Raw genomic sequence first — 40,436 nt, 5'->3', positions numbered from 1 at the left:
TTACTCACCCGTCCGCCGCTAATCCATTCCCCGAAGGGAATTTCATCGCTCGACTTGCATGTGTTAGGCACGCCGCCAGCGTTCGTCCTGAGCCAGGATCAAACTCTCAATTTAAAAGTTTAATCTTAAGCAGGCATCCAAAATCTACGATTTTGTAATGTTCGCTTACTCAGCTTTGCTGAGTTTCCTTGCTCTTTAGAATTGACTGACTTTATATCAACTTCTGTTTAATTTTCAAAGACCATTTTCATCTTTCGACGACATTAGTAATTTTATATTACTTTCTTTCTTTTGTCAACACTTTTTACCTCGCTTTTCAAACTCATTTTTTGTTTTTAAAGCTAGTGTTTTGTGACGACGAATGTTATTGTAACAAATACTTTAATCTATTTTTTCATAGCAATCGACATTTAAATAAATTATCCACCTTTTTCTTTCATTTTCTCTTAATTTATTCTATTTTTTTATATAGACACACAAGGTATAGTTTATTTACAAATTCAATAAGCTATTTTAAGTTTCCTGTAGAAATGCTTAATTTACTTGCTCCTTAAAATAGCTTAATAAAAATATTTTTATAAATTATATTGAGAACATAAATCTTTTGTTGCATTTTGATCATATTTTCCTAAATAAGCTTCCATAGTTTCATGAGGTTCTATATAAAATCCTTCCCTCTCATGTATTAATTCCATTTTATCTAATCTATCTATAGTATCTCCACCAAATAAAACATCCCACTCTTCTTTATTAAAAAATCTAGAGAACTTTTCATATTCCCCTTCTTCTAATAATGCGCCAAATTTTTCATCATAAAATACAACTATCTCATTATCTGCAACTACCATTTTCTCAACTTTTGTATATAAAGGTTTCATAAGAATATCTGACACTATAAACAAAGCTAAGCTTCCTTTTTCCTCTACAAGTTTGCCACATTGAACCCTTCCTAACCTAATAGAATTTTTGGTCCACTTACCATCTCTTATTATATCTTCAATTTTTTTATTCCAATTCATAAAATCAGCTCCTTCAATATAAATTTCAATCTTATCTATACTACACTTTTATTATTTCCATCTATCTATAAATAATGTAAAAAATAATATTAAACACCTTTTAAACCACATTAGTTATTCTTAGAACTTATTCACTTTTAAAAAGCTATGTTTAAAAAGAGTTCTAATTTTTAAATAAAATTTCAATTATATATAAATTTTATTATGTATTATAGTTAATCATATATATTACATAACATAAGAAGTTTGACTATACAAAATAAAAAAGAGTCTAGTAAAAATTTTTTACTAGACTCTTTTGCGAATTTATTCTCTAAAAATAAATAAAAGTACATCATTTTAATTTTAGAAACCCTTATATATAATTAGAACTTCACTACATTTGTAAACACTAATATTAAAAGCAATACTCCTACAAATATTCTATACATAGCAAATACTCTCATAGGTCTCTTCTTTAAAAATGAAATAAATTTATCAACAACAACCAACGCAACAATAAAGGAAACTATAAACCCAACAGCTAAAGCTATAATTTGAATAGCATTTACAGCTACTAAATGCTTAGACAAAGATATAATTGTAACACCTACCATTACTGGTATAGCCACAAAGAAAGAAAATTCAGCTGCCGCAACTGTAGAAAGCCCGCTAATCCAACCACCTATTATAGTAGATGCTGATCTTGACATTCCAGGCCACAAAGCTAAACATTGAAAACATCCTATAACAAAAGCTTGCCTTATTGTTATATCGTCTATTGATTTTGTTTTAAAATTTCTTCTGTATTTTTTTTCAGCAAAAATCATCCATAACGCTCCAACTATCAAAGCTGCAATTACAGGCATTGGATAAAATAGTTTTTCTTCTATTTTATCATTAAATAATATTCCCAGTACTCCCGCTGGTATACAAGCTACGCCTATCTTAAACCAAAACATAAATCCTGATTTAGGCTTAGTTGGCCAAAAATCTTTAAAGGTATCTGTGATTTTACCCCAATACAAAAAAATTATAGCTAATATAGCTCCTAATTGAATAACCATATTGAACATGTCTATGTATGTCTTAGAATATAAAGTTCTTGGAAGAATTCCCTCTTTAAACCCTATAAGATTTCCAACAATAATCATATGCCCTGTAGAAGATACTGGTAAAAATTCAGTAATTCCTTCTACTACACCTATAATAATAGCTTTAAGTATAAATATAAAATTTACCACAATCCACCCTCTCTTTCTGTTTTTTATTAGCCATGTTTTAACATTGTTAAAACATGGCATTATTTTTGCTGTATAAAATTTTCATTAAATAATTATATTTTATAAGTTTAGTAATGTTAAAATTATACTCTTACTTATATATACATAGAAATTATACTCTTTATTAATATCGATTGTCTACTTTTATTTAATAAGGATTAACATGTACCATGCAATGTTTTACTTTAGAATTACTTTCCTCTATTTTAAAGTGAACTTTTTCTGCTATATCATGCGCATCTAATAGTGATAACTCCTTGCTTACTGATATCTCAACATCAACATACAATCTACTTGCATGTACTCTTGTTTTTAAATCATCTATTTTAAGAACTCCACTTATACCTTCAATATCTTTTATTATTTTATTAATCGTATCTTTATCTGCAGCACAATCCATTAATTGATTTACTGCTCCAATATATATCTCTACTGCAACCTTAAGTATTATTATACATATAACTATTGAAGCTATTGGATCTAAAATTGGATAGCCTATTCTTGCACCAACCACTCCTATTAAAGTCCCAATAGATGAAAATGCATCTGACCTATGATGCCAAGCATCTGCAAGAAGAGCAGAACTATCTATTTTTTTAGCTCCTTTAATTGTATATCTATACATCCATTCTTTTGTAATAATTGACAAGAGAGCAGCAAAAATAGTTATTTTACCTGGAATATTATATTGTCCTAATCTAATTATTTGTATGGACTTATATCCAATCATTATACCTGTAGTCCCCAAAATAACAGCAAGCATTTTAGCAAAAACAGGCTCATATTTTTCATGTCCATAAGGATGATCAACATCTCCAGGTTTCTGTGACATTTTCAACCCTATCATAACACAAAACGTACTCATAACATCTGATAAAGAATGTACTCCATCTGATATCATAGCACTACTCTTTCCAAAAATTCCTGCAACCACTTTCACTATAGATAATATTACATTTACAACTATAGTTATCTTAGATATTCTATTCCCTATTCGAAGTCTTTCCTTTGGCTCCAATTTCATTCCCCATTTCCAATTGATAATATATACTATACATTATATGCACTATATATGTAATATGCAACTATTTTTCTTTGTAATTTTTATTATCAATTGATAATGGTAATTACTAATAAAAGGTAATTAATTTCCTCTTAATTACCCTTTATTAGTAACATGTTATTTAGTATATTACGTAGTTCCTCTAACTATTAATTTAGGTTTAAAATACATCTGCTTTCTAGATGGATTCCCATTTATTATCTCAATAAGTACTTGACAAGCTTTTTCACCCATTTCATAAATAGGTTGGGCTATAGTAGTTAATTCAGGTTCAACAAAATTTGAAATTTTTATATTATCAAATCCTATAATACTTATGTCATTAGGTATATTATAACCCTTTCTTACAAGAAACTTCATTCCGCCTAATGCCATTATATCATTACTGTAGAAGATAGCTTCAATATTTTTATCGTAATTAATTATCTCTTCTGTAATCTTCATGCCACCTTCAATAGTAAAATCACCTTCAAAAATTAAATTTTCATCATATAAATTGTGTTCCATCATTACATCTTTATATCCCTTAATTCTTTGAAATGATATTTTTAAACTTTTATTTCCACTTACAAAAGCGATCTTTTTCTTTCCATTCTGTAATAAATATTCTACTCCTTCCCTTACTCCCTCTTCATTTAAACAGTAAACACCACAATAATTCTCTTTATTGCTTATATCTCTATCTACAAGAACAAAAGGAATATTATTTTTATTTAATATATCTAAGCTATGTATATCTCCTTCTCCAGTTATAAATATCACACCATCTACTAATTTACTTATAAGAAGTTTTATGTATTTTTCTTCTTTTTTACTATTACTGTCTGTATTACAAAATATAACATTATACTCTAACTTATTAGCAGTATCTTCAATTGCTCTAGCTATTTCTGAAAAGAAAGGATTAATTATATCTGGTACAATTATTCCTATAGTTTGAGACTTATTTGTACTTAAGCTTCTAGCAACTCCATTAGGTATATAATTTAATTCCTTAGCAATTTTTAATATTCTTTCCTTTGTATTATCACTTATGCTAATAGCTTTATTGTTTAAAACCATGGAAACAGTAGCCTTAGATACACCAGCTATATTTGCTATATCCTTCATTGTAACTTTGTTCATATTTTTATGTAGCTCCTTCATACTTATTAATATAACACAATATATTATAACAGATAAATAGGACTCTTGGCTTCAAATGAGACTTTAAACTCCCCAATAATTAGAAATTATTATCCAGCATCAGTATCAATTGGATAAAGTATTAAAATATATAAATGTACAATTAGAAAACGTCGAAATTATCGACGTTTTCTAATTAAAAGATTTGGTTTATCTTATTTTTTTTCGATAAGTTTAAGTTCTACTGGAATTGTTTTTTCTACAGTTTCGCCTTTTATTACCTTATCAGCATTTTCTACTGCAGCAATTCCCATTAAATCAGGTTGTTGAGCTACTGTTGCAGTCATTTCTCCTTTTGAAATAGCATCTTTAGCGTCTTGATTACCATCAAAGCCTACTATAATAACTTTTTTATTTGCAGTTTTTAATGCTTTTACTGCACCAAGAGCCATTTCATCATTATGTGCAAATACTGCATCAAATTGAGGTTGTGCTTGAATTACATTTTCCATTACATTTAGTCCTTTTGTTCTATCAAAATCAGCAGCTTGGCTTGATATCACTTTAATATTATTTTTTACATCTATAACTTTATGGAATCCTTCTCCTCTTTCTCTTGTCGCTGACGCTCCTGGTATTCCTTGAAGCTCAACTAATTTTATCTCTTTTTTATCTTTTAATTTTTCTACAATGTAGTTAGCCGCCATTTCTCCACCTTTTACATTATCAGAAGCTATATGACTTATAATCTCTCCACCATTAGATTGTCTATCTACAGTTATAACAGGTATTTTTGCATCATTAGCAGCTTGAACTGAATTTGCCACTGCATCACTATCTGTTGGATTAATTATCAAGACTTTAACTCCTTTTTGAATTAAATCTTCTACATTAGATCTCTCTTTAGAAGAATCATTTTGAGAATCTAATACTATTAGTTCATATCCCATTTCTCTAGCTTTCTTTTCCGCTCCTTCTTTCATTGAAACAAAGAAAGGATTATTAAGAGTAGACAATACCATACCTACTTTATTACCTTTTTGTTCTCCTTCAGCAGGCTTTTCTGCTGTTTTCTTTGCGCACCCTACAGTTCCTCCAATAAAGAAAATCATTAAAATTACAGATAAAATTGAAGTAAGTCTTTTTTTCATTTGCATATCCTCCTTTTTTACTTTAGTTTTTTAATTATTTATTTTTTTTGTCAATCATAACAGCTAATAAAATTACTAATCCTTTAACAATTAATTGATAATAAGGTGATACATTCATAAGATTGAGCCCATTATTTAATACTCCAATAATAAGTGCTCCTATTATCGTACCTGCTACACTACCTTCCCCGCCTGATAAACTTGTTCCGCCAAGTACAACTGCAGCAATCGCATCAAGTTCATACCCTACCCCAGCAGTAGCTGATGCAGAACCAATTCTACTTGTAACTATTATTCCACTTATAGCCGCTGTTATACCGGAAATAATGTAAACTGCTGTCTTTGTTCTATTTGTATTAATTCCTGAAAGTCTTGCTGAATCTTCATTTCCACCTAAAGCATATAAATATCTTCCATATCTTGTTTCACTTAATACATAATAAGCAATAAGAAATACAACTATAGTAATAACTACCGGTATCGGTATCTGCAATAAAGTTTTATTTCCTATTACTCCAAAATCCTTGCCAAGTCCTGAAATAGGAGTACCATTGGTATATACTTGTGTAACTCCTCTAAATATAGTCATGGTAGCTAAAGTAACAATAAAAGCTTGTATTTTCCCTTTTGAAACAAAAAAACCATTGATAAACCCAACTACAGCCCCAATAATTAAAGATACAACAATAGCCATGAAAACATTTCCTGTTCCTTTAGTAATAGCTGCAGCTACAGCTCCACATATAGCCAATGTTGAACCTACTGATAAATCTATTCCTCCAGTTAGTATTACAAAAGTCATTCCAACTGCAATAACTGTATTTACTGAAACCTGAGTAAGAACATTTTTAATATTAGATACAGTTAAAAATCTCGGTGAAATAATTGCTACTACAATACACAAAACTATTAGACCTAAAAGTGATTTATATTTTAATAAATTCTTTTTTAAATCGTTTTTCATACACTTTCTCCTTTGTTCTTTATTGATTTTCATGAGTAGCTACAACAGCATACTTCATTATTTTTTCTTGATTTGCTTCTTCATGACTTAGCTCACCTGTAATTTTTCCTTCATGCATAACTAATATCCTATCGCTTACACCAAGAACTTCTGGCATATCTGAAGATATCATTATAATAGCCTTTCCCATTTCTTTTAATTCGTTTAAGACCTCATAAATTTCTTTTTTAGCTCCCACATCTATTCCCTTAGTAGGTTCATCTATAATCAAAACCTTTGGAGATAACATAATCCATTTTGCAAGTATTGCTTTTTGCTGATTTCCTCCACTTAAGTTTTTAATTATTTGATCAGAGCTAGGTGTCTTTACAGATAGCTTTTTAATATATTCTTCTACATCCTTTTTCTCTCTTACCTTATCAATTCTTTTTATAGAATTTTCATATTTAACTAAGTTTGAAATAGTCATATTATCTCCAACAGTCATTCCAAGGACTAATCCCTCTTTTTTTCTATCCTCAGATAAATAACATACTCCATTTTTTATAGCATATTTAGGTGAATTTATAACTACTTTTTCATTTTCAATAAATATTTCACCTGATTCTTTCTTATATTCTCCAAATATAGTTTTAGCAAGTTCAGTTCTTCCTGAGCCCATAAGCCCTGCTATTCCCAATATCTCTCCTTCTTTAACTTCAAAATTTATATCCTTAACTTTATTCTTATAATTTAAATTTTCAACTTTCATAAGCATTTTTCCAGGTTTAACTTTTTTATATGGAAATTGCTCTTCTAATTTTCTTCCTACCATCATACTAATTAATTCATCATAGCTTACATCTTTAGTTAAAGATTCCCCTACATATTTTCCATCTCTTAAAACTGTAACTTTATCACATATAGTAAATATCTCTTCCATTCTATGAGATATATAAATAACTGCTATGCCTTTTTCTTTAAGTTTATTAACAACTTCAAACAGTTTTTTTGTTTCAACTTCAGTAAGAGCTGTTGTAGGTTCATCCATTATTATGATTCTAGAATTCTTGGTTAAAGCCTTAGCAATTTCTATCATCTGCTGATCACCTACATTTATATCTTTAACCAAAGCATCTGGATTCACCTTACATCCTATCTGTTCTAAAAACATAGTACTTCTTTCTCTTAATAGTTTTTTATTTATCTTTCTAGTATATTTGCTATACCTTTCGTTCCCTAAAAATATATTTTCTTCTACTGTTAAATTAGGTAAAACACTTAATTCCTGATGAATTATAGCAACTCCCAATTTTTCTGCTTCCTTTATATTAGAAGGTTCTACTTCTTCCCCCTCTATAAGAATTTTTCCTGAGTCTTTTTTATATACTCCACTTAATATCTTCATAAGAGTAGATTTTCCGGCACCGTTTTCTCCTAACAAAGCTAAAACTTCTCCACCATAAGCATTAAGATTAACCCCATCTAAAGCTTTAACTCCCGGGAAATATTTCTTAATATCAATCATTTGGAGCATAGGTTTCTTTTGATTTTCCATCGTAATCCTCCTTAAAAAACAACGCCTGATTTTAAAATTACATTTGCATAAGAAGTTTGTTCTCCTGTTCTAATTACTCCCTTACAATTTTTAAGTTCTTCTTTAAGTTCCTCATGAGAAATAAACGTTATCTTTACATCCCCTACTTCATTTTTAATAATTTCAAAAACATGTGGACTTACTTCTTTAGTTTCTTTCGCAACTATAACTTCTTCAACTTGTTGTTCTAGCAACACAGCTTTTAATGTATCTTCAAAAGTTGGAATCCCTTTTACAAGAGCTAAATCTATCCTTTTCGTGCAATCTGGTATTGGTAATCCACAGTCTCCTATAGCTATAGTATCGTTATGCCCCATCTTCGCTATCATTTCCGATATAGTACTATTTAGTAATGGTGTTTTTTTCATTTTTATTCCTCCACATATATTTCTTTTATTTCTCTTAAATAAGGAATAGAAGGCTGAGCTCCTTCTCTTTGAACTGCAATTGAAGATACCTTATTGCCAAATTTTACAGATAATCTTATATTATCAAAATTTAAATTTTCTACACTCAAATTGCTGGCAAAAGCCCCTATAAAACTGTCTCCCGCTGCAGTTGTATCTAAAGCTTCAACTTTAAAAGCAGAAACCATTTCTGAATCTTCTTTAGTAATTACAGCTGCACCTTTAGAACCCAACGTTATAATTACACATTTTACTCCTTCTTTAAAGAGAACCCTTGAAGCTTTTTCTGCATCCTCTAAATCTTTAACTTCTACTCCTGTAATTTCAAAAGCTTCAGTTTCATTTGGAATAATAATGTCAGTATACTTAAGTAGTTCTTTATCTATCTTTTTTGCAGGAGCAGGATTTAAAATTGTAGTTTTATTACTTTCTTTTGCAATTTTAAAAGCTTGTATAGTTGCTTCTACAGGTGTTTCGAATTGAGCTATAACTATATCACTTTTTTCTATAGCTTCTCTAGCTTTATTTATTTCTGATTTTTCTATATACATATTGGCCCCAGATGCTACAATAATAGAATTATTAGCCTCTTTATCTACAGTTATCATTGCCATTCCTGTTAAAAATTTTTCTTCTCTAAATACAAAATCTACATTTATATTATCTTTTAGAAGTTCTTTGACTAAAACTTGCCCATTTCCATCCATACCAACTTTAGAAATCATGTATACGTTTGCACCAAGTCGAGAACATGCCACTGCTTGATTAGCGCCTTTACCACCAGGTATATTTTTAATGTCCGTAGAAAATATTGTTTCTCCAACTTTAGGCATTCTATTTACTTTTAAAACCACATCCATATTTATGCTACCTAACACACATATATTGTTCACAAGGTATTTCCTCCTTTTTGCTTACTTAATCGGTTTACTTAATCGGTTAACTAAATAATAAAATATTTTTTTATATCTGTCAATAAAAAATATTTTATTTTAAAAGATATATATTGAATATTTGGATAATTATATACTATGCTAAAATTATTTCACTTTATATACTTTATCCAAACAAAGTATATATATTTATATTTTGTTTGGATAAAGTATATATTCATATTTTCACATTAAATTTTATATAGTGTATCAATAATTCATCTATATTTTTACTAAGTTCCACCACTTCACAATCCATAATATTTTTATTAACTATTAAATCATTAAACTTATGTTTTAGATTTTTTATTTCTCTTTCAACAATATTCTCAGTTTTTCCACCAATATATTTATATAATTTCAATTATTTTTCCTCCTCTTATGTAGTGCTTCTACATTTCTTCAACTTTAAAATATGTATTTTTTTTAAATTCAATATTTTTATACCATATTTTACATATTTTTTCAACACTTTTCTTGAAATTTATTCCATATAAAAACTGCTATGATTATTATACAACCATAACAGTTCCTTTATATAATTAACTTTTCTAACATAACTAAGTACACTATATTATTCTAGCTTTATTACTTAAAGTTTAGCTCATTAATTTTATTGGGCTTAAATTAATATTATAAATCTCGTTTTAAAGCAATAGATATACCCTACATACTATATACTACTTCTCCATTTATAATAGTGTACATTGTTTTAGTAAATATCTCTAATGGATTTCCATCAAAAATTACTATATCTGCATCTTTTCCTATCTCTATACTTCCCACTCTGTCTTCTATTCCACAAATTTCTGCTGCATTAATTGTTATAGCTTTTAGTGCTTCATTTATTTCTAAACCTTCTTTAGCAGCAAAGGCAGCGCATATAGGTAAATACTCAATAGGAACAACTGGATGGTCTGTAGTGATAGCGACTTTCACACCTTTTTTATTTAAAACACCAGCTGTTTTAAACGTTTTATTTTTAACTTCTATTTTGGATCTAGAAGTAAGCGTTGGACCAACAATTGCACTTTTTCCAGAATCCTTTATATAATCACTAATTAAATGTCCCTCAGTACAATGATCTAAAGTCATATTAACATCAAATTCTTTAGCGATCCTAATAGCTGTTAATATATCGTCTGCCCTATGGCAATGGGCTTTTAGAGGTATTTTTTTATCTATTACATCTATTAGAGCTTCCATTTTTAAATTTTCTTCAAAGTCTCTTTCTTCTTTAATAGCTTTTTCTTTTTTTAATTTATATTGCTTTGCTTTAAAAAGAGTTTCTCTTAATAAACTGGCAGTAGCCATTCTAGTAGAAGGCATTCTCTTTTTCTCTCTATATACCCTTTTAGGATTTTCTCCCAAAGCTACCTTTATAGCAGCTTTTTCTAATAAAATCATGTTTTCTATACAATTACCTTTTGTTTTCATAGCTACAAATTGTCCACCTATAACATTAGCACTCCCTGGTCCTGTCATGACAGTTGTGACTCCTGCTTTTATTGCATCCTTAAAAGCTGAATCCATAGGATTTATAGCATCAATAGCTCTTAACTCCGGTGTAATTGGATCAGTAGATTCGTTCACATCTAAACCTTCAAATCCCATATCCTGTTCATTTATCCCAATATGACAATGAGCTTCAATAAATCCAGGTAAAACCCATCCTCCTTTTGCATCTATTCTCTTAACATCTTTTTTGACACGTATTTTTTCACCTACATCTATAATCTTTCCTTCATGTATAAGTACGCTACCATTAACATAATTTTTACCTGTCATTGTATATATCTTTCCATTTTCAATTAAAATCAATTTATTCACATCCCTTCAAAATTATTTTATTACACTCCTTTGTTATTCTACCATATTTAATTAAAATTTTATTTGAATAAGTGTTTACACTTATTCAAATATAGTGTACATTCATAATATGGAATAGTATGAAAAATTTAGTTAATTAGAGGTGATGTTATGAATTTTCATTCCCTTGACTCAAGAAAATCAAATTTAGCTGCAACTGTTATAGCGTGTTTAAATATCATTAAGACAAAAGGATTTTTAGCTCTAAAAGATATGCCTTTTTATCAATATGATGAAACTTTAGTTGAAATAAGTTTTCTAAAAAAAGGCATAGGCCTAATAATTGAAGGTTATTCCGCTGAACATATTAAATTTATTATGGAACTTGAAAAAATTCCATACATAAAAGATTCTCATATAGATATAAACGATTTTAAATTGATAACTATTTGTGAAAAACTCATACCTTGTATACAAAATATGAATTTATTAGCTATAGACAATATATTTAGTTATATTTTTCCTCCAGAAAAATATTTTGAACTTCAAAGATATATAAAAAAAATCGACATAAAATACAATTTAACCAAAAAAGATATTTTATGTAATATATATTGCCTTTTAAACTCAAAATATTTACTTCCTAAAGTCACCGAAGGACAACTAGATAATCTAAAAATCCATTATGGTGCCAATGAATACGATTTTATAGACAATTATGAATTTGATGGATACATATTTGATTATGTAGCAAGAACAGATAATGAAAAAATTTTAATCGATATAATTAATCCAGGTCACACCATCGATATAGATAAATTAAGAAATAAAATAAATTATATAAAGGAAGAAATATTTATTAATGATGATAATATATCTCTTATAATAGGTGTAACTTATAAACCAAACAACAATTTCAAAAATTTTTTCTCAAATCTTGATCACATACCTTCATCTTTAGTCAATGATGGAATTTTATCAAAAACAGTTAGTAATATAGAAAAGTTTCTCTCAATTTTAGAATATTGTAGAACCTCAAAAAAAGAAGAAGTAACATCTCAGTTAATTATGATAATAAATAATGAAGGCATATATTTTATAGAGAAAGATATCTCCTTTATAGACATTTAATAAGTAAACTGCATTTTTCGACATATGGCAATATAAAAGTTATTTTTTTTAGTTTTTTCTTAATTTTTTCGGTTTTTTTATTGAATTTTGTATTTATATGTTATATAATAAAGGTAACAAAAGATAAATTATAAAAATACTAGAGAAAAATCCAAATAATGTAAATAACGCACTAAAAAATAATTAATAAACTCAAGAATATAACTAGTACATTTAGTAGCAAAAGATAAAAAACAAAAGACAAACAGGGGTAGAACTATAAAAGTTTTACCCCTGTTACTTTATATATAATTTTAAAATGAATGTAAAAAATACATTCATTTTAAGGTTATATGGATAAAAAAATCACTTTATGCTCTATTCTTTTCTGATTTATATATCATAAACAATATAATTATCACTATTAGCATAGGCAAAGAAAAAACTAATTTTATTAATCCACACAATAACGATATAACTGTAATTATAAATCCTATAACTAAAGCTACTCCAGCTATTGGTAACATTATAACACCTAACACAGCAAATAAAGCTACTAAAAGTGCTATAACGAAAATAATCCCAATCAATATGCCCAAATTGTATCTCCCCTTTTTGATTTTATACTAATACTATTATATTTATAAAACATTAGTTTTTGCAACTTATTTTACTACAATGTTTTTAGAATTTTTATTATTATTATAAAAAATATTCTTATCTCAAAAAGTAATAATTTTATTTATATATAATCTATTAATTTTCCTAACCTTATATCTTTCAATTTCATCTCAGGTTTTCCCATACTTCTCTCTTCAATAAAACCCCCGTGAAAATCTGAGCCTGCTGTTATTATAAGTCCATTTTTTACACACCATTTATAACACATTTCTGATTTCTCTATGTCATGATTAGGGTGAAAACATTCTACGCCTTCTATCCCTAACTTTAAAAATTCATCTAATTTCTCTTTTACAGGAGTATCGTCTTTTCCATAATAAGGATGAGCTAAAACTGGTACCCCTCCTGATTTTTTTATTATTTTTATGACCTCTGAAGTATGAGGAAACTCTGGAAATTCAAATCCACCTTTTTCATTGAAAAGTCTAGTAAAATAATCTTTTACATCTTTACATAAATTCTCGTCAATGAGAAAATTCAACGTCTTCCATCCACCTCTTGAATTATCATATTCGTATTTTTCATATTTAAAATAATCTATCTCATATCCCTTATCTATTAAATACCTTATAGAATCATCATCCTTTTTTTCAAGTATATATCTATTGTGCTCTAGTAGTTCTAATAGTTGCTTATTAAAATTATCTGTTCCATAAGCTAACACATGAAAAAGTTCTCCTTCTAAAGTACTTGAAACCTCAATTCCAGGCAAAAACTTAATACCATTTTCCTTTGCTATTTTTTTAGTAATCTCTATATTTTTAACTTCATCATGATCAGTTAATGAGATTAATCCTAGTTGCTTTTTCATAGATTCATAAACTATATCATTAGGACTATAGGTACCATCTGATGCGTTTGAGTGAATATGCAAATCAACTTTAATATTTTCATCTAATGTCATAACTCTCCCTCATTTTTTTCGTCTTTTATTTTTATGTTTATACTTTTTAGAGCTACTTGTTTTATATCCTTTATAAATCATATTACTTGCAGCACTAGAAGACTGCTTTAATACTTTACCCATAAAATTTCCAACTTTCTTGGAAATTATTCTAGAGTTATAAGCAAGTTCTTCATTTTCTGCCGCTTCTGCTATTAAACCCACTATTTCTCCTAAGATTTTCACCTTATATTCAACTATTGTACCAACAATTTGTCCTGAAGTATTTATTATTTTACTCCTTACTTTCATTTATTAATTCACCAACCATAATAAGCTTCTTATTATATAATAAAAAATGGCACTAGAAAATGCCACTTTTTATTGTAAATTTATTTATTTATTTCTTCATAATCTACATCTATCGCATTAGATTGATATAAATCTTTATTATCACTTTGATAAATTTCACTTACTTCAAAATCATCATTCTTCTTATTACTTGAAAATTTATTTGATTTATTAGATATATACTTTATACCTTTATAACCGAGCCAACCAACTATAGCGAAAGGTAGTAGTATAAATATACCTTTTAAAATCAAAAAGAAAATTAGAATACCAATAACTATTGATGTTATTGACTTTATGGAACCTTTAATACCTACATTATTTCTATATTCCATTACTACACCTCTCTTTTATCTTTTAATTTAGGCATATTATATCATAACTTTTATAAATATAGTATTAATTAACCCTTAAAAAACCATTAATAATTTGTTAATTTTCAAAATTATTATAACCTTCTATATATCTCATTTTTAAACTCATGAGCATTCTCTATAAAATTATCTAATTGATTCAAAAGCCTGTCTTTTTCCTCATTTAAAGTTGCTGCTAACGGCGCATAATTAGATGCATGATTGCTTCTAAAAACACATCCATCTACATTTAGATTTTTTATAAATTCTCTTGTTTCAATCATAACTTCTTTAGGTGATAATAGGATGACTTCACCATTTCCAACTTTATCGTACATTTCAGTACCTGGCTCAACTATTAAAGTTAAAACCCCTAAATAGTCTGGGTTTATTGCACTAATTACTCTAGCTGATTCTACTGCATGGATTTTCCACTTTTCTTTTCCACCAATCCCTGATATTAGTGTTACTGACAACTTTATTCCTGTTTTCTTAACTTTTTGTCCTGCCTCAATAATTTCTGAAGATGTAGCTCCTTTTTTTATATCGTTTAGGATTTCATCGCTTCCTGACTCAATTCCAAGATATATTATGTCTAATCCTAAATTTTTAAGCTTAATTAAATCTTCCTCACTCTTTCTTAATATATCTTTAGGAGTTGCATATATTCCTATTCTTTCACATTCAGGAAATAATTCTTTTACCTTTACTATAATTCTTTCTAAATCCTCTGTTTTTAAAACTAGGGCATCTCCATCAGCTAAAAATACTCGTTTTACTACACTATAATAATTTCTAGCCATTTCTAAATCAATAAAAACATCTTCTAGCTTTCTTACTCTAAATTTTTTATCTTTAAACATATTACAAAATGTACATTTATTATGAGAGCACCCTAAGGTAACTTGAATTATCAAGCTATAAGCTTCACTTGGGGGTCTATATACTGCGCCTTCATATCTCATTAATTTGTCCTCCTATAAGTATATTTTGTACTTGTACATTTCGGGTATTTTTTACTATCCCATGAATGATCAAGCTGCATTTTTTCATCAGTTAAATTAAAATAGTTATATGTTACTATGTCTTTTCCTGAAGAAACAATTGGGTCATCCCATGTTACATCTAAATGGTAATACTCCCCTTCAATTTTAACCATATTCCATGCATGAGGGACGGATGTAGAATCATCAAGACCATAGCCTACAACATATAAACACTCAACTCCAGCCATATTTAGTAATCTATACATAGCTCGAGCATATCCTGAGCATACCCCTACTCCTTTTATAAGAATTCCATAATCTGTATAAGACTCTATAGGAATATTATTCGTAAATATTCTTTTATCATAACTTGAATTGTTTGCTATATAATCATGTATAGCTAATTCTTTTTCATAATCGCTCATATTAGGCTTAATAATCTTCCCAATTATATCTTTTGCTTTTTTCTCAGATAGTTCCTTCATATTCTTCATTTCTTCTTTTGAAAACTCATATTTAATGTTTATTGACATTTTAGCAGAACCATTACTATAAGAAGTTATTGAGGCTTCAGCTCCATTATAGCCATAATCAATATTAGGATTTTCTTCTATAATCTTATTTATTGTATCTAATTTATAATCTTTAGAATTATAATTAACAATCTGTACATCTAATTTATTCTCAAAATTATGCAAAGCATACTTTATTGCTGAATAGAACTTTTCATAGCTATCTATTTTATATTGTGGGGCTGATGTAGTGAAATCCATTTTTGTAGGTTGTCCAATATTTTTGCCATCTATAGACTTAACCCCATCCTCAACCATTATAGAATAAGTTTTTCCATAATCATATCCGTTAACAGCTGTAATTTTAATACATTTGTTATCTTCATCATAATTAAACTTAAGCTCAATATTTGCATTATCTGCTTTATCTATAATTTTTATATTATTAATAGTTTGTGCGTCAATTTTTTTATTAAAATTTATTGTCCAAACCTTATTAATGTCAACATTATTTTTAGGCTGTAAAACTTTATATGTAAGCTCCGTTGCAAAGGAAATTCTAAATGTAAAAAGTAAAATTGCAAATAATGAAAATATAAACGTCCTTATTCCTTTATTTTTTCCTCTCATAAAATCCCCCACTCCCCCTTAACCACATTAGTATGCTGGTAATCTGCAAATCTATAACCTATTGATTAATAAGTAACTCCGCTAAAATTTTATAATTTAGTTTTTCTGCAATATATTTTAATTTATTAATTATTTCTGTATTATTCATTTTTAATTGGAATGTTAAAAAATGTCCTATATGTATAATAGAATAGAAATCTATAACTATTCGTTCATGTTTGTTAATACCCCATTGTTTACATATTTCTTCTACATAATACATACATTTATTATCTAGATGCAGTAATGTTCCTATCTGAATCAAAGCTACATTATATAAAGGATCTCCATAACATATCCAATCAAAATCTATAAGACCTTCTATCTTGCCTTTATTGATAATTACATTTCTTAAAGATGCTTCATCTAAAAAGCATAATGGCTTGATTTTATTAAAATATTCTCTTAATAAAGTAAATGATCTAACTATATTTTGAAAATAACTTACCCCTAAAACATCTTCAAAAATACTTTTTAGTTGAGTAATCTCATTTTCTATAAATTCAGCCCAATTATTGAATATTCCTTTTTCACCTATGTTACACTTTCCAAACCCTTCACCTTGTGGTAAATTCATAGTAATCCTTTGATACTCAACTATTTCTTTTGCTACATCCTTCATTTCACTAATGGACATTTTTTCTATTTCATATCTTAAATCTCTTCCTTGAATTTTTTCTAAAATCACATAAGCAAAATCATAATTATTTTTACTTAAATCAATATGCAAAATATTAGGTACAGGTAGTTCTATTTCTTTTAGTTTCTTTAAATTATGCTCTAGTTTTTTAAAAACCTCTGGAGAATTGTTTGTTCTAACTATAATTTCATCTTTGCCTACCTTTACACTATATACTTTATTTGTAAAACCCAGATTCATTTTTTCTATTTTTAATGGATTTTGATTAACATTATCAATAACTAAATTTCTTATTTTCGATTCCATTTTACTTTTTCCACCTTAAATTGCTTATTAAGTTTAGTTTTTCATCTTTAATTATAATTTGTTTTAACAATATTCTCAATATATAAATATTTTAAGCTTTAAGTATTTTTAAAATGATAAAACTTTATAATTCACCTCATATATACATGTAAATCCTCTTTGAATGTGTACTAACTATTATACATAAAATATATAGGCTTAACAAATGCTAGATAAAGCTTTACTATTCAAAAAGAATGAATCAAAAGATATAATACAATAAGTTTAAAATAATTAAATTTTAAATTATTCTAAACTTATTGTATTTTCTGTTTTTTTGTTATAACATAGTACTTATATTTTAACCCAAGTAGAATTTGTAATCGAAGGAGGATTATACTATGAAATCAATAATAACTGTATTAGGTAAAGACAAAACAGGGATTATAGCTTCTATAAGCTCTGTTCTTGCAGAATCAAATGTAAATATTCTAGACATAAGCCAAACAATTCTTCAAGAATATTTTACAATGATAATGTTAGTTGATTTATCTAAATCTACAAAAAACTTTAATGAATTAAAAGATATCCTTGCTAGCAAAGGAAAGGATATGGGGCTATCTGTAAAAATTCAACATGAAGATATCTTTAATTCTATGCATAATATATAAAATAGAAGGGATGTGAAGTACGTGATAAACCAAAGCCAAATAATTGAAACTATAAAAATGATTGAGAAAGAGAAATTGGACATACGTACTATTACCATGGGTATTTCCTTAAGAGATTGCTGTTCTTTTGATGGTAAAAAATCTAGAGATAAAATATACGACAAAATAACTAGATATGCAGAAAATCTAGTTAAAGTTGGATATGAAATTGAAACTGAATATGGAATACCTATTATTAATAAAAGAGTATCTGTAACTCCTATTGCTTTAATAGCAGAATCCTGCGGAGATGATAATTATGTAGAGTTTGCAAAAACCCTAGACCGAGCTGCAAAAACTTTAGGTATAGATTTTATAGGAGGTTTTTCTGCTTTAGTACATAAAGGATATTCTATTGGTGATAGAAAATTAATCCAGTCTATTCCAGAAGCATTAAGTGTAACAGATAAAGTTTGCTCTTCTGTAAATATAGGCACAAGTAAAAATGGCATAAATATGGATGCAGTAAAAGAAATGGGGCATATAATAAAAAAGACGGCTGAATTAACTAAAGACTCTAGTAGCATAGGCTGTGCTAAACTTGTTGTCTTTGCTAATGCCGTAGAGGATAATCCTTTTATGGCAGGAGCTTTTCATGGAATTGGGGAAGCAGAGTCTATAATTAACGTAGGTGTCAGCGGACCAGGAACTGTAAAATCAGCTCTTGAAACAGTTAAAGGTGAAAGTTTTGATGTAGTTGCAGAAACTATAAAGAAAACTGCTTTTAAGATAACAAGAATGGGGCAACTTGTTGCTGAAGAAGCTTCTAGAAGATTAAATGTTCCTTTTGGAATAATAGATCTATCTTTAGCACCTACTCCTGCTGTTGGTGATAGCGTTGCACACGTTTTAGAGGAAATGGGAATTGAAAGTTGCGGAGCTCCAGGTACAACAGCTGCTCTCGCTTTATTAAACGATGCTGTTAAAAAAGGTGGTATAATGGCTGCTTCTAGTGTGGGAGGATTAAGTGGTGCATTTATCCCTGTTAGTGAAGATGCGGGAATGATAGATGCAGTACTTAATAATTCATTAAATATTGAAAAACTTGAAGCTATGACTTGTGTTTGTTCTGTAGGTTTAGATATGATAGCAATACCTGGGGATACTCCTGCAGAAACACTTTCTGCTATAATAGCAGATGAAGCAGCTATAGGAGTAATTAACAATAAAACTACTGCTGTCAGAATAATACCTGTTTACGGCAAAACTTTAGGAGATAAAGTTGAATTTGGCGGACTACTTGGTAGTGCTCCTATAATGAGAGTAAGTAACTTTAGTAGTGCTAATTTTGTAAATAGAGGTGGACACATACCTGCACCAATACACAGCTTTAAAAATTAATAAAAGAAAAATGTTGCGTCGCAACATTTTTTTTATTGTAAATTAAATATCACTTATTACATTTTTAACCCATTTATTTGATAAAAACCTCCTAAAAGCTGTAATAGCTTTAATTACCTCCTCTATAGTTACAAGTGCATATACAATATACACTGGGAATTTAAATAAAAATGCTCCTATAAACGATATTGGAACTCCTATACACCACATAGTTATCGCTTCTAATTTTAATGCATATTTTGTATCTCCCCCACCTCTTAATATTCCAACTATCATTGTTATATTAAATACTCTTACAATCATTATAAGTGACATAATATAAAGAATAATTAAACTATCATGATAAACTTCATTAGAAATATTAAAAATTTGTAGTATTTTCTTAGAATTTAAATACAGCATTAATGCTAAACCTAAAGCTATAACACAAGCAAGTTTTATTAATTTCTTGCCATATTGTTTTGCTTCTTCTTCACAATTAGCCCCTATTTTGTTTCCAATCATAACTACAGAAGCGTTTGCTATTCCAAAAATTATAACCATGAATAAATTCTGTACTGTATTACATATCTGAATAGACGCCATTGCTTTAGCCCCTATTCTTCCATATGCTACAGAATATATAACAAAGCCTAGCCCCCAACACGCTTCATTTAAAACTACTGAACTAACTGTTTTAAACACTTTAATTCCAAATTCTTTACCAAAATTCAACATTTCATTAAACTTTGCAGCTAGTACTCCTTTAGATAAATATATATATCCTATTAATACTATACATTCAAATATCCTAGCTATTACAGTAGCTAAAGCTGCTCCTTTAACCCCCATAGGTTTTGCTCCAAAATGTCCAAATATAAACATATAATTAAAAAACACATTACATAAAATAGCAAAACTACTTACTATCATAGGTAATATAGCATGTTCAATACATCTAGATGCAAAAGCAAAATTAAAGGTTATTGTAGTAAATATATAACTTAAACAAACTACCCTAATGTACTGTGTTCCCAATTCTATTACTTGTGGATTTGTATTAAATATACTTATAATTTGTTTTGGTAAAATAGCTGCTAATAGAGTAAATATAATAGCAACACTTCCTCCACATACTAAGCCTATTCCAAGCATTTTTCTTATATTTTTTACATCTTTTCTTCCCCAAAATTGGGATATAAAAATTCCACACCCACTAAAAATGCCCATAACAATCAAATTAAATAGAAAAAAATATTGATTTGCTATTCCTACAGAAGCAATTTCAATTTCTCCTAGCTTTCCAATCATCATAGTATCAATCATATTTAAGGAAGATACTATAAAATTTTGAATTATTATCGGAAATGCTACTTTTAATAATGTTCTGTAAAAACTTTGCTCCTTTAAATTACTAACAATTTTTCCTTCCATGTAACCCCTCCATCAAAAAATAAACCACTTTGAAGGTTTTTCAAAGTGGTTTGCTTCTTCACTTTAAGTTCATAGAACTTATATATTATATTTTAAAATTTTATAACCATATTATATCATATATGAAAATTTATATCATGTGTTTTATTATCATAATTTCATAATTCTTTCGAAAATAAGATTCATTTAATACTCTTAAAACATCCTATAAATTTTCTAAAGAAAGTCTTAATTTAATAAACGTCCAAGGTGCACCTACTGTCATCCATAATCCAACAACAGTATACCTAATAAAATCAAAAATTAAATACTGTGGTAATATAATCTTTAAAACAGATCTAATTATTAGAACCATTGTTATTCCTATTATAAGCTTTAATATGTTTTGAATTAAATTGCCTTTTTCATTAAACTTTATGTATTTACTTTCTATAAAATACCCAATACACAATCCAATAACGGTTCCTGACGCTTTATAATAGTCTTGTGATTTTAAAAAATATAATCCTATAATCATAGAAATTATAACAATTAAAATACCAGCTTTACTTCTTCTATATTCTAAATTATTGAGTATTTTATTAGCTATAAATACCCAAACCAAAGCAAAGACAACTCCCCCTATAATGTCTACAGGTCTATGAACTCCTAAATATATTCTAGAAAAACCTACTAGTACTATAATTATAGTTCCCAAAATATATGTCCATTTTTTCTTTATACTACTCATTATATAAGCCCAAAAGGTTGTTATTCCTTGGGTATGTCCGCTTGGAAATGAATACCCTGTTGCTGTTTCTATTCTAAGACTTCTTATTCCCTCTGTTCCAAAAACTCTAGGAACTTTTAAAGCTTCCTTAATCCCTCCATTAAATATCATACTAAAAATAAGTGTAAACCCTAGCCTATATCCAAATTTTTTATTAACACACCAAAATATAATCGCTATAACTAATATAAAAAAATATTCTTCTCCCATCATAGTAATAAACTCTGCTAATTTGTCTAGAATAGGATTAGAAAAACTTTGAAAATACCTTATGATTTGTATATTTATGTCACTAGTTAATAAGTCACTCAAAACTTATTCCTCCTAAGTATAAGATAATAAGTTATTTTATCATAAGTTAAGTAAATATTCTACCAAATACTACTTTAATTAGTAAATTACTAACTTTCATATGAAAAAATAAATTCCTATAATATTCTAGTATTTGTTGGATATACTAATAGATAAATATACTGTAAAATTGGTAGGTGAAATTATGAGGATTCCTAAACATATAGGTGTAATACCTGATGGTAATAGACGATGGTCTTTATTAAATGGAATGTCTAAAGAAAAAGGATATTCCTGGGGGCTTGCACCTGGTTTAATGCTATTTAAGTTATGCCAAAAAATAGGAGTGAAAGAATTAACTTTTTATGGATTTACAACTGATAATACTAAAAGGCCTAAAATCCAGAGAGAAGCATTTTCTAAAGCTTGTGTTGAGGCTGTAGAGATGTTAAGTCATGAAAATGCTGAATTATTAGTTGTGGGAAATTATGATTCTCCCATGTTTCCAAAAGAACTTTTAAATTATACGACTCGAAAAGCCTTTGGGAAAGGAGGAACAAAAGTAAATTTCTTAGTTAATTATGGTTGGGAATGGGATTTAGGGAATTTAATTGAAAATAAATCTACTAACCGAAAAACTATAAATAATTACATAAAAAGCAATGATATATCTAGAGTAGATCTTATTATAAGATGGGGAGGAAGAAGACGTTTAAGTGGATTTTTGCCAATACAATCTATATATTCAGATTTTTATGTTGTAGATAAATATTGGCCTGATTTTAATCAAGATCAATTTTATGAAGCATTAAAATGGTATGAGACTCAAGATATAACCCTTGGAGGCTAGAAATCACTTAATGACGCTCAATTATCTAAACTAAATAGAATTTTACTTTCCCATTATTAATGAAATCAGTAATTTAAAAATATATCCTTAAAAATACTAAGAAGTTTTAAAAGAGTGTAAAAAACACTCTTTTAAAACAAAAGCTATAATTAAAATTGTTTAAGAAATTATAATAAGTTAATAAATTCTTAAACAATTTTTAAAGAAAACTAACTTTAAAAGTTTAATTCTTAATATAAAATTATATCTTTATAATGAACTACTAAACATCATAATATCAACAAGCTATATTAAAGCTGAAATCAAAATCATTAAAGAACCTATTAATATAAATATATCTGCAAAATTAAACACAGGACATTTTTTAAAATTAATATATATATAATCAATTACCCCCTCATATAAAATCCTATCTACTAGATTTGAAAATCCCCCTCCTATCATAAAAGAGATTCCCATCTTCAAAAGAGATTGACCTTCATTTTGTATTAATAATATTAAATAAATAATCATAGCAAGAAGTAAAATTAAACTAACCTTAATTATCATCTTTACTTTTCCTGTTAATAAACTAAAAGCTACTCCTCTATTCTCAATCACAAACAACTGGATTTTTTGTTTCATGAAATATACCGTTTTATCATTTAATTTTTTTACCGCCATAGATTTACTAAATCTATCTAAAATTACTATAGTAATTGTAATTATAAAAAATAGCATATAATCCTCCTTTCTCTACCTTAGCTGCAAATATATTATTAATATTATAACAAAGACATTCTTCTTTAATTATGGTAAAATTTTATTTATGTATTACTTAAATTTAACCTTGGAGGAATTAACATGGAAATTATACAAGCTACTGAGAAAGATTTACAGAGTGTACTAGATTTAATGTCAAATGTAGTAGAAAATCTATCAAAAAAAGGTATATTCCAATGGGATAGTTCTTACCCAAATAGGGATATCTTTCTTAAAGATATAAAAAATCATTCCCTTTATGTAATTAAAGATAATAACTCTTATTTAGGAACCATAACTTTGAATGAAGAACAAGCTCCAGAATATTGTAATGTAGACTGGCTAACCTCAAATAAAAAAACTTTAGTTATACATAGACTTGCTGTATCTCCCAATTATCAAGGAAAAGGTATTGGAAGAAAATTAATAGATTTTGCTGAACAACTAGGACACAAAAAAAATTATGACTCTATAAGATTAGATGCCTTTAGCAAAAACCTTAATTCAGTAAATTTCTATGAAAAATGTGGCTATATAAAGACTGGAGAAGTATACTTTGGATACCAAACTTCCCCATTCCCATGTTTTGAAAAAATATTATATTAATTTATCAATAACTCCTAATATAATCAAATTTAAATCAGTAAATTGTTGAGTTCGTTATAATTGCAACTAATTTTAAATCATAAGAACTCAACAATTTTTTTAGAATACAACTCTCATAAATTATCTATTTATAGCCTTCATCCAACTAATAGCTAGATCAGGTCGATAAATAACTAATACTTTTACAAATTTATCTAATTCACCTGTTTTATCTACAACCTTTATTATGCCATAAGGTATTAATACTTCTTTAGTAAAACTTTTTCTTGGATCTATAACCTTAATAGATTCATCTTCTTGTACATATATATGTTCTCCTCTCATATCTAATCTTTTAAATCCTAATTTTTTAAATTCCTCAATTAAGTTTATTAAATTTAATGAAAGTTTTTTGGAAAGTCCATTTTTCTCAATATATTTCTTAACTTTTATTCCACCTACATATTCTCTTAAAATACACCTACCACTATACTTTATTACTTTAGGGAAAAACTCACTCTTTTCTACCGCCTTTAATATACGATATTCATTTTTACATTTCTTTTCATTATTAAATATTTTTAGAGCATATCCATCTGGAGTCAGATATACTTTTCCCTCACATCCTTGTCCTAAAAATTCACACTCATTTATATTTACACCTAAATATGTTTTTACTGTTGCCCCCTCCCTTAACTAATTATTCAATAAGTACCCATATTATATAATACTTATCATATATAAAAACTGTTACTCGTTAAAATTATAGTAAAAATAAATCATAACTTTTAAACATATATAGAAATTGGTATAGCCTCAACAGCTGGTCCCTCTATTTTTGTAGTAATTTCATTTGGCACTAAAATATTGTTTTCAGATAATATATCTAAGTATGGATACATATTATCTAAAAATTTATTGTAATAATCACTCATACAAGTTTTACATAATAAATCTATGTATTCATTTTCATTTACTGTATTAATAATTTTACATAATACTTTGCAATAACATCCTACATAATCATACATATAAGTACTTTTATTTAAAAAATTATTTAGATTTACATTCAAAACCATTTCAAAACCATAGCAGTCAATTATCATACTCACAGTACTATTTTTAGTTAAACAGTTATTTAAATTTTTTAACTGTGTTAATATTACAGAATAATTATTTAAGCCTTTTTCTTTTTTGTCCTTGAGTAGCGTATCCAAATCTTTACAGCCATAAGCTTCTAAAGTGTCTATCATACAGCTTATTTGAGATACTGTAGATATAGAAGATATACTTCCTTCAACTTCTGTATATTTATCATAAAAGATATTTCCAGTGGCAATATCTCTTTTTTGTATACTTACTAATGAATTTTCTCTAATCATAATATCCTTTAAATTGTTAAATAGCTGAAAATTAGTATATATTTTTTTTATACTTATTTCATTTCTAGTACTTCTTCTAGCATCCACACCTGTTACAAATTCATTATTATAACTTGTAGATATATCTTTTGCCAAACTTTTCTCCTTGTTATTATTAGCCTTCTTTTTGCCAGAGTTTTTTCCGTCTTTACACGAATTCTGTACCTTTAGATTATTTATATTATCTTCTATACATCTTATTGCTCTACTTTCTATATAGCCATCTATTGATATAGAATATATATCCAACATTAAGTCTTTGTTCATATAAATTGGTATATCTGCATTTACACTCATCAATATTCCTCCGAAATTTATACTTTATACATACTTATTCATAAATATTTATTTTAATATCTTAGTCTTTCTCTCTTTTTGATCCATATCCATTTACTGTGAACATTATCATTTTTAATGAGTATTTTCTTTTTTATGTTACAAAATTTTTAAACCAAATATATACTATCCTTTAATAAATTGTTGATTTTTCATAAAGGGATTCGGTTTTGAAGTATTAAAAGCTATTATGTATTGGTTAAGCACTCAAGATAGTGTAAAAATCATTAATGCAAATTATTTGATTAACAACAACCCTTCTGTTCGAATTTAAATTAAGTAAAAGAATAAGACTATAATGAAAATTTTATTTTTCATTATAGTCTTATTCTTGCACTAACCAAAAGAGCTAGTAAACACTCAAAGCTATAGCTCGATGGGATTAGCACTTATTCATTACATCGCAATATTATTCTTTATGCAAACAGTGCTCTATCACTTAAAAGGTCTTTATCTCTATTAGCTTCAAAGAATTGAAGAAGTTTATCCATTGTAAGAGATTTTTTTTCTTCCCCTCTTACATCTAAAATAACCTCTCCCTCATGTAGCATTATAAGTCTATTTCCCAATTTTATAGCATGATTTAAATTATGAGTTATCATAAGAGTTGTCATATTTTTTTCTTCAACAATTTCTTTTGTAATTTCAATTATTTTTTCTGAAGTTTTTGGATCTAATGCTGCCGTATGCTCATCTAATAATAAAAGTTTAGGTTCTGACATAGCCGTCATTATAAGAGTAAGTGCTTGCCTTTGCCCTCCAGATAATAGTCCTACCTTAGTATTAAGTTTGTCTTCAAGTCCCAAATCAAGCTTTGAAAGTAATTTTTTAAAATAAGGAATATTTTTTTTATCCACACCAAAACTTAGTCCAAATTTTTTCCCTTTATTATATGCCATAGACATATTCTCTAAAATAGTCATCGAGGGTGCTGTTCCCTTTGAAGGATCCTGAAACACTCTTCCTATAAATTTACTACATTTATACTCCGATAAATTTGATATTTTTTTCCCTTCTAAAGCTATATTTCCGTCATCTGGAGATATTGTTCCAGATATAACATTCAATAATGTAGATTTTCCAGCTCCATTACTTCCTATTATAGTTATAAAATCTCCTTTATTTACTTTTAAATTAAGCTCATTAAAAATTATATTTTCATTAACTGTGTTTTTATTGAACACTTTGTATAGATTCCTTATTTCTAACAACAATATCCCCTCCTTTAACCTCTTTTTTCCCGAAACTAAATCCAAAACTTGCATTATTAGCTCCTAATACTACAACTACTATAAGAGCAGTCATTAATTTCAAATCAGAAGGTGGAAGCCCAAATCTTAGTGCAGCCCCAATAGCCAACTTATATAAAATTGCTCCTGTTAATGCCATAGTAGTTGCCTTAACAAATGAGAACTTTTTAAAAACAGCTTCTCCAAGTATTACTGACGCAAGACCTATAACCACAGTTCCTGTTCCCATTGCTACTGCAGCATACCCCTGCTGTTGTGCCATTATAGATCCCCCTAAAGCAACTATACCATTAGAAATCATAAGACCCATTACCTTCACCGTACTCTTATCAACTGCTAAAGAAGTGACAAGTTGCTCATTATCTCCTACTGCCTTTAACATAAATCCCATTTTAGTTTTTAAAAATAAATCTAGGAACAATTTAATAACTAAAGCAAATATAGCAATTACAATAGTTGAATTTATAAACTTTGTTTCTGTAAAAATTGTATTGAATTTAAAGAAAGATACATTAGACTTTCCCATTACCCTTAAATTTACTGAGTACAGAGCTATCATTACTAATATTCCAGATAAAAGGTTCGTTATTTTTAGCTTAACATGAAGTAATCCAGTTATCATTCCACCTAACATTCCCGCTATTATTGACAAAAAACATGCTACAAAAGGATTTATACCTTTGGAAAGACACAAAGCAGTAACAGCTGCACCTAAAGGGAATGTTCCATCTACTGACAAATCAGGAAAATCTAATATTTTATAAGTGATATATACTCCTAATGAGACTATAGAAAAAATCAACCCTTGTTCTAGTACACTTAACAAAAAACCTGCCATTACTTTTCACCTCCAGAAATCATTTCTGCCTTTGAAGAAATTTCTTCTGGAATTTTTATATTTAACTTTTCTACGGAATCTTTATTTATAACTATTGTTGCTTCTTTTTGCATTTCTACTGGTATTTCTGATGGTTTTTTACCTTTTAAAATTTCTACCGCTTTAAGTCCTGTTTGGTAACCTAATTTTTCATAGTCAATTCCTTCTGTTGCTAATGCTCCACCCTTTACATGAGCACTTTCTGTCCCTATAACTGGTATCTTTTTTTCAAAACATTGCTTTGTAACAGTAGTTATTGCAGAAGCTACCATATTATCTTTTATTACAAGTAATACATCTATTTTACCTAAAATTGACTGTAAACTTTGAGGAATTTCATTTTCTGCAGTAATACCTTGTGCTATTATCTCTAGCCCAAATTTAGATGCACTATCCTTTGCTTCTTGTACTTGTACTTCTGAATTAACCTCACTAGTATTATAAAGTATTCCTATTTTTTTACTTGAAGGAATTATCTTTTTTATAAGTTTAAATTGAACATCTATAGGCGCTGCATCAGAAGTTCCTGTAACATTAGTTCCTGGATTATCTAAAGACTTAACTATTCCTGCTTTAACAGGATCAGTAACTGCTGTCATTACAATTGGAATATTTTTATTTAACTTTTGAGTAGAATTGTACGCCGCTTGTGCTGAAGGAGTTGCAATTGCAAAAATTAAATCTACATTGTCATTTACAAATTTATCTGCAATTGTTTGAGTTGTTGGATTATCTCCTTGGGCATTTTGGTAATCAATTTTTATATTTTGCCCATCAATATAATTATTATCTTTTAGTGCTTTTATAAAACCTTCCCTTGTAGCATCCAATGCAGGATGTTCTACAACTTGTGTTATACCTATTTTCTTAACATTTTCTCCGGCTTTAGATTCCTTTGAAGCCGAACAACCAGATAAAGTTCCTATTAGTAATACTCCTGCCATTAAAACTGAAAATTTTTTTCCTACCATACTACCATCCTCCTAAATTTAATAAATCTATCTTTATGGAATATATTTTAAATAAATTTTGATTTTAAAATCTTTATTTAAGTATTTCTTAAGCAACTCTTTACTCTATTGAAGTTGCTAATTTTTAAAATCTAATCAAAGAATTTAAATAAATTTTATTAAATCATCATTTATTTGTTAAACAAAAAACTCTCCTTAAGGAGAGTTTTATTATACATAAATACACTTATAAAACAATAAGATACCCAATCATATCTCATCGCTTATAAACTCTATATCTCCTACTATTCTACCATTCTACTATTTTCCTACCATACTTCAATAATACAAAAATAAATCTTCCATTCTACAAGTTTAACGATAAATTGTATATATTTTACTATGAAATCATATGTTTGTCAATAGGCTTTTGTAGTTTGCCATACTAAAAAATATGTTTATCTACTTTTTATAACTAAAGTTTTCTAAGCAGTGAATAATAAAAGCTATATAGTTTTAGGATTATGGATTTTTTCATTTACATAATAGCTCTTTGCCATCATATAAATACTTTTGTTTTATATAATCTATTATTTCTAGTTCACTTTCAACTTCACCTTTAACTGGATATGTTTTTTTAACTACTTCAATTTCATTTAATAGTTTGTCTGCTTTTATTGTATCCTTTTCTATTATCAAAGCATAAGCATACATCAAGCGTTTTCTTGTTATATAACAATCAGTTAATTTTATATACTTTTTTAATTCTTTAGTATATAACTGATCAATTATTTCTTTTCTACACTCCCCTATAATTTCGTAAAAAATAAGTTCACAATTGATTTCATTTTTAAATAACTTGATTAAATTAGGAGCATCATTTAATAAATTTTCATAACATTCCTTTGCTTTATCAAATTCTTTTCTGTCATGATAATAACTGGCCTCTAAGCATTTCACACTACTAATTAATGAATTATTTAAGTCAGCCTCACTAGGAAGCTTATACCAGCTAATAGGCATATCCTTCATTCGTACTCCCTGATGAAGAAGCCCATTCACTCTAAGTTGTATGTAGAATGAATATCTTGAAAGTGAATCATTTTTCATAGAAAACATATTGTATCCATCATTAGCAATCCCTCCTACTTTCATAGGAATACCATTCATAATTAAATCATAGATACCACTAATACTAGTTAAAATTAAAAATGATTCTACTAATTTGGGCATAGGAAATAGCATATACAAAATCATGCATAAACATGATACTAAAAAATTCATTAATATTCCGCCTAAATTATAAAGAATATAGGGACAATCATCTCCATTTCCTTTTGGAGGCATCATAAGACACTGTCCGCCTGTTCCCATAACTTTGAATTTTTTTAATACTATTTTATTGTTTTCTTTTATAAATGTTAGAGTTCCAACTCTGAAAGATACAAATTCATATCCAGACCAGATTCCACAAATTAAATGTCCCACTTCATGCAGAATTAATTGTAGTGTAAATGCTAGTCCAAAAAGAATAAAACATGCTATAATCATAAAAATGTCTCCTTCAGATAACATTCCTATGATTACACCGATTATAGAACCCATTCCTGTAAACAATATAATGGTAATTAATTTTTTTAATAAATTTTTAACTCTGTTGTTTTGTGACTCATTATTCATAAATATCCCCAATACACTAAAATTTTTCAAGCAAAAACTATACTAATAATTTTAATTTACTAAAAATAATACTAAATACCCTACACTTAACTATTATACTTAATATAAATCATAAGTACTATACACAAAATACCAATCACAAAAAATATCCCTGATTTTTTCAAACTTGGTGTAAAAAGTTCTATAGGATTATCTTTATAGTAAGCAATTTTTATTTGATCACCTATAGAAGCATTCATGGGAACTTGAATTCTGTTTGAGGATACGTACTCTTTTCCCTCTACTCTAAAACTTACGCTAGCCCATCTAGAGTTATTTCTTTTCATTGTTTCTGGTGCAAGAGTATTTGTATGAATTATTGTTGCTATTGTGTAGCTTATTTTATCTTTATTCCTCATAAAGCTAACACACTGATATATAGAATACACTATACAAGATGCTGCTGCAACTCCAAAAATTAAAATAGCTTGTGCATTTTGTTCCATCTAATCACCATCCTAATACTCTTTGTTCTCAATAATCTTATTTGATGCCATAGTACCAAGGCTGATGGATGCACATATTATCAATAACGATAAACCCGCAACCATCCAGATGGAACTATTTTGAATATTAGCTATTAATGACATACCATTTCCTAAATGTTTTACAATTAATGGTATGACAAATGGAGATATGAACATTATGCCTGTACTAATTATTTGTAATTTAACATATCCAAACTTAAATGTCATAGGAATATAAATTCCAAAAAATATTTCTATTAATACAGAAATCAGCAATACATTTTTTATATCTACTTTTCCTATATGTGTCATTGATACCTTCGATAATATTAAAAATAAAATTGTAGTTACTATAAAGGAAAAAGTAACAACAACATATTTTGCTATAATAACTTTTTTAATTGACATAGGTGTTATTCTAAGATAAATTTCACCTTTTTGCTTCATTTCCTCCATAGATACTGAATGATACACCATAAATGTCATCATCAGTACTAATATACCATAAAGAATATTTCCATTGTTCTGAAATACAGGGGTTCTGTATGAAATAAATATAGGAGCCACCACAATAAATATAATAATAGTTAATAAATACTTCTTTATTAGTAAAAAGTCTTTCTTAAATAGACTGTAAATTACCTTCACATTATCACTCTCCTACCACTGTTAAAAATATATCTTCTAAATTTGCTTTTTCCATAATAATATTAGAATTTAGTGATTGCATTGCCTCAAACTCTCTTGTAATACCTATAAAACTATACCTTGATTGATCAAGTATTTTAAAAGGAACTTCCTTTATTTTTTCTAAATCATCTAGTGAACCTTTTATTAAACGATAGGATTCTATTAAATCATCTTTTCCTGCTTGTTCTACAATTTTTCCCTTATCAATAATTATGATTTCATCAGCACATCGCTCCAAATCGCTAGTAATATGCGTTGAAAAAAATGCACTTTTTCCTTCTTCTTGGACAAATTCATTTAATATATCCATCAATTCTTTTCGTATTTCTGGGTCAAGTCCAGAAGTTGGCTCATCCATAATAAGAAAATCAGCACCATGAGATAAAGCCAATGCCAAAGAATATTTAAGCTTCATTCCTTTTGACAAAGTTCCTATTGATTGCTTTGGATTTAATTGAAATTTTTTTAAGTATTCTCCATAAGCTTCTTCATCCCAAGAAGTATAGCAAGCAGCAATTACATTTTTCATTTCATTTAGAGTTAGATTTTCATAGAAAAATCCATCATCTAAAACAACACCTATTTTATTTTTTATCAAAGAATCATCATCTTGATATTTGTTTGAAAAGAATGTAATTTCCCCACTATCATTTTTTAATAACCCCAATAAAATCTTTATCAATGTAGTTTTACCTGCACCATTTTTTCCAAGAAATCCTGTGATACAGTTTTCTTCAATATGAAAAGATACATTATTTAGGCTAAAATTTTTAAATTTTTTTGAAACTCCGCAAACATTTAATACATCTCTCACAACTTATACCTCCTCATAAATAATATCCATCATATCCATAAGCTCTTTTTTACTTATACCCATAGTCTTTGCTGTGGAAACCATCTCAAACATTTTATCCTCTACCATTAATCTTTTTGTATCTTTGATTAAATCTATATTCCCAGCTAATACAAAAGTTCCTTTACCTGCCTGACTTTTTACAAATCCCTCTTTTTCCAATTCATCATACACTCTACGAATAGTTAATATACTAACCCTTAGATCCGTAGAAAAATTACGAATAGATGGTAATAGCTCTCCATTTTTTAGTTCACCTTTTAATATTGATGACTTTATTTGCTCTTTAATTTGCTGATACAAAGGTTTTTCTGAAGTATTTGAAAGAACAATATTCAACTTATCCCTCCTAGCTGTGTATGTTGTTACATCACATTATACACATCAATCACATTTTTGTCAAAAAATCTAATAATATCTAAAGCAACTAATTTTACATAAAATAAATAACCACCAACTTAGCTAGTGATTTTATTTGTTTTATTTATATGCAAATAAATAGAGCTACTAAGTTAGTAACTCTAAATTTATACATATATTTATACTTTACTTCTCTCTTTGGTTTTAGAATTGAACTTTAACTTTGACTTTGTGTGTTTGCCACTCATCGTCTATAATTTATGTAGAAAAATAATTTTTTTTATTAATAATTTTTCTTATTAATAATTTAATTATTTAGTAACTAAATTTCTGAATATTTTAACATCTTTACTATATATATTTTCACTAAAAGATTTGCTTATTTTTTCACTGACTGTTCTATAAAAAATTGAGGGAGCATTATTAACTACATAATAATTAACATTATCTTTTACATATATAGGCTTGTCTATACAGGTGTTAACACTACCTTCTATTGCTCTTCCTGCATTAGCTGCTGCATCTATTACTAAACAATGTTTCTTTAATTTTTTTTGTTGTTCTAAAGTGATTATATGGAGATTATCTTTATTAAAATCTAGCTCTATACCATTTATTATTATATCAAATTCATCTAAACAATCTTGGAATTCATTTAGAGTTTTCCTGTAAAACATTCTTATATTATCAGTAAATTTAGCTATAGCATTAAAAGCTCCTTGTGATACATTACCTGACCCTAGAATAGCTACCCTTGTATTGTTATCTGGTATTAACCCGAAATTTATAATAGCATGAATTACCGCAGAATAGCCTGCAATATAGCTGTTATCTCTTATAAAATTTGGTTTTATCCAATTTATAGGTTTTTCAATATCTTTATAAAATACTGATGGATGTATATTATCTAAATCAACTATGATTAAACTTTTAGGCTTACCCTGCTGATCCATAAAATCTTTACCAGAGCCAAAAGGATGAGTCCATCCTATTATCATTTGATTTTCTCTTATATATTTATAATCTTCTTCCTTTATAACCTTAAGAGAAAATACAGCATCACATTCTAAAAATATCTCTTTTCTTTTTAAAATAGTACATCCTACTTTCTCATACTCTTCATTACTTATATCCAAATTCATACCAAAATTATCTTCTATAAATATTTCATTTTCAAAATTCTTTATGTGCTTAGGAAGCAATGCCACCCTTCTCTCATTTGAAAAACTAGGAATAATAAAACCTAACTTCATATACCCTCCTCCTTCTTAAAGTTTTATAAATTACTCTATTTTCTAATTTAATAAAATTATAACATTAATCGCTTAAATATTCAGATAATTTTCAAAAAAAGCTAATAATTATCAATTTTAATAATTATTAGCTCAAACTATTATATCTTTTCCACATAGTTAATATAAAAATCTTTATTTTTAACTAGTAAATAACTTTTTTTACATTTACATCTCACATTGTTTATATATCTTAGTATAAAATTGTAGGAATTTTGAGATTTTTAATATCGAATAAGGTTTGTTACATCCCTCTCTAAAAACTTTTTCATTTCAGATTAAGTAAAAACTCAATCTGAAATGAAAACCCTATTTATCTATTGGTATAGAACGATGTCCAAGTCCTATTACTACTTCATTTAAATGAAGTAAACCAATACTTGCAAAAATACATACACTTATATGTTCATCACATCTAGCAATACCTATTTTGCCTCCTAAGTTTAAACCATTGGCTTTAGCTGAAACTTGAAGTATGGCTTCTCTTGCAGCTCCAACTACAGCTCCATCATGAATGTGGCAGTCTTTTATAATCCCCATTCTTTTAGATGCTACCAAAGCTCTTTCCATAATTTTAGAAATAGAATTATTTAAATTTCCTCCTATATCTACTGCAGCTGTTAAAATGTTTTTTTCCTTAAAAAGCTCTTGAAGCATTTTTTCTTCTGTTCTGTCTGATGTGGCCATTTTTATGGAAGCTTTAGCGACTTCAACACTATTTACTTTCATTTTCTCACCCCTACATTTTTTTAAGTTTTAATCCTCTTTCTGTTTGCTCAATTTTTCCCTCTTTTAATAATCTTCCTACAGCCCTTTTAAAAGCAGCTTTACTAATTTTAAGTCTATCTTTAATTTCTTCAGGACTGCTTTTATCATTTAATGGAAGTACTCCATCATATCTTTCCATTTTGTTTAAAATCATTTCTGCATCATTATTTATTTCCTTATATGCAGGTTCTCTTGTAGATAAATCAAGTTTACCATCATCTCTAACTCTAGTTACTACTGCTTCAACTTCCTGTCCTACCTCTATTCTCTCAAAATAATAGTTTTTAGGAATTAATCCTTTATACTTATTGTCTACTGCTACTAAAACACCTAGTTCTGGATTAACAGAATAAACAGTTCCTTTTACTTTATCATGTTTTTTATACTCACTATCGGTTTTTAAAAATTTAGCTATATAAGTTGTAGCAGTTAATCTATCACTTTTATCAATATATACTCCAACTAAATACTTATTACCAGGTATGACTTTGTATTTTTGTTCTTTAAAAGGAAGTAACAAATCCTTTTCAAGACCCATGTCAAGAAATGCACCTATACTAGTTGTTTCTTTAACTTCAAGTTTGGCAAGTTCACCAACCTCAACTAAAGGCTTCTTTCTTGTAGCAATAATCCTATCTTCGGAGTCTCTATATATAAATACTTCTAATTCATCTCCTACCTGTACATTATCATCTAGTTGATTGTTTGGTAGTAATATATTATCCTCTTCATTATCTGTTTCAGCATTTAAATAAGCACCTATTTTTGAAATTTTGGCCACCTTTAGTACTTGAATTTTTCCTATTTCAATCATTTGATTTTCTCCTTCTCTATGTTAATATCATTAGATCAATTATATACCATAATCTAAGCTTATTCTATTTTAATTCACTACAATACTCTAGTCAACTTATCAAGTCTTTACTTTAAAAGTATGCTGTTTTTCAAATTAGCAAAATAAGCAATTACTTAAAAACATAATATTTTATAATAAGTGTACTTTAAATACTGAATCTTATCTTATTATTTTTCTCTTTTTTATATTTTTTATTTATATATCATTTATGTAGAATGTTTAGACATCGGATAAATCCTATATTTCTATTTATATATTTTACCCTATAATTCAAAATTAAAATAACTGCTTATATTCATTTGGCTAAAACAGATTTTAATGCATAAACTATTATAAAAATTTGTATCCACTGATTGTATATTTAACCTTTTTATTGTATAATCTTTATTAAAACTTTTTTTAAATTTTGAATACAATATGTACTATAGGAAGGAGATGAATTTATATGGGAAAACGTATTGCAGCATTTTTCGATATTGATGGTACTTTGTATAGAGAAGGTATGATAACTGAAATATTTAAAAAACTAATTAAATCAGAAATAATTCCACCTGAAACTTGGTACAACAATTTAAGAGAAGATTATATGAAATGGGATAAAAGAATAGGTAATTATGATGATTACTTAGTTAAAATGGCAGATATATATGTAGAAGCAATTAAAGGACTTCATAAAACTCAAGTAGAATTTATTGCAAAAAAGGTGATTGAACAAAAAGGAGATAGAGTTTATACCTATACACGAGATAGAATAGCATGGCATAAATCTCAAGGACATATTATAATAACTATATCTGGAAGCCCTGAAGAATTAGTAAAAGAAATGTCAATCAAACATGATTTTGATGATTTTATAGGAACAAAATATTTAGTAGATAAAAACTCTTTATATACTGGAGAAATTATTCCTATGTGGGATAGCTTAAACAAAAATAAAGCCATAGTAAACTTTATTGAAAAATACAATATAGACTTAGATCAAAGTTATGCTTATGGAGATACTGCTGGAGATTTTTCAATGTTAAAATCTGTTAAACATCCAACTGCTATTAATCCAACTAAAGAACTTTTAACTCAACTTTCAGAGGATAATCAAATATCTCAAAAAGTTAATATAATAGTAGAAAGAAAAGATATGGTTTATAAATTAAAAACTGATTCTATCACTCTATAAAAAATGGAGCTGTCGAACTAATAATAAATTCTACAATATATTGTATTAAATTTAAACTTTCAAACCAATATATTTTATGTAAATTTTTTAATGCGACAGCCCCATTTTTTTATTTAATTACACAATGATATTCACAATAAAATACGTTGACACAGAAGTTATTAAAAATATTATACTACCTATAAGCAATGCTTTCATTCCCTTGTCTCTTATACTCTTAAAATCTACAGAAAGTCCCATTCCAACCATAGCCATTAGTATAAATAAATTGCTTAACTTAGTTAATACTTTCAATATATTATCAGGTATAATTCCTGTAGAACTTATTGCTCCAGCTATTATAAAATATAATACATACATAGGGAACTTAGCTTTTTTACTAGTTTCTGAATCTTTATTATAAGCAAGTCCCAAAGCTATAGATACTGGTACAAGCATTACAACTCTTGCCATTTTAACAAAAGTTCCTATTTCTCCTGATACATCTCCTCTTGCAAAAGCTGCAGCTATGGCATGAGCAACACCATGAAGAGATATTCCTGACCAAACGCCATATTGCAAATCAGTCATATTACTTGTTACAGCTAAAGCAGAATATATTAAAACCCCTATAGCTCCTAAAAAACTAACTATAGATACCGCAACTACTGAGTCTTCGTCATCAGCATTTATTGTTGGTGCAAGAGCAACTACTGCTGAAGCCCCACATATACATGATCCAACACCAATCAATGGCGCTAATTTTCCCTCAGTTTTAAATATCTTACCTAATAATATAGATAATATTAGAACAGAAGGTACAAATATAAGTACCATTATTAATACTTTAGGACCTAATTTTAATAGTGAATTAAAATTAAGCTTGAATCCTAACAAAACTATTCCTACCTTTAAGAGCTTCTTTAAAGAAAAACTTACACCTTCTTTAAATACACTTTGAGTTCTTATTGTGTTATTGTAAACTATCCCTATAATAATACCTATTGTTAACGCTTCTAAATTGATGATATTCTTCATAGCATCATTTATGAACATAGATAATATAGAAATTATTAATACAAAAATTATTCCTGGTACCATTTTCTTTATTTTATCCATATTTTAATCACCTCTGATTAAAATTATATCAAAGGTCTTTTATAAATAAAAATTATAATTCATTATAGTTGTATAAATTTTTATTATATATTATACATTTAAGATTACAATTGTATCTGTTGTATAATTTATAAATAAATGTATTTAGGGCTATTAAAGGAAATTTACATTAGGTTTTTTACACTCCTTTAAAACAGAACCTATAAATAAAATATTATAATCAATATACTCTTAAAAAATTAATTATGGAAAAACCTTCTCTCATAAAAAACAGTCCTACTAAAATTCTCTAGCAGAACTATTAGAACAAAATTCTATAAAATTACTTATATAATCATTCATCTTATTAGGTAGATAAACAAAATTAAATTCTCTATAAAAATTAACAAAACTCATTTTTTTATTTTTTATAGGTAAAGTTTTAATAGCCCCCATTTTTAACTCTCTTTCTATAGCAGCTTTAGATATAATTGTATACCCCAGATTTTCTTCTACAATAGCTTTTATGGCATCAATACTTCCTATTTCCATATATATATTAAAATTTTCTATATTATATCCTTCATTTATTAGTGTGTTTTCAAAATATTTTCTTGTTCCTGAACCTTCTTCTCTTAAAATAAGTTTTCCTGAAAGCACATCTTCTAATTTAGCATATTCTTTTTTTGAAAATTCATGTTTAGGTGAAAATGCTAATACAAGTTCATCCTCTTTTAACTTTTTATATTTAAACTTATTTTTATCAAAAGGTCCTTCTACTAAACCTAAATCTATTTCTTCTCTTAGTAATTTTTTAAGTATTTCTTTTGTATTATTAACAGCTAGAATTATCTCTATGTTAGGATGTTCTTCTTTATATTCTCCTAATATTTTAGGGAGAACATATCCTCCAATAGTTAATGTAGCGCCTATATTATATGTACCTTCTAAAATAGATTTATTTTTAAACTTTCTTAGAATCTCTCTTTCCTTAAATTCTATCTCTTTTACATATTTTAAAAACTCTTCGCCTTCTTTTGTGAGATCCACATTTCTGCCAGTTTTCTTAATTAATTTCACCCCATAATACTCCTCTAAATATTTAATATGCTGAGATACTGCAGGCTGTGTTAAATTTAAAATTTGAGCTGACTTAGTATAATTTTTTATTTTAGCTACTGTAAGAAATGTAAGTAATCGTGTTTCAAGCATATTTGTCTCCTAATTAATTAAATATTGTATACTAGAATGCTCTATAATTTATAAATCAAATTTTTATCCAATATCTACTGTGGCTACAACATTAATAAGAATTTTTCAAAAATCAAATTATGAAACAAACTAATATATACATTATATAATTATTACTTATTTTATACCATAGCTATCATACTCTAAAGTACTTTAATTATAGTATTCTAAATCAATTTACATTAAATCAAAAATTTTAGTTTGCTGTTTTTGTTTAATTTTAATTAGCTTACTTTTTAAGTATTGTTTACGTGAATTATATTCATTTATTAATTTTTTAGGACAAGTGTTTAAAGCTTTAAAAATATACTTTAAGGAATTAATGTTGTCATTATAATAATAATGATATAAAGAAATTTCATAGTAACTTCTCCATGGATACTTAAACTTCTCAACTAGTTTATCTACAGGAAGCTTATTTTTAAATGAAGGTAGAATAGAAGCTTTATATAAAATAGCCACACAATCCCTATCTATTCTACCTTTAAAATTTTCTATCTCTTTTATATAAAATTCAATTAACTCTTTATTTTTATTTAAAATTATCTCCATAAAGTTGCTTATTCTTTTAGCTAAATATTCATTTATATAATGACATATATTGAATATCTTTTTGA

General features: G+C 27.5%; 43 protein-coding genes and 1 rRNA gene (1 of these 44 only partly in view). 6 read left to right on the top strand and 38 right to left on the bottom strand.

Going from position 1 to position 40,436, the window contains the following annotated elements; translation table 11 throughout:
• The 12 genes from OW729_RS11160 to OW729_RS11105 all read right to left on the bottom strand — a co-directional run.
• Positions 1–114, bottom strand: a 16S ribosomal RNA gene (locus tag OW729_RS11160); the annotation flags it as partial.
• 461 nt (positions 115–575) lie between these two features.
• Complete coding sequence (locus tag OW729_RS11155) at positions 576–1,019, bottom strand: hypothetical protein (RefSeq protein WP_268061587.1); 444 nt, start codon at positions 1,017–1,019, stop codon at positions 576–578.
• A gap of 365 nt (positions 1,020–1,384) precedes the next feature.
• Positions 1,385–2,242 carry an undecaprenyl-diphosphate phosphatase gene (locus OW729_RS11150; protein ID WP_407647665.1) on the bottom strand — a complete coding sequence of 286 codons (858 nt, stop codon included), beginning with the start codon at positions 2,240–2,242 and terminating at the stop codon, positions 1,385–1,387.
• 187 nt (positions 2,243–2,429) lie between these two features.
• Entirely contained in the window at positions 2,430–3,299 is an 870-nt protein-coding gene (locus OW729_RS11145; protein WP_268061586.1) for a cation diffusion facilitator family transporter, read from the bottom strand.
• A 174-nt stretch (positions 3,300–3,473) separates the two neighbouring features.
• Positions 3,474–4,469, bottom strand: a complete 996-nt coding sequence (locus OW729_RS11140; protein WP_268061585.1) for a LacI family DNA-binding transcriptional regulator — start codon at positions 4,467–4,469, stop codon at positions 3,474–3,476.
• Between the two features lie 215 nt (positions 4,470–4,684).
• Positions 4,685–5,626, bottom strand: a complete 942-nt coding sequence (gene rbsB, locus OW729_RS11135) for a ribose ABC transporter substrate-binding protein RbsB (RefSeq protein ID WP_407647664.1) — start codon at positions 5,624–5,626, stop codon at positions 4,685–4,687.
• A 28-nt stretch (positions 5,627–5,654) separates the two neighbouring features.
• Complete coding sequence (locus tag OW729_RS11130; RefSeq protein ID WP_268061583.1) at positions 5,655–6,584, bottom strand: ABC transporter permease subunit; 930 nt, start codon at positions 6,582–6,584, stop codon at positions 5,655–5,657.
• A gap of 19 nt (positions 6,585–6,603) precedes the next feature.
• A complete protein-coding gene (locus tag OW729_RS11125) occupies positions 6,604–8,121 on the bottom strand; it encodes a sugar ABC transporter ATP-binding protein (RefSeq protein WP_268061582.1) in 1,518 nt (505 codons plus the stop codon).
• Positions 8,122–8,132: 11 nt separating this feature from the next.
• Positions 8,133–8,528, bottom strand: a complete 396-nt coding sequence (gene rbsD, locus OW729_RS11120; RefSeq protein ID WP_268061581.1) for a D-ribose pyranase — start codon at positions 8,526–8,528, stop codon at positions 8,133–8,135.
• Positions 8,529–8,530: 2 nt separating this feature from the next.
• Positions 8,531–9,460, bottom strand: a complete 930-nt coding sequence (gene rbsK / locus OW729_RS11115; protein ID WP_268061580.1) for a ribokinase — start codon at positions 9,458–9,460, stop codon at positions 8,531–8,533.
• A 217-nt stretch (positions 9,461–9,677) separates the two neighbouring features.
• A complete protein-coding gene (locus tag OW729_RS11110) occupies positions 9,678–9,863 on the bottom strand; it encodes an aspartyl-phosphate phosphatase Spo0E family protein (protein WP_268061579.1) in 186 nt (61 codons plus the stop codon).
• Between the two features lie 302 nt (positions 9,864–10,165).
• Entirely contained in the window at positions 10,166–11,320 is a 1,155-nt protein-coding gene (locus OW729_RS11105; protein WP_268061578.1) for an amidohydrolase, read from the bottom strand.
• A gap of 159 nt (positions 11,321–11,479) precedes the next feature.
• On the opposite strand from OW729_RS11105, the gene OW729_RS11100 reads away from it, so the two are divergent.
• Positions 11,480–12,439: a MotA/TolQ/ExbB proton channel family protein gene (locus OW729_RS11100; RefSeq protein ID WP_268061577.1), complete on the top strand. Its 960-nt coding sequence runs from the start codon at positions 11,480–11,482 to the stop codon at positions 12,437–12,439.
• A 350-nt stretch (positions 12,440–12,789) separates the two neighbouring features.
• Here OW729_RS11100 and OW729_RS11095 read toward each other — a convergent pair whose 3' ends face one another.
• The 7 genes from OW729_RS11095 to OW729_RS11065 form a co-directional block, all read right to left on the bottom strand.
• Entirely contained in the window at positions 12,790–13,017 is a 228-nt protein-coding gene (locus OW729_RS11095; protein WP_268061576.1) for a hypothetical protein, read from the bottom strand.
• Between the two features lie 143 nt (positions 13,018–13,160).
• Positions 13,161–14,003: a PHP domain-containing protein gene (locus OW729_RS11090; protein ID WP_268061575.1), complete on the bottom strand. Its 843-nt coding sequence runs from the start codon at positions 14,001–14,003 to the stop codon at positions 13,161–13,163.
• 9 nt (positions 14,004–14,012) lie between these two features.
• The gene (locus tag OW729_RS11085; protein WP_268061574.1) at positions 14,013–14,294 is read right to left on the bottom strand and encodes a hypothetical protein; all 282 of its coding nucleotides are present in this window, start codon (positions 14,292–14,294) and stop codon (positions 14,013–14,015) included.
• Positions 14,295–14,374: 80 nt separating this feature from the next.
• Positions 14,375–14,668 carry a hypothetical protein gene (locus OW729_RS11080; protein ID WP_268061573.1) on the bottom strand — a complete coding sequence of 98 codons (294 nt, stop codon included), beginning with the start codon at positions 14,666–14,668 and terminating at the stop codon, positions 14,375–14,377.
• Positions 14,669–14,781: 113 nt separating this feature from the next.
• Positions 14,782–15,651 (bottom strand): radical SAM protein, encoded by an 870-nt coding sequence (locus tag OW729_RS11075; RefSeq protein ID WP_268061572.1) that lies wholly within the window; start codon positions 15,649–15,651, stop codon positions 14,782–14,784.
• Complete coding sequence (locus tag OW729_RS11070) at positions 15,651–16,814, bottom strand: transglutaminase domain-containing protein (protein ID WP_268061571.1); 1,164 nt, start codon at positions 16,812–16,814, stop codon at positions 15,651–15,653. The genes OW729_RS11075 and OW729_RS11070 overlap by 1 nt, the downstream gene beginning before the upstream one ends.
• A 58-nt stretch (positions 16,815–16,872) precedes the next feature.
• A complete protein-coding gene (locus OW729_RS11065; RefSeq protein ID WP_268061570.1) occupies positions 16,873–17,799 on the bottom strand; it encodes an aminoglycoside phosphotransferase family protein in 927 nt (308 codons plus the stop codon).
• 380 nt (positions 17,800–18,179) lie between these two features.
• Here OW729_RS11065 and OW729_RS11060 point away from each other — a divergent pair, with 380 nt between their 5' ends.
• Both OW729_RS11060 and OW729_RS11055 read left to right on the top strand, forming a co-directional pair.
• Positions 18,180–18,449 (top strand): ACT domain-containing protein, encoded by a 270-nt coding sequence (locus OW729_RS11060; protein WP_268061569.1) that lies wholly within the window; start codon positions 18,180–18,182, stop codon positions 18,447–18,449.
• A 21-nt stretch (positions 18,450–18,470) separates the two neighbouring features.
• The gene (locus OW729_RS11055) at positions 18,471–19,829 is read left to right on the top strand and encodes a PFL family protein (RefSeq protein ID WP_407647663.1); all 1,359 of its coding nucleotides are present in this window, start codon (positions 18,471–18,473) and stop codon (positions 19,827–19,829) included.
• A 42-nt stretch (positions 19,830–19,871) separates the two neighbouring features.
• On the opposite strand, the gene OW729_RS11050 is transcribed toward OW729_RS11055, so the two are convergent.
• Both OW729_RS11050 and OW729_RS11045 read right to left on the bottom strand, forming a co-directional pair.
• The gene (locus OW729_RS11050) at positions 19,872–21,242 is read right to left on the bottom strand and encodes an MATE family efflux transporter (protein ID WP_268061568.1); all 1,371 of its coding nucleotides are present in this window, start codon (positions 21,240–21,242) and stop codon (positions 19,872–19,874) included.
• Between the two features lie 205 nt (positions 21,243–21,447).
• A complete protein-coding gene (locus OW729_RS11045; protein WP_268061567.1) occupies positions 21,448–22,323 on the bottom strand; it encodes a phosphatase PAP2 family protein in 876 nt (291 codons plus the stop codon).
• A gap of 184 nt (positions 22,324–22,507) precedes the next feature.
• Between OW729_RS11045 and OW729_RS11040 the strand changes: the two genes are divergently transcribed.
• Positions 22,508–23,152, top strand: a complete 645-nt coding sequence (locus tag OW729_RS11040) for an undecaprenyl diphosphate synthase family protein (RefSeq protein WP_268061566.1) — start codon at positions 22,508–22,510, stop codon at positions 23,150–23,152.
• A 285-nt stretch (positions 23,153–23,437) separates the two neighbouring features.
• Here OW729_RS11040 and lspA read toward each other — a convergent pair whose 3' ends face one another.
• Positions 23,438–23,872: a signal peptidase II gene (gene lspA, locus OW729_RS11035; protein WP_268061564.1), complete on the bottom strand. Its 435-nt coding sequence runs from the start codon at positions 23,870–23,872 to the stop codon at positions 23,438–23,440.
• Positions 23,873–23,995: 123 nt separating this feature from the next.
• Between lspA and OW729_RS11030 the strand changes: the two genes are divergently transcribed.
• Positions 23,996–24,499, top strand: a complete 504-nt coding sequence (locus tag OW729_RS11030) for a GNAT family N-acetyltransferase (protein ID WP_268061563.1) — start codon at positions 23,996–23,998, stop codon at positions 24,497–24,499.
• Between the two features lie 120 nt (positions 24,500–24,619).
• On the opposite strand, the gene OW729_RS11025 is transcribed toward OW729_RS11030, so the two are convergent.
• The 13 genes from OW729_RS11025 to OW729_RS10965 all read right to left on the bottom strand — a co-directional run bounded on the left by OW729_RS11025 (position 24,620) and on the right by OW729_RS10965 (position 36,275).
• On the bottom strand, positions 24,620–24,823 hold the full coding sequence (locus OW729_RS11025; RefSeq protein ID WP_268061561.1) for a hypothetical protein: 204 nt from the start codon (positions 24,821–24,823) through the stop codon (positions 24,620–24,622).
• A 443-nt stretch (positions 24,824–25,266) separates the two neighbouring features.
• The gene (locus OW729_RS11020) at positions 25,267–26,196 is read right to left on the bottom strand and encodes a DUF6414 family protein (RefSeq protein WP_268061560.1); all 930 of its coding nucleotides are present in this window, start codon (positions 26,194–26,196) and stop codon (positions 25,267–25,269) included.
• 455 nt (positions 26,197–26,651) lie between these two features.
• The gene (locus OW729_RS11015) at positions 26,652–27,446 is read right to left on the bottom strand and encodes an ABC transporter ATP-binding protein (protein WP_268061559.1); all 795 of its coding nucleotides are present in this window, start codon (positions 27,444–27,446) and stop codon (positions 26,652–26,654) included.
• Entirely contained in the window at positions 27,409–28,323 is a 915-nt protein-coding gene (locus OW729_RS11010; RefSeq protein ID WP_268061558.1) for an ABC transporter permease, read from the bottom strand. The genes OW729_RS11015 and OW729_RS11010 overlap by 38 nt, the downstream gene beginning before the upstream one ends.
• Positions 28,323–29,333 carry an ABC transporter substrate-binding protein gene (locus tag OW729_RS11005; protein ID WP_268061557.1) on the bottom strand — a complete coding sequence of 337 codons (1,011 nt, stop codon included), beginning with the start codon at positions 29,331–29,333 and terminating at the stop codon, positions 28,323–28,325. The genes OW729_RS11010 and OW729_RS11005 overlap by 1 nt, the downstream gene beginning before the upstream one ends.
• A 513-nt stretch (positions 29,334–29,846) precedes the next feature.
• A complete protein-coding gene (locus OW729_RS11000; protein WP_268061556.1) occupies positions 29,847–30,992 on the bottom strand; it encodes a site-2 protease family protein in 1,146 nt (381 codons plus the stop codon).
• Positions 30,993–31,078: 86 nt separating this feature from the next.
• The gene (locus tag OW729_RS10995) at positions 31,079–31,477 is read right to left on the bottom strand and encodes a DUF3592 domain-containing protein (protein WP_268061555.1); all 399 of its coding nucleotides are present in this window, start codon (positions 31,475–31,477) and stop codon (positions 31,079–31,081) included.
• A 12-nt stretch (positions 31,478–31,489) separates the two neighbouring features.
• A complete protein-coding gene (locus OW729_RS10990) occupies positions 31,490–32,146 on the bottom strand; it encodes an ABC-2 transporter permease (protein ID WP_268061554.1) in 657 nt (218 codons plus the stop codon).
• 4 nt (positions 32,147–32,150) lie between these two features.
• The gene (locus OW729_RS10985) at positions 32,151–33,002 is read right to left on the bottom strand and encodes an ABC transporter ATP-binding protein (protein ID WP_268061553.1); all 852 of its coding nucleotides are present in this window, start codon (positions 33,000–33,002) and stop codon (positions 32,151–32,153) included.
• Between the two features lie 3 nt (positions 33,003–33,005).
• On the bottom strand, positions 33,006–33,380 hold the full coding sequence (locus OW729_RS10980) for a GntR family transcriptional regulator (protein WP_268061552.1): 375 nt from the start codon (positions 33,378–33,380) through the stop codon (positions 33,006–33,008).
• Between the two features lie 332 nt (positions 33,381–33,712).
• Positions 33,713–34,654, bottom strand: coding sequence for a Rossmann-fold NAD(P)-binding domain-containing protein (locus OW729_RS10975; protein ID WP_268061551.1), 942 nt, complete (start codon positions 34,652–34,654; stop codon positions 33,713–33,715).
• Between the two features lie 348 nt (positions 34,655–35,002).
• Positions 35,003–35,422 carry a HutP family protein gene (locus OW729_RS10970; protein WP_268061550.1) on the bottom strand — a complete coding sequence of 140 codons (420 nt, stop codon included), beginning with the start codon at positions 35,420–35,422 and terminating at the stop codon, positions 35,003–35,005.
• A gap of 10 nt (positions 35,423–35,432) precedes the next feature.
• Complete coding sequence (locus OW729_RS10965; RefSeq protein ID WP_268061549.1) at positions 35,433–36,275, bottom strand: CvfB family protein; 843 nt, start codon at positions 36,273–36,275, stop codon at positions 35,433–35,435.
• A 487-nt stretch (positions 36,276–36,762) separates the two neighbouring features.
• Between OW729_RS10965 and OW729_RS10960 the strand changes: the two genes are divergently transcribed.
• Entirely contained in the window at positions 36,763–37,491 is a 729-nt protein-coding gene (locus OW729_RS10960) for an HAD-IB family hydrolase (protein WP_268061548.1), read from the top strand.
• A 117-nt stretch (positions 37,492–37,608) separates the two neighbouring features.
• Here the strand turns inward: OW729_RS10960 and OW729_RS10955 are convergent, their stop codons facing one another.
• From OW729_RS10955 to OW729_RS10945, 3 genes are all read right to left on the bottom strand, one after another.
• The gene (locus OW729_RS10955; protein ID WP_268061547.1) at positions 37,609–38,589 is read right to left on the bottom strand and encodes a YeiH family protein; all 981 of its coding nucleotides are present in this window, start codon (positions 38,587–38,589) and stop codon (positions 37,609–37,611) included.
• Positions 38,590–38,868: 279 nt separating this feature from the next.
• Positions 38,869–39,780, bottom strand: coding sequence for a LysR family transcriptional regulator (locus OW729_RS10950; protein ID WP_268061546.1), 912 nt, complete (start codon positions 39,778–39,780; stop codon positions 38,869–38,871).
• 216 nt (positions 39,781–39,996) lie between these two features.
• Positions 39,997–40,436, bottom strand: the 3' portion of a protein-coding gene (locus OW729_RS10945) for a hypothetical protein (protein WP_268061545.1). It continues 205 nt past the right edge of the window; only the last 440 of its 645 coding nucleotides appear in the window; the start codon falls outside the window, past its right edge — the gene reads right to left on this strand; its stop codon occupies positions 39,997–39,999.

Origin of the sequence: Clostridium brassicae (genome assembly GCF_026738875.1) — a bacterium.
GTDB lineage: Bacteria > Bacillota > Clostridia > Clostridiales > Clostridiaceae > Clostridium_H > Clostridium_H brassicae.
The sequence above is the reverse complement of the archived record's forward strand: the minus strand, read 5'-3'. Positions and strand labels throughout refer to the sequence as shown.

Bases quoted from the DNA above. Each gene is read 5' to 3' on its own strand.
- OW729_RS11155 (WP_268061587.1), bottom strand. From the start codon at position 1,019: ATGAATTGGAATAAAAAAATTGAAGATATAATAAGAGATGGTAAGTGG.
- OW729_RS11140 (WP_268061585.1), bottom strand. From the start codon at position 4,469: ATGAACAAAGTTACAATGAAGGATATAGCAAATATAGCTGGTGTATCT.
- rbsB (WP_407647664.1), bottom strand. From the start codon at position 5,626: ATGCAAATGAAAAAAAGACTTACTTCAATTTTATCTGTAATTTTAATG.
- OW729_RS11130 (WP_268061583.1), bottom strand. From the start codon at position 6,584: ATGAAAAACGATTTAAAAAAGAATTTATTAAAATATAAATCACTTTTA.
- OW729_RS11125 (WP_268061582.1), bottom strand. From the start codon at position 8,121: ATGGAAAATCAAAAGAAACCTATGCTCCAAATGATTGATATTAAGAAA.
- rbsD (WP_268061581.1), bottom strand. From the start codon at position 8,528: ATGAAAAAAACACCATTACTAAATAGTACTATATCGGAAATGATAGCG.
- OW729_RS11100 (WP_268061577.1), top strand. From the start codon at position 11,480: ATGAATTTTCATTCCCTTGACTCAAGAAAATCAAATTTAGCTGCAACT.
- OW729_RS11090 (WP_268061575.1), bottom strand. From the start codon at position 14,003: ATGACATTAGATGAAAATATTAAAGTTGATTTGCATATTCACTCAAAC.
- OW729_RS11085 (WP_268061574.1), bottom strand. From the start codon at position 14,294: ATGAAAGTAAGGAGTAAAATAATAAATACTTCAGGACAAATTGTTGGT.
- OW729_RS11080 (WP_268061573.1), bottom strand. From the start codon at position 14,668: ATGGAATATAGAAATAATGTAGGTATTAAAGGTTCCATAAAGTCAATA.
- OW729_RS11075 (WP_268061572.1), bottom strand. From the start codon at position 15,651: ATGAGATATGAAGGCGCAGTATATAGACCCCCAAGTGAAGCTTATAGC.
- OW729_RS11070 (WP_268061571.1), bottom strand. From the start codon at position 16,814: ATGAGAGGAAAAAATAAAGGAATAAGGACGTTTATATTTTCATTATTT.
- OW729_RS11065 (WP_268061570.1), bottom strand. From the start codon at position 17,799: ATGGAATCGAAAATAAGAAATTTAGTTATTGATAATGTTAATCAAAAT.
- OW729_RS11060 (WP_268061569.1), top strand. From the start codon at position 18,180: ATGAAATCAATAATAACTGTATTAGGTAAAGACAAAACAGGGATTATA.
- OW729_RS11050 (WP_268061568.1), bottom strand. From the start codon at position 21,242: ATGGAAGGAAAAATTGTTAGTAATTTAAAGGAGCAAAGTTTTTACAGA.
- OW729_RS11040 (WP_268061566.1), top strand. From the start codon at position 22,508: ATGAGGATTCCTAAACATATAGGTGTAATACCTGATGGTAATAGACGA.
- lspA (WP_268061564.1), bottom strand. From the start codon at position 23,872: ATGCTATTTTTTATAATTACAATTACTATAGTAATTTTAGATAGATTT.
- OW729_RS11030 (WP_268061563.1), top strand. From the start codon at position 23,996: ATGGAAATTATACAAGCTACTGAGAAAGATTTACAGAGTGTACTAGAT.
- OW729_RS11025 (WP_268061561.1), bottom strand. From the start codon at position 24,823: ATGAGAGGAGAACATATATATGTACAAGAAGATGAATCTATTAAGGTT.
- OW729_RS11020 (WP_268061560.1), bottom strand. From the start codon at position 26,196: ATGAGTGTAAATGCAGATATACCAATTTATATGAACAAAGACTTAATG.
- OW729_RS11010 (WP_268061558.1), bottom strand. From the start codon at position 28,323: ATGGCAGGTTTTTTGTTAAGTGTACTAGAACAAGGGTTGATTTTTTCT.
- OW729_RS11005 (WP_268061557.1), bottom strand. From the start codon at position 29,333: ATGGTAGGAAAAAAATTTTCAGTTTTAATGGCAGGAGTATTACTAATA.
- OW729_RS11000 (WP_268061556.1), bottom strand. From the start codon at position 30,992: ATGAATAATGAGTCACAAAACAACAGAGTTAAAAATTTATTAAAAAAA.
- OW729_RS10995 (WP_268061555.1), bottom strand. From the start codon at position 31,477: ATGGAACAAAATGCACAAGCTATTTTAATTTTTGGAGTTGCAGCAGCA.
- OW729_RS10975 (WP_268061551.1), bottom strand. From the start codon at position 34,654: ATGAAGTTAGGTTTTATTATTCCTAGTTTTTCAAATGAGAGAAGGGTG.
- OW729_RS10970 (WP_268061550.1), bottom strand. From the start codon at position 35,422: ATGAAAGTAAATAGTGTTGAAGTCGCTAAAGCTTCCATAAAAATGGCC.
- OW729_RS10965 (WP_268061549.1), bottom strand. From the start codon at position 36,275: ATGATTGAAATAGGAAAAATTCAAGTACTAAAGGTGGCCAAAATTTCA.
- OW729_RS10960 (WP_268061548.1), top strand. From the start codon at position 36,763: ATGGGAAAACGTATTGCAGCATTTTTCGATATTGATGGTACTTTGTAT.
- OW729_RS10955 (WP_268061547.1), bottom strand. From the start codon at position 38,589: ATGGATAAAATAAAGAAAATGGTACCAGGAATAATTTTTGTATTAATA.
- OW729_RS10950 (WP_268061546.1), bottom strand. From the start codon at position 39,780: ATGCTTGAAACACGATTACTTACATTTCTTACAGTAGCTAAAATAAAA.